The organism is Halorubrum alkaliphilum (assembly GCF_017873815.1).
GTDB lineage: Archaea > Halobacteriota > Halobacteria > Halobacteriales > Haloferacaceae > Halorubrum > Halorubrum alkaliphilum.
This window is the reverse complement of record NZ_JAGGKQ010000005.1, coordinates 114,505-172,175: the sequence shown is the minus strand read 5'-3', so window position 1 is coordinate 172,175 and position 57,671 is coordinate 114,505. Positions and strand designations below refer to the sequence as shown.

Annotated in this window: 48 protein-coding genes (2 of these 48 only partly in view); 26 read left to right on the top strand and 22 right to left on the bottom strand. The window is 66.1% G+C overall.

All coding sequences use genetic code 11. The annotated features are described in order from the left end of the window. From J2751_RS05500 to J2751_RS05485, 4 genes are all read left to right on the top strand, one after another. On the top strand, positions 1–515 hold the end of the coding sequence (locus J2751_RS05500; RefSeq protein WP_209483972.1) for a hypothetical protein. The gene continues 1,177 nt to the left of window position 1, outside the view; the window shows 515 of its 1,692 coding nt (coding positions 1,178–1,692); its start codon lies off the left edge, out of view; its stop codon occupies positions 513–515. Between the two features lie 66 nt (positions 516–581). After that, the gene (locus J2751_RS05495; RefSeq protein WP_209483970.1) at positions 582–1,487 is read left to right on the top strand and encodes a hypothetical protein; all 906 of its coding nucleotides are present in this window, start codon (positions 582–584) and stop codon (positions 1,485–1,487) included. 839 nt (positions 1,488–2,326) lie between these two features. Next, positions 2,327–2,707 (top strand): DUF5805 domain-containing protein, encoded by a 381-nt coding sequence (locus tag J2751_RS05490; RefSeq protein WP_209483968.1) that lies wholly within the window; start codon positions 2,327–2,329, stop codon positions 2,705–2,707. Continuing rightward, complete coding sequence (locus J2751_RS05485; protein WP_209483966.1) at positions 2,700–3,734, top strand: tyrosine-type recombinase/integrase; 1,035 nt, start codon at positions 2,700–2,702, stop codon at positions 3,732–3,734. The genes J2751_RS05490 and J2751_RS05485 overlap by 8 nt, the downstream gene beginning before the upstream one ends. 239 nt (positions 3,735–3,973) lie before the next feature. Here the strand turns inward: J2751_RS05485 and J2751_RS05480 are convergent, their stop codons facing one another. From J2751_RS05480 to J2751_RS05465, 4 genes are read right to left on the bottom strand one after another with little or no spacing between them, the layout of a single operon-like run. Next, on the bottom strand, positions 3,974–4,402 hold the full coding sequence (locus J2751_RS05480) for a universal stress protein (protein WP_209483964.1): 429 nt from the start codon (positions 4,400–4,402) through the stop codon (positions 3,974–3,976). Positions 4,403–4,455: 53 nt separating this feature from the next. Next, positions 4,456–5,319, bottom strand: a complete 864-nt coding sequence (locus J2751_RS05475; protein ID WP_209483962.1) for a copper ABC transporter permease — start codon at positions 5,317–5,319, stop codon at positions 4,456–4,458. Next, the gene (locus tag J2751_RS05470) at positions 5,316–6,104 is read right to left on the bottom strand and encodes an ABC transporter ATP-binding protein (protein WP_209483960.1); all 789 of its coding nucleotides are present in this window, start codon (positions 6,102–6,104) and stop codon (positions 5,316–5,318) included. Before J2751_RS05470 ends, J2751_RS05475 begins: the two co-directional genes overlap by 4 nt. Then, on the bottom strand, positions 6,097–8,079 hold the full coding sequence (locus J2751_RS05465; RefSeq protein ID WP_209483958.1) for a NosD domain-containing protein: 1,983 nt from the start codon (positions 8,077–8,079) through the stop codon (positions 6,097–6,099). The genes J2751_RS05470 and J2751_RS05465 overlap by 8 nt, the downstream gene beginning before the upstream one ends. A gap of 104 nt (positions 8,080–8,183) precedes the next feature. Between J2751_RS05465 and J2751_RS05460 the strand changes: the two genes are divergently transcribed. Next, entirely contained in the window at positions 8,184–8,756 is a 573-nt protein-coding gene (locus J2751_RS05460; RefSeq protein ID WP_209483956.1) for a nitrous oxide reductase accessory protein NosL, read from the top strand. A gap of 106 nt (positions 8,757–8,862) precedes the next feature. Further along, positions 8,863–9,579, top strand: coding sequence for an SOS response-associated peptidase (locus J2751_RS05455; RefSeq protein ID WP_209483954.1), 717 nt, complete (start codon positions 8,863–8,865; stop codon positions 9,577–9,579). 39 nt (positions 9,580–9,618) lie between these two features. On the opposite strand, the gene J2751_RS05450 is transcribed toward J2751_RS05455, so the two are convergent. Further along, positions 9,619–11,007, bottom strand: a complete 1,389-nt coding sequence (locus J2751_RS05450; protein ID WP_209483952.1) for a DEAD/DEAH box helicase — start codon at positions 11,005–11,007, stop codon at positions 9,619–9,621. A gap of 158 nt (positions 11,008–11,165) precedes the next feature. Between J2751_RS05450 and J2751_RS05445 the strand changes: the two genes are divergently transcribed. Continuing rightward, positions 11,166–11,537 (top strand): hypothetical protein, encoded by a 372-nt coding sequence (locus J2751_RS05445; RefSeq protein ID WP_209483950.1) that lies wholly within the window; start codon positions 11,166–11,168, stop codon positions 11,535–11,537. A 34-nt stretch (positions 11,538–11,571) separates the two neighbouring features. Here the strand turns inward: J2751_RS05445 and mvaD are convergent, their stop codons facing one another. Beyond that, on the bottom strand, positions 11,572–12,570 hold the full coding sequence (mvaD, locus tag J2751_RS05440; RefSeq protein ID WP_209483947.1) for a phosphomevalonate decarboxylase MvaD: 999 nt from the start codon (positions 12,568–12,570) through the stop codon (positions 11,572–11,574). 183 nt (positions 12,571–12,753) lie between these two features. Here mvaD and dhaK point away from each other — a divergent pair, with 183 nt between their 5' ends. Genes dhaK through dhaM form a run of 3 tightly spaced genes read left to right on the top strand, consistent with a single transcriptional unit; the run spans position 12,754 to position 14,860 of the window. Continuing rightward, positions 12,754–13,752, top strand: a complete 999-nt coding sequence (gene dhaK / locus J2751_RS05435; protein ID WP_209483945.1) for a dihydroxyacetone kinase subunit DhaK — start codon at positions 12,754–12,756, stop codon at positions 13,750–13,752. After that, on the top strand, positions 13,749–14,480 hold the full coding sequence (gene dhaL / locus J2751_RS05430; RefSeq protein ID WP_209483943.1) for a dihydroxyacetone kinase subunit DhaL: 732 nt from the start codon (positions 13,749–13,751) through the stop codon (positions 14,478–14,480). Before dhaK ends, dhaL begins: the two co-directional genes overlap by 4 nt. Next, positions 14,477–14,860 (top strand): dihydroxyacetone kinase phosphoryl donor subunit DhaM, encoded by a 384-nt coding sequence (gene dhaM / locus J2751_RS05425; protein WP_209483941.1) that lies wholly within the window; start codon positions 14,477–14,479, stop codon positions 14,858–14,860. The genes dhaL and dhaM overlap by 4 nt, the downstream gene beginning before the upstream one ends. A gap of 37 nt (positions 14,861–14,897) precedes the next feature. On the opposite strand, the gene ptsP is transcribed toward dhaM, so the two are convergent. The 5 genes from ptsP to J2751_RS05400 all read right to left on the bottom strand — a co-directional run bounded on the left by ptsP (position 14,898) and on the right by J2751_RS05400 (position 21,109). After that, entirely contained in the window at positions 14,898–16,586 is a 1,689-nt protein-coding gene (gene ptsP, locus J2751_RS05420; RefSeq protein WP_209483939.1) for a phosphoenolpyruvate--protein phosphotransferase, read from the bottom strand. Then, a complete protein-coding gene (locus J2751_RS05415; RefSeq protein WP_209483937.1) occupies positions 16,583–16,900 on the bottom strand; it encodes an HPr family phosphocarrier protein in 318 nt (105 codons plus the stop codon). The genes ptsP and J2751_RS05415 overlap by 4 nt, the downstream gene beginning before the upstream one ends. A 36-nt stretch (positions 16,901–16,936) precedes the next feature. Then, positions 16,937–18,142 carry a redox-regulated ATPase YchF gene (locus J2751_RS05410; protein WP_209483935.1) on the bottom strand — a complete coding sequence of 402 codons (1,206 nt, stop codon included), beginning with the start codon at positions 18,140–18,142 and terminating at the stop codon, positions 16,937–16,939. 687 nt (positions 18,143–18,829) lie between these two features. Continuing rightward, entirely contained in the window at positions 18,830–19,738 is a 909-nt protein-coding gene (locus tag J2751_RS05405) for a mechanosensitive ion channel family protein (RefSeq protein WP_245202638.1), read from the bottom strand. A gap of 84 nt (positions 19,739–19,822) precedes the next feature. Further along, positions 19,823–21,109: a Zn-dependent hydrolase gene (locus tag J2751_RS05400; RefSeq protein WP_209483931.1), complete on the bottom strand. Its 1,287-nt coding sequence runs from the start codon at positions 21,107–21,109 to the stop codon at positions 19,823–19,825. A 71-nt stretch (positions 21,110–21,180) separates the two neighbouring features. On the opposite strand from J2751_RS05400, the gene J2751_RS05395 reads away from it, so the two are divergent. Further along, entirely contained in the window at positions 21,181–21,399 is a 219-nt protein-coding gene (locus tag J2751_RS05395) for a PLDc N-terminal domain-containing protein (RefSeq protein ID WP_209483929.1), read from the top strand. A 219-nt stretch (positions 21,400–21,618) separates the two neighbouring features. On the opposite strand, the gene J2751_RS05390 is transcribed toward J2751_RS05395, so the two are convergent. The 3 genes from J2751_RS05390 to malA all read right to left on the bottom strand — a co-directional run bounded on the left by J2751_RS05390 (position 21,619) and on the right by malA (position 26,036). Beyond that, positions 21,619–22,041, bottom strand: coding sequence for a hypothetical protein (locus J2751_RS05390; protein ID WP_209483927.1), 423 nt, complete (start codon positions 22,039–22,041; stop codon positions 21,619–21,621). 215 nt (positions 22,042–22,256) lie between these two features. Further along, complete coding sequence (malQ, locus tag J2751_RS05385; protein WP_209483925.1) at positions 22,257–23,759, bottom strand: 4-alpha-glucanotransferase; 1,503 nt, start codon at positions 23,757–23,759, stop codon at positions 22,257–22,259. A gap of 99 nt (positions 23,760–23,858) precedes the next feature. Continuing rightward, positions 23,859–26,036 (bottom strand): alpha-amylase MalA, encoded by a 2,178-nt coding sequence (gene malA, locus J2751_RS05380; protein ID WP_209483923.1) that lies wholly within the window; start codon positions 26,034–26,036, stop codon positions 23,859–23,861. A 158-nt stretch (positions 26,037–26,194) separates the two neighbouring features. On the opposite strand from malA, the gene J2751_RS05375 reads away from it, so the two are divergent. Beyond that, complete coding sequence (locus J2751_RS05375) at positions 26,195–30,925, top strand: glycoside hydrolase family 15 protein (protein ID WP_209483921.1); 4,731 nt, start codon at positions 26,195–26,197, stop codon at positions 30,923–30,925. On the opposite strand, the gene J2751_RS05370 is transcribed toward J2751_RS05375, so the two are convergent. Continuing rightward, the gene (locus tag J2751_RS05370) at positions 30,926–31,528 is read right to left on the bottom strand and encodes a tRNA (cytidine(56)-2'-O)-methyltransferase (RefSeq protein WP_209483919.1); all 603 of its coding nucleotides are present in this window, start codon (positions 31,526–31,528) and stop codon (positions 30,926–30,928) included. A gap of 161 nt (positions 31,529–31,689) precedes the next feature. Between J2751_RS05370 and J2751_RS05365 the strand changes: the two genes are divergently transcribed. Next, positions 31,690–32,745: a phosphoribosylaminoimidazolesuccinocarboxamide synthase gene (locus J2751_RS05365; RefSeq protein ID WP_209483917.1), complete on the top strand. Its 1,056-nt coding sequence runs from the start codon at positions 31,690–31,692 to the stop codon at positions 32,743–32,745. Between the two features lie 51 nt (positions 32,746–32,796). On the opposite strand, the gene J2751_RS05360 is transcribed toward J2751_RS05365, so the two are convergent. Continuing rightward, the gene (locus tag J2751_RS05360; RefSeq protein ID WP_209483915.1) at positions 32,797–33,507 is read right to left on the bottom strand and encodes a DUF1405 domain-containing protein; all 711 of its coding nucleotides are present in this window, start codon (positions 33,505–33,507) and stop codon (positions 32,797–32,799) included. 108 nt (positions 33,508–33,615) lie between these two features. Between J2751_RS05360 and J2751_RS05355 the strand changes: the two genes are divergently transcribed. The 7 genes from J2751_RS05355 to J2751_RS05325 are packed head-to-tail and all read left to right on the top strand — an operon-like array spanning position 33,616 to position 42,682. After that, positions 33,616–37,185, top strand: a complete 3,570-nt coding sequence (locus J2751_RS05355; protein ID WP_209483913.1) for a type II/IV secretion system ATPase subunit — start codon at positions 33,616–33,618, stop codon at positions 37,183–37,185. 27 nt (positions 37,186–37,212) lie between these two features. After that, complete coding sequence (locus J2751_RS05350; RefSeq protein ID WP_209483911.1) at positions 37,213–39,258, top strand: type II secretion system F family protein; 2,046 nt, start codon at positions 37,213–37,215, stop codon at positions 39,256–39,258. Continuing rightward, positions 39,248–39,775: a DUF7287 family protein gene (locus J2751_RS05345; protein ID WP_209483909.1), complete on the top strand. Its 528-nt coding sequence runs from the start codon at positions 39,248–39,250 to the stop codon at positions 39,773–39,775. Before J2751_RS05350 ends, J2751_RS05345 begins: the two co-directional genes overlap by 11 nt. A gap of 1 nt (position 39,776) precedes the next feature. Then, positions 39,777–40,406, top strand: a complete 630-nt coding sequence (locus J2751_RS05340; RefSeq protein WP_209483907.1) for a DUF7288 family protein — start codon at positions 39,777–39,779, stop codon at positions 40,404–40,406. Beyond that, positions 40,394–41,398, top strand: a complete 1,005-nt coding sequence (locus J2751_RS05335) for a DUF7261 family protein (RefSeq protein ID WP_209483905.1) — start codon at positions 40,394–40,396, stop codon at positions 41,396–41,398. Before J2751_RS05340 ends, J2751_RS05335 begins: the two co-directional genes overlap by 13 nt. Then, positions 41,391–41,882, top strand: coding sequence for a DUF7266 family protein (locus J2751_RS05330; RefSeq protein ID WP_209483903.1), 492 nt, complete (start codon positions 41,391–41,393; stop codon positions 41,880–41,882). Before J2751_RS05335 ends, J2751_RS05330 begins: the two co-directional genes overlap by 8 nt. Next, on the top strand, positions 41,879–42,682 hold the full coding sequence (locus J2751_RS05325) for a DUF7289 family protein (RefSeq protein WP_209483901.1): 804 nt from the start codon (positions 41,879–41,881) through the stop codon (positions 42,680–42,682). Before J2751_RS05330 ends, J2751_RS05325 begins: the two co-directional genes overlap by 4 nt. Positions 42,683–42,700: 18 nt before the next feature. On the opposite strand, the gene J2751_RS05320 is transcribed toward J2751_RS05325, so the two are convergent. Then, positions 42,701–44,845, bottom strand: a complete 2,145-nt coding sequence (locus J2751_RS05320) for a DUF7289 family protein (RefSeq protein WP_209483899.1) — start codon at positions 44,843–44,845, stop codon at positions 42,701–42,703. Between the two features lie 152 nt (positions 44,846–44,997). Here J2751_RS05320 and J2751_RS05315 point away from each other — a divergent pair, with 152 nt between their 5' ends. Both J2751_RS05315 and J2751_RS05310 read left to right on the top strand, forming a co-directional pair. Further along, a complete protein-coding gene (locus J2751_RS05315) occupies positions 44,998–45,918 on the top strand; it encodes a cation diffusion facilitator family transporter (RefSeq protein WP_209484026.1) in 921 nt (306 codons plus the stop codon). A 66-nt stretch (positions 45,919–45,984) separates the two neighbouring features. After that, complete coding sequence (locus J2751_RS05310; protein WP_209483897.1) at positions 45,985–46,668, top strand: YqjF family protein; 684 nt, start codon at positions 45,985–45,987, stop codon at positions 46,666–46,668. Between the two features lie 29 nt (positions 46,669–46,697). Here the strand turns inward: J2751_RS05310 and J2751_RS05305 are convergent, their stop codons facing one another. Next, a complete protein-coding gene (locus J2751_RS05305) occupies positions 46,698–47,984 on the bottom strand; it encodes a Glu/Leu/Phe/Val family dehydrogenase (RefSeq protein WP_209483895.1) in 1,287 nt (428 codons plus the stop codon). Between the two features lie 184 nt (positions 47,985–48,168). Here J2751_RS05305 and J2751_RS05300 point away from each other — a divergent pair, with 184 nt between their 5' ends. Next, on the top strand, positions 48,169–48,633 hold the full coding sequence (locus tag J2751_RS05300; RefSeq protein WP_209483893.1) for a PH domain-containing protein: 465 nt from the start codon (positions 48,169–48,171) through the stop codon (positions 48,631–48,633). After that, positions 48,630–50,543, top strand: coding sequence for a PH domain-containing protein (locus J2751_RS05295; RefSeq protein ID WP_209483891.1), 1,914 nt, complete (start codon positions 48,630–48,632; stop codon positions 50,541–50,543). Before J2751_RS05300 ends, J2751_RS05295 begins: the two co-directional genes overlap by 4 nt. A gap of 126 nt (positions 50,544–50,669) precedes the next feature. On the opposite strand, the gene J2751_RS05290 is transcribed toward J2751_RS05295, so the two are convergent. Continuing rightward, on the bottom strand, positions 50,670–51,815 hold the full coding sequence (locus J2751_RS05290) for an acyl-CoA dehydrogenase family protein (RefSeq protein ID WP_209483889.1): 1,146 nt from the start codon (positions 51,813–51,815) through the stop codon (positions 50,670–50,672). A gap of 190 nt (positions 51,816–52,005) precedes the next feature. Here J2751_RS05290 and J2751_RS05285 point away from each other — a divergent pair, with 190 nt between their 5' ends. Beyond that, positions 52,006–53,073 carry a phytoene/squalene synthase family protein gene (locus J2751_RS05285; protein WP_209483887.1) on the top strand — a complete coding sequence of 356 codons (1,068 nt, stop codon included), beginning with the start codon at positions 52,006–52,008 and terminating at the stop codon, positions 53,071–53,073. A gap of 40 nt (positions 53,074–53,113) precedes the next feature. Here J2751_RS05285 and J2751_RS05280 read toward each other — a convergent pair whose 3' ends face one another. The 3 genes from J2751_RS05280 to guaB form a co-directional block, all read right to left on the bottom strand. Next, entirely contained in the window at positions 53,114–55,096 is a 1,983-nt protein-coding gene (locus J2751_RS05280) for a DEAD/DEAH box helicase (RefSeq protein ID WP_209483885.1), read from the bottom strand. Between the two features lie 68 nt (positions 55,097–55,164). Beyond that, positions 55,165–55,749, bottom strand: coding sequence for a response regulator transcription factor (locus J2751_RS05275; protein ID WP_209483883.1), 585 nt, complete (start codon positions 55,747–55,749; stop codon positions 55,165–55,167). Positions 55,750–55,881: 132 nt separating this feature from the next. Continuing rightward, positions 55,882–57,360, bottom strand: a complete 1,479-nt coding sequence (gene guaB / locus J2751_RS05270) for an IMP dehydrogenase (protein WP_209483881.1) — start codon at positions 57,358–57,360, stop codon at positions 55,882–55,884. A 145-nt stretch (positions 57,361–57,505) separates the two neighbouring features. On the opposite strand from guaB, the gene J2751_RS05265 reads away from it, so the two are divergent. Continuing rightward, on the top strand, positions 57,506–57,671 hold the 5' end (the start) of the coding sequence (locus J2751_RS05265; RefSeq protein WP_209483878.1) for a YbaK/EbsC family protein. Its footprint extends 326 nt past the window's final position; the window shows 166 of its 492 coding nt (coding positions 1–166); the start codon lies at positions 57,506–57,508; its stop codon lies off the right edge, out of view.

The window sequence follows — 57,671 nt, the reverse complement described above, 5'->3', positions numbered from 1 at the left end:
AATCGACCGTTGAAACCGTTGAGTCGACCGTTGAAACCGTTGAATCGGATATTTCGGGGCTCGAAGCCGACATGAGCGACGTCGAAGGAACCGTAGGCGAACTCCGAGAGTCCGTGTCGGCGGTCGAGGGGAACGTTCACGAGGTCAAAGAGACCGTTGGCGGCGTCGTCGAGGACGTCGCGGGCGTCGAGGCGGACGTCTCGACGCTCGGTGACGACGTGGACGATCTGGACGACGACATCGAGACGTTGTACGAGGGAGTCGACGACGCTGCGGCCGCCGCCGAACGGACGGACGACCGTGTCGACGACGTGGAGGACCGGATGGGTCGGTTCGATGAGGAGTTCGACGACCTCTGGGACGACTTGGCCGAGGTCGACACCCGTCTGACCGAAATAGAGGACCGCCTCGGGGACGACCTCGAGGACGTGGACGCCGAGTTGGCCGCGATCAACGACCACTTGGAGGAGCTCGAAGCGTTCCGAGAACGGCTTAACGAAGCGTTCGGTCCGTAAAATGGTAGTTTCGTCGGTCCGGACTGAAGCGCAACCCGTTTTGCTGACGACGATCCATACGGGGTAATGACCGAACCGCTGCCCGTCGCCGTGCCCCGAAAGGGTCGCCCGCTCGAGGCCGTTCTTGAGCGGCTCGCGGACGTCGGCGGCACCGATCGCTTGGAGGAACTCGCCGACTCAGTCAGTAATACGCTCCGCTACGAAAAGGCGGTGACGAAAGGATCCCTCGAGGCGGAACGAGGGCCGTACCATCGGTTAGCGGACTACTCGGATCCAAGCGACCCGAACAACCCGGAGTTCACCTTGCTCCGCGATGATCGTGACGGAAAGCCACGACGGATCGTCTTCGACTCCGCAACCGTCTCGATCGACGGCGTCGATCTCATGCTCGTCGGTCGCGAGGAGCCATTTCGTGCGCTTCGAACCCACGAGTTCGCGCTGGGGTTCGATTCGGCCGACCTCGTGTTGGAGGAGGTCGTCGGCATCCGACCGACGGGTCTCGGCCGACTGGCCGACATCAACGAACGGATCGACCCCATGGATACGGACGTCCGGGTCGTGACCGGGCTCGGAGACACGGTGTATCACACGCTGATGGGACGGCCTAGCGAACTCCCGGCCGGAACCGATCTGGATCGCGAGTTCCTGACGGAGTACGAGGGCCCGATATGTATCTCGCCCCGATACGAACGACTCGTGACCGCCGTACTTGGGACGGACGTACTCGCGGACGTCGAGTTCGTCTATCCCGACCCCGACGCGCCGGAGGAGGCCACGATAGCCGATACCGGACTTGGCGTGTACCTCACGGTAAGCGGCTCGACCGCGCGCGATCACGGGCTCGTCCTCGGCGAACACCTCTTTCCGAGCGAAACCGTCGTGATGCGTAACGCCGCAGAAGATCATCCGGCCCTCGAATCCGCGCTGCGGCTCTTCGACGGGATCGGTTCGGATTCGAAAATAACGGTATAGCGCTCGTTACCGCTGGATTTCATCATCTCGTTCAGATCGACCCCCTCGACAGAAACGGGCCAAATCTGTATCGCAATATGTGGTTTATAAGATCGACGTCGAACGGGATCGATCGGTAAGGAGAGGTGTGTTTCGACGAGCCAGTAGATCGGATCGGCGGAGACACCGTCTCCGGAGTAGCCAGCAGCGCTCGCTGATGGCAACCGATCACGGCGGTACGAGCCCGGCAGCCAACGACTTCAGCTCTGGGTAGCTGACTCGTCACACCCCTTAGACCACGGTGGTTCCCTTACCGTTCTACGCTACGCCGTCCTCGAGTAGCGGCGAGCCCCTGCGGTACCTCACAGCGTTCGCGGCACGACGTGTCCTCTCGCGGTTCCTGACGGCGTCTGTACGATCGCTTATTGCTACCGAACCGGGGTGCGCTACGTTCGGCCGGCCGAGAAAGACGGTCGTGTTCCGAGCGCGGACCCTATCAGACCATCCGGCCCGATCGAACCCCACTCGTCTCGTTGCGTTCAGTTACTCCGGCGGCGTCCTGACCGGGCACTGAACTCTCGCTCCCGGAACCGTCTTGCGACACGTCGGACATGCCGGACTTGCCCGACGGTAGATCGACCGGATCGAAACGAGCGGGCGATCGAGATCTTGTCAAAGTCCGCCAGAGCGACGAAGTATTATATCTTGTATTCAAGAGCTATATCACGGATCTTGTGGTGTCACACGTGTTGATATGTAAAAACTACGCGGCGATCTGAAGGGACAAAAGACAGTATAAGTGACCTTATCCCGGAATGTGGGACACATTCAAGTCACTGGGTCGAGACGGTCGACTCGTAATGAGCGAGGAGCGCAAACCGGTGAAGACCTACGTGCCGGCCGATCAAAAAGCGGCGTGGCAGCGCCACGCGGACGAGATGGGGATGTCACAAAGTGAGTTCGTCAGAACGATGGTACAGGCCGGAAGACGCGGGTTCTCTCTCTCCACGGAGAGTAACCCCGAGGAGGCCGGTTCTTGGGACGCGAACCCAGGCAGTCACCACCTCGAAGACCGGGTCGAATCCGTTCTTGAAGCGGACCACCAGTCTTGGGACGAGCTCGTGGACGCGGTGTTCGACGACTTCGAGGATCGGCTGGAAGAAACGCTCGAGTCACTCCAAGATCGCAACCGAGTCCGCTACAGCGGACGAGACGGGGGATACACGCTTGTCGATGAGTAGTTCACGCATGATCGAAGGTTCCGACGACCCTGTGGGGTACTTCATCGAGGACCTGACGTATCACGGCAAGACGGAACGGACACGGGAGTCGTACGAACGGGTTCTCCGTCGATTCGAGGCCCATCTCGAGGACGGAACGTCGCCAGCAACGGCGACCCATCGCGACTGTATGGCGTTCATCCACTCGTTGCGGGGGAACGTCGCCGACAGCACCGTTGCGACGTATGCAGCGTACGTACACCGCTTTTATGGGTATATGACCGAAGTCGGAGCGTTCGATGGAAATCCGATGACCCTCGTGATGGAGGAGATGGATGAAACGATCGACAAGGACCCGGCACGACGGGACGTCTCGATTCCGGCAATGCGGTCGTTCGTCGGCAGGATCAACCATCCACTCCACCGCGCAGTCGTCTGTACGCTGTTGAAGACCGGAATGCGGGTCGGTGAACTCTGTAACCTCGATCTCCGCGACCTCGCCGTCACGGACGCCGAGCTTGAGGCAGCCTACCCGCTGGGGACGCGTGCCGCGCTCGCCGACCGGCCGAACTCGCTATACGTAACCCCCGATGCGACGGTGGGAGCGGAGTTAAACGGGGAGATCCGGACGGCCTCCAACAAACGCAAACGGGCGACCGTGATTCCGGTCGACGACGAGCTTCACACGGTCCTGAAACGCTGGTTAGCGATACGACCGGACACGACCTCGGTCGCGGAGCCCCTGTTCGTCGGTACCGCGGAGGGGTGGGGTGAGCGACTCGATCCACAGTCAGTTCGTCATATCGTCAAGCGGTACGCTCGCGAAGAGGGGTGGTATCGAACCGGTGGCGGAGCTGAAGAGAACGTCACGCCGCACTACTTCAGACACTTCTTCACGACGCATCTCCGGGACAGAACCGGTGACCGCGGCGTCGTCAAGTATCTCCGTGGGGACGTCGCCGACGACGTGATCGACACGTACACCCACAACTGGGGGGATCAAGTACGGGAGACGTACGAAGCAAGCGTGTATCGGCTGTTGGCCTGATTCGTCCGTATTGGACCCGGGGACGTAGTCGGAATATCGAGGGTCGTCGAATTTCGTCGGATACGACCAAACGAAATTCGTCGCAAGACGATCTAATAAACCATATTCTGCTATATAAATTCTCTGCCCGCTCGGATGCTCCGTTTTTCGGTGATCGGGGCGATCACACCCCCAGACTCATCGAGAAATTACCTGCCGGACGCCCGGCGTATCGAACGACGTGGACGATCCAGCCGAGTTCACTTGACTAGAATCGTGGGAACGTCCGTTCGTCGAACCACCGCCTCAGCGACGCTTCCGATCAGGAGCCGTGAGAGTCCGTCTCGACCGTGAGTCCCCATCACAACGTGATCGAACTCGCCGTCCTCGATGTACTCGATCAGTCGGTCCTCAACCGGTCCGACGAGGTACGTCACGTCGATTGACTCATCTCCGGCGATGTCACGCATCGTCTCGAACACCGCCTGTGCGGTCTCGTCGCCGACCCCGTCGAGCGAGTCGAGGCCCGCCTCGAAGACGTCCGTCGCGTCCGCCGGGAGCATGTCCAACTCGGGGTTGGCGACGTGGACTGCCGTCACTCGGGCGTCCGGAAAGACGTCACGGGCATACACGAGCGAGTCGCGACTCAACGTCGAACCGTCCATCGCAACGAGAACGTGCTCGGTCATATCCGAGGTTCTCCCGGGGACGTAATAACTGTTGGTCGGTCGCCACGCGCCGGTCAGAATCGGAACCGACCGCGAAGCCGTTCGAGCACCGCGTCCACACGCCGGCCGTATGCCAACGAGCCGACGGCGACGGCGACGCCGACGACCGACCATCCGAGAAGCGTCAGGACCGCACGACCCGGATCGACGAAGCCGTTCCCGGCCTCGAACGCGACGCCGACGACGTACTCGAAGACGAGCCCTCGAAACGCCCCGTTCGGCGTCGACGCTACCGTCCCGGCGAGCGCCGTGGTCGATCCACCGTCGGACAGCGACCGCAACACGCCGAGGTCACCGCCGAGGACTCCGCCGAGGAGAACGACGCTCCCGAGCGCCAGCGCGCTGCGACGGCCGGCCGCGAGCGACGAGACCGCCGCGGCGACGGCGAGGTAGCTGGCACCGAGCGCGAGGGCGAAGGTGAGGAACCGAACGAACAGCAGCGGCGAGTCGACGCCGGTATGCGTCGCGTAGATACCTGTCTCCGGACTGGCGGTGGCCCATATGTAGCCGCCGACCATCGCGAGCGGGACCCCGACGAGCACGATGAGCGCAACGAGGCGAGCGAGAAGCACCCCGAGCGTGTACGCGACGACACCCACCGGATACGTTCGTATCACCGCGAGTTCCCCGCTCCCAACATCGGTGAGCAGGGCTCGATAGCCGAGGACGACCGCGACGAGCGGGACGAGCACCTCGACCGGAAGTAACAGGTCGACGACGGCCGGGAGGATCCCCGTCGAGCCACCCCCACCGACGACGGCGACGGCGGCGACGATGAGGAGCACACCGAGCCCTAAGACGGCGTATCCGGGCGTCCGGAGGACGGTCGCCAACTCGCGCCGGAACACCGTTCCGAGGGCGCGCAGCGCGCTCGTCATTCGGAGACCCCCGTGACGTGTACCGCGTGGTCCGCCTCGCTTGATCCCCCCAATCCGTCCGAGTCGGAGGCGACGACCGACCGATAGAGCTCCTCGACGCTCGACACGTCGTGGTCCTCGAACAGCGAGTCGACATCGTCCGCGGCGGCAACGCCCCCGCGATCGAGGAGCAGGAGCCGGTCGGCGTGCTCCCCGACCAGATCGAGGTCGTGTGAACTCACGACGACGGCCGTGCCGTCGTCTGCGGCCGCAGCGGCCACGCGGAACGCCCGTTCTCGCATCCCCGGGTCGAGCCCGCTCGTCGGCTCGTCGAGGACGACGAGTGGCGGGTCACCGATCGTCGCCTGCGCGATCCCCAACAGTCTGCGCATCCCGCCGGAGAGGGCATCTACCCGGCGGTCGGCGGCGTCCGTCAGGCCGACCGACGCGAGCAGCGCGTCCGGGTCCGCACCCACGAACCGGGCGTAAAATGCGAGCGTCTCGCGCGCCGTGAACGACCCGCGGAACGGAACGTCCTGTGGAAGGTAGCCGACTCGACGCTCACCGCGACCGTCACCCGTCTCGGCGCGGTCGACGACGCCCTCGACCGGTTCGACCGAGCCGGCGAGGAGGCCGAGCAGCGTCGACTTCCCCGAGCCGTTCGGTCCGATCACCGCGGTCGTTCCCGGCCGTATCGATAGCGATACCGAGTCCACGACGGGGATCCCGCCGTACGTCCGGGTGACGTCCGTGAACGACGCGATCCTCCGCTCTCCATCCGCCGTCAACGTGGTGGTATCAGTCATTGGTGTCGTCCTGCGCGTTCTCGTCCGCGTCGATATCGCCTCGCCAGTCCGGATGAACGGGATCACCACCCCCCTCGCGAACCGCCTCGATCCGATCCGGTGAGTGCGGGTCGGTCACGGGAACCGGATCGACGATGCTCCCCGAGCGTGCCCCGGGAACCGTGCCGATCAGGTGGTCGAGCAGGCGTGCCGCCGGAGATTCGGCCAGCGTGGTCGCCGCCGGGTCGCGATGGAGCGCGGCGTCGACCGGCGACGTCGGCTCGTACGCCCGGTCGGCGGCGCGGAACCCGGCGTCAGCTCCCTCCCAGTGGTTCCCCCGGTCGCCGTCTGCCCAGATCCGGAGCGGTCCGGCTCCCGCGCCGGCGTGGTCGTCGTTGCCGACGAAGTCGTTGGCGGCGACGCGGCTCGACGGGACGACCGTCGTCGCCCGAGCCCCCTCTTCGTTGTCGAGAAGGACGTTGTGTTCGTAGAGCGAGCTGCGCGAACTCGTGGAGAGTCCCAGCCCGTTGTTCGCGAGCGTGTTGTACGCGATGTACGTCCGAGTGCCCGAGGCCTGAATCCCGGCCGGCGAGTCCCGCACGTCGTTGCCGACGATCGCGTTCCCGCTCGGCCGGGTCATCACCGTGATACCGCCGTACAGCTGGTCGCGGGCGACGTTGTCGGCGATCAGCGAATCAGCCGTGTACATCAGGTGGGCACCGTAGCGGGTCCCGAGGAACGTCGAGTTTCGGACGACCGAGCCGTCCGCACGGTGGAGGTACACCCCGTCGCGACCGTCCTCGAACCGGGAGTCATCGACCGTCACCTGTGACTCCATCCCCACGACGCCCATGAACCCGTCCCGCCAGTCGTCCGCGCCGCGAACGTGGAGTCCGGTTAGCGTCGCGTCGGAGCCGTCACGGAGGAGGACGCCGCTCGCATCGGTGTCGATCCGCACGTCCTCGACGACCAACCCGGGCGCGTCGACGGCCCTGATGCCCGCGTCGCCGTGGCCATAGCCGAGTTGAACGTTCGTGTCCCAGTCCTCGCCGTCATCGGGCGGGCCGCCGGCAGCGTCCGGATCTCGGGTCTCGTTTCCGGTCCCCGACAGCGAGAGGCCGACGATCCCCACGTCCGGCGATCGCACCTCGATCACGGACCCGGTTCCGTTGCCCCGGATCGTAGCGTCCTCGCCGGCGATCGTGATCGGCTCGTCGACGACGACGGTCTCGTCGTACTCGCCCGGCGGTACGCGAACCGTCGTGTTGGGCTCTGCGGCGTCGACCGCGGCCTCGACGGTGGGCTCGTCCTCGCCGACGATGATCGACTCGGGCCGGTCGATGCGGTCGCCCGACTTCCGGATCCGGTCGTCGGCCGCCGCCCAACGCTCGGGAGCGACCAATCGGACCGCGTCCGCGGCGTCGACGTCGAACGATCGGTCTCTGAGGGTCTCCCAGTCCACGACGTGACCGTCATGGGACGCGGCGAACCGCTCCGCAGCACCTCGATCGGCGAAGGGAACCAGCGTCTCGCCGGCAGTGCTCTCGACGTCGCCGTCGACGACGTACACCGCCTCCTCCGCGGGCGACCACTCGGGTTGCTCGCTCGCGGCGAACCGGTCCTCGTCGATGGTGTGTGGGTCCGCGTCATCGAACGTCTGGACGTAGACGGTCACTGGGAACCCGAGTTGGCGTTCCGTTCGGTCGTCGGCGAGCGCATCGACGAACGTCTCGACCCCGTGATAGCCGACGACGTACTGGAACTGCGAGTAGAACACCTGTACCCGGGGGACAGTTGCGTCGGAGCTCATCTCCGCGTCCGTCTCGGCGGACAGCCCGAGTTCGACGGTGTCGTCGTACGCGACGGGGTCGGGCGTCGACGCCGCGGGGTCAGCGAGGAACGCGCCGCCAGCGACCAGAACCGCCACGAGAACCGCCACGGCGACAATCCATCCGGCGAGTCTCGACCGGTCGCCGAACGGGTCGATCCGTAACACGCCGGACGTTACGTGGGCGGGCGTATAGCCGATCTGGTTCGTTCCTCGAACGCCGGGATGAACCGCTACGGAGGGTATTTGGACCCGAGTCCCCGAATGCGTGTATGGCCGAATATGACGACTCCGACGTGAACAGACGGACCGTGTTGACGGGCGTGTCGACCGGGATGGCGCTGGCGGTCGCGGGCTGTCTCGGCGGAGAGGGCGACCCAGATATCGAGCCGATAGCTCTCGACGGCGAGCGGTCCTGTGACCAGTGTGGAATGATCGTCGAGGACCATCCGGGACCGGTCGGCCAGATCCATTTCGCGGACGACGAGCCGGAGGGCGGACGCCCGGGGCAGTTCTGTAGCAGCAGCTGTACCTACCGATACCGGTTCGACGAGGAGGATGCGGGCCGAGAGCCGCTCGTCACCTTCCTCACCGACTACTCGCGAGTCGATCAGGAAGCGTTCGAGGAGGGCTCCGACGTGCTCTTCTCCTCGCACGTCGAGAGCGAGGCGTTCGCTTCGACGGCCCACCTGACGGTGGTCGCCGGCAGCGACGTGGTCGGGTCGATGGGGCCGGAGCTCATCCCGTTTTCCGACTCCGCCGATGTGGACTCGTTTCAGGAGACGTACGGCGGGCAGGAGATGGACGCCGGGGCGGTCGACCGGACCGTGATCGAGGGGCTGTAATAAATCGCCGGGCCTGTCGTGCGGCACGGGTCCCGCTGCCGTCGCGTTTCCGCTCCGACAAGGTCCTCGACGCCTTTTATACCATCCGCCACGACACGGATCGTATATGTGTGGCCGCTATACGCTTTTCACCCCGGTCGCCGAGTTGGAGTCGCGGTTCGGGGTGACGTTCGGCGAGGAGTATCGGCCGGGGTACAACCGTGCCCCCGGCGAGCAGCTGCCCGTTATCACGGCCGAAGATCCCGAGCGGGCGACGCGGATGGAGTGGGGGCTCACGCCGTCGTGGGCCGAGGAGTCGTTCGGCCTGATCAACGCCCGCGCCGAGACGGTCCGGGAGAAGCGAAGTTTCGCCGACGCGTACGAATCCCGCCGGTGTCTCGTCCCCGCGGACGGCTTCTACGAGTGGGTCGAAGAGCGCGGGGAGAAACGACCCTACCGCGTCGCCTTCGATGACGACCGCCCGTTCGCGATGGCGGGACTGTACGAGCGGTGGCGGCCCCCCGAACCCGAGACGACGCAGGCAGGACTCGGCGCGTTCGGCGGGGGAACGGCCGACGACGCGAGCGACGGGTCCGATGGCGATGTCGTCGAGACGTTCACGATCGTGACGACGGACCCGAACGAACTGATACGTGACCTCCACCACCGGATGGCAGTGATAGTGGGCCCGGACGAGGAGGCGGCGTGGCTCCACGGCGACCCCGACGAGGCGGCGGCGATCATGGATCCGTACCCGGCCGACGAGATGCGCGCGTTCCCCGTCTCTGACCGGGTGAACGCCGCCGGAACCGACGGATATGAGCTGATAGAACCCGCCGGGTGAGTCGGTCGATCCACCCGTCGATCCGGTCCGGTCGTCGTCTCACCGACGCCGCCCGGCGACGCGCTCCTCGGCGGTTTCCGCGCTGACGAGCTCATAAAGGATCGCGCGTCCGCCGTCGTCTTTCGGTCGGAGGACGCGGCCGAGCCGCTGGGTGAACTCGCGTTCGCTTCCCGATCCCGAGAGGACCACCGCGACGTTGGCGTCCGGAACGTCGACGCCCTCGTCGAGGACGTTGGCGGCGACGACGCGGGAGTAGGTTCCGTCACGGAACCGCTCCAGGATCTCCCGTCGCTCTTTCGCCCCCGTCTCCGCCGTGATCGCGGGGATCAGGAACCGCTCGGAGAGGCGGTAGACGAGTTCGGTGTGCGCGGTGAACACGATCACCCGGTCCTCCCGGTGGCGATCGAGCAGGTCCGCGAGCCGCTCGATCTTCCGTTCCGCGTTCATCATGATCTCCCGCGCAGCCGACTTCGCGAGCAGGGCCTCCCGGGCACGGGGGTCGTTGCCCGAGCGCATCACGAGCTTCCGGTAGTCCTCCCCGCTGGTGAACGTGATCCCGGACTCGCGGAGGTACCCGACGAAAGTGCCCTGTTTGGCCTCGTATCGCTCCCGCTCTTCGGGAGTTAACTCCACTTCCATCCGCCGGATGTCGTAGGGGGCAAGGTGGTCACCGGCGAGGTCGTCCACGTCAAGCGCGTAGACGCGCTCGCCGACGAGTTCGGCGACCGTCTCGTGGCCCCCGTCGGGTCGCTCGAACGTCGCCGTGAGTCCGAGTCGGGCCGGAGCGGCCAGCAGCCGCGCGATGTCCTGGTATCCCTCCCCGCCGAGGTGGTGGACCTCGTCGAAGACGACGAACGCGAAGTCGTCGCCAACGTCCTCGGCTTTCAGGTACGCGGAGTCGTACGTCGACACCGTGATCGGCTCCTGACGCTGCTCCCCGCCGCCGAACCGCCCGATCGGAACGTCGAACTCGGTGTCCAGTTCGCGTTCCCACTGGTCGAGTAGATCGATGGTGGGGACGACGACGAGCGTCGGAACGCCCAGATCGACCATCGCGCGGATCGCGATCACCGTCTTGCCGGCTCCCGTCGGGAGTTCGAGCACCCCCCGGTCGTCGGCGTCGTGCCACGCGGCGAGCGCGTCGGCTTGGTACTCCCGGAGGTCGTAGTCGGTGGATAACGCGAGGTCGTCGTCGCCGCCGCTCGGTCGGTCCGCAAGCACCCGGTCCTCGACCGATACCCCCGCAACCGAGAGCGCCCGGCGGATCGCCGCGTAGCGGTACGCGGGGGCCCGAGCAGTCCCGGATCGTGGGTCGTCCTCGACGCCGGGGAGTGGAGGGATCCGATCCGTACCGGTCCCGTCGGCACCGGCACTCCCGCCGGCGTCGACGCGGATCGTCCCGTTCTCGTAGGAGAGCCGGACCGTCATCGGTTCGAGTAGCCGGCCGACTGATAAAGGACCACCGCCTCGGTCCGCCGCGCGAACGATCTCCACCGGTCCGAAACTCGAATCGCTAGTCGACGCCCCCAAAGCGACTGGGGGACGGTGCCGGTAGCCTCAAGTCCCGCGAGACGCACCTCCCGGCCATGAGTCTCATCGGATCGCTCGTCGCGTTCGTCGTCGGCTTGCTCGTCGGCGGACTGGCCATCTTCATCGCGGCCAGCGTCGTCACGGACACGCAGGACTACGGCCACGCCGTGTTCACGGCGTTGGTCGGCGCGATCGTGTGGGGGCTCTCCGAGTTCTTCCTCTCGTGGGTCCCCTTGGTCGGCGAGTTCATCCCGCTTCTCGCGTGGATCTGGATCATCCGACGGCGGTACGACGCCTCGTGGACGCACGCCGCGATCATCGGGTTCATCGCGTGGGGCGCGGCGATCCTCGTACTCGCAGTACTCCCCGTTGCCGGCGTCACCGACGCCGTCGGTGTGCCGTTCACGCGCTCGATCGCGGCCGCCTAACGCGTCCTCGGCTCCACTGCTCCCGCCGGTCCAACTAGAACAGCGCCTCGCTCGGGTCGAGCACCCGTGCCGGACCGCCGACCTCCCAGACATCGGTCTCGATACCGATCTCGGCGATGCGCGATTCGACCTCCTCGACGTGTTCCTCGCGGGTGTTGACGTACACCGACGCGCCGGTGTCCGTCGAGAAGTGGACGTCGACGCCCGACTCCTGTAGCTCGCGAACCGCGTTGAACACCGCTATCGTCTCCGGCTGCCAGTACACCCAGCCCGCGGGTCCGGTCATCGTCGTCGCCGTCAGGGAGAGTGAGTCGTGTTCGGCGGTACCGAAGATCCGCTCGAAATCGCCCGCACGGAGCGCGTCCTTCATCTCCACGAGCTGGTCTTGGACGTGCGCCGTCCGCGCCTGCATCATGTGGCTCGCGGCGGCCTCGCGGTGTGCCTCCTCGGTCTCCTTATACGCGGGGACGTGGGCGGCGACGATCCGGAGGTCCTCCTCGGGGTCGAACCCGTCCGGTCCCTCGCCGACATCGAGCCGATACGAGCGACAGTCCTCGTCGTTGAGTCCGGCTTCGAGGACGGAGTACGCGCCCGTCACGGAGCGAGCGGCCGACGAGGAGCCGCGGCGAGCCACCGTCGAGACCTCGGGAAGCGTCATGTCGAGACCCGCCGCCTCGACCAATGCCAGTGCCGCCGCGGCGAACCCCGAGGACGACGAGCCGAAGCCGATGTTCGACGGGAACGAGTTCTCGCTTTCCAGTCGGACGGGATGGTCGAAGCCGGCCACCTCGCGCACGTGATCGACGACCATATCGATCCGTTCGGCGGCCCGCCCCTCGACGGGCTCGCCGCCGATAACGTACGTGTCCGCGCTCGCGTCGGGTTCCCACTCGACGGTCGTCGTCGTCGCGGTCGGCGCGGTACAGAGACTGATACTGTCGTGGTACGGTAGTCTGAGTTCGGCGTCACGCATCCCGTGATACTTGACGAGCCCTTGGATCGGGTGGGCTCGTGCAGTGACTTTCTCGGTCATTACCCGGAACAGCGGTCGGGGCCGGATTAGTCGTTGCGATGACCGGGAGGAAAACCCGGTTGCCCATCGAAGTGAAGGCGACGGCTTCCGTTTCGAACGCTGCCGGGACGACCACCCCCACGGCGACGCGAACCGCCCCTGCCACTATCTTTAATTGAACACGGCGTATCATATAGATCGATTATGAAGAAGCTGATCAACGATCCGGACGACGTCGTCGACGAGATGCTCGACGGGATGCTCGCGGCGTATCCCGACCGACTGCGACGCCTTCCGGACACGCAAGTGATGGTCCGCGAGGACGCACCGGTGGACGGAAAAGTGAGTCTCGTTACCGGCGGCGGCAGCGGCCACGAGCCCACTCACGCCGGCTATATCGGCGACGGAATGCTGGACGGGGCGGCTGCGGGCGGCGTGTTCTCCTCGCCGACCGCCGACGAGTTCGAGGCGCTGATCGACGCCTGTGACGGTGGCGACGGTGTACTCGCCATCATCAAGAACTACGAGGGCGACGTGATGAACTTCGAGACTGCCATCGAATTGGCGGAGATGGAGGGTGTCGAGGTCGAGAGCGTCGTCGTCGACGACGACGTCGCCGTCGAGGACTCGCTGTACACCTCCGGCCGCCGCGGCGTCTGTGGAACCATCCTCGTCCACAAGGCCGCGGGCGCGAAGGCGGCCGAGGGAGCGGACCTCTCGGAGGTCAAACGCGTCGCCGAGAAGGTGATCGACAACGTCGGCACGATGGGCATGGCGCTCACGTCGTGTGTCACGCCGGAGAAGGGCGAACCGACGTTCGATCTGGGCGACGACGAGATCGAATTGGGCATCGGGATCCACGGCGAACCCGGGACCGAGCGAACCGAAACCATGCCCGCCGATGCGGTGACCGACGAGCTGACCGAGACGGTGCTCGACGACCTCGACGTCGAGGCGGGCGAGGAGGTGCTCACTATCGTCAACGGGATGGGCGGCACCCCCGAGATGGAGCTGTTCGTCGTCAACCGCCGGCTTCAGGAGCTACTCGGCGAGCACGAGATCGAGACGCACGACGCGTGGGTGGGCGATTACATGACCTCGCTGGACATGGAGGGGCTCTCGATCACGGTGTGTGTCCTCGACGACGAGCTCAAGGGCCTGTTCGACGCGCCGGCCGACACTCCCGGGTTGAGCGTCCAATGAGCGGGGACGGTGAGGCCGTGGTCGCGGCCGTTGAACGGGTCGCAGAGCGACTCGAAGCCGAGCGCGACCACCTCACACAGCTCGATTCGGCGATCGGTGACGCGGACCACGGCGGAAACATGGCGCGCGGCTGGGCGAAGGCCGCGGAGACCGCTCGCGACCTCGACGACCCGGATCCCGAAACGGTCGCAAAAACGGTCGGTAAGACGCTCATGGCGGAGGTCGGCGGCGCGTCGGGACCGCTGTTCGGTGGCTCGCTCGTCTTCGCCGGGGCGGAGTTGGAGGGCGGGATCACGCCCGAGACCGCGGTCGCGTTCGCGGAAACCTATCTGGAGAAGGTTGAGGACCGCGGCGACGCGCGGGTCGGTGACCACACGATGGTCGACGCCCTGACGCCGGCGGTCCACACGTTCAAGAAATCGATCGAGACCGACGAGCGCCCGCCGCTCGAAGCGCTCGCGAAGGCGACTGACGCGGCCGAGCGCGGTGTGGCTTTTACCGTCCCGATCCGCGCGCGAAAGGGTCGCGCCTCCTATCTCGGCTGGCGATCGGTCGGTCATCAGGACCCGGGGGCGACGAGCACGCTGTTCATCCTCCAGGAGCTGCTGAGGACTGTCGCGGACCGGCTGGACGAACCGGTCCCGGACGTCGACGCGACCTCGCCGACGATTCCCGACGAGGACGCCGGGGCTGACGGGGCTGATGCGGCCCCGGAGGGGGAGGAGTGACCGTCGGACTCGTCGTCGTCTCCCACAGCGAGCGAGCGGCCGAGGGGATCCGCGAGGTGGCTGCGGAGATGGCGGGCGACACCCGTATCGAGGCCGTCGGCGGCGACGGGCAGGGCGGCATCGGTACCGTCCCGGACGCCATCGGAGACACCATCGGGTCGGCCGACGACGGCGACGGCGTCGTCGTGTTGGTCGATCTCGGCAGCGCGGTGATGAACGCCGAGGTCGCCATCGAGATGGGGGACGTCGACGCGGTCATCGCGGACGCGCCCGTTCTTGAGGGTGCCGTCAACGCGGCGGTCGCTGCGACGGACCCAAACGCGACGATCGAAACGGTAAGAGAACAGGCAGAAGCAGCTCGCGACATCGAGAAACTGTAGCGGCACGAAGTCGAGACGTCCCGCTCGGGCCTCGCGATTACTCTTCGAGCAACTCCCGTACCTCCGCTCGCGTCTCACAGGCGAGGGCGGCGTCGGCGAGTTCTCGGGCCTCGTTCACGTCGACCTCGCGGACACGCTTTTTGACCGCCGGAACCGTCACAGCGCTCATACTGAGTTCGTCGAGGCCGAGCCCGACGAGCAGTTCGGTCAGGGCCGGATCGCCCGCCATCTCGCCGCACATCCCGACCCACGCGTCCGCGTCGGCGGCGGCGGTCGTCGTCCGGTGTATCGTCCGCAACACTGCCGGATGAAGCGGGTCGTGGTACTCGGAGAGAGCATCGTTCTCGCGGTCGACGGCCATCACGTACTGGGTGAGGTCGTTCGTCCCGATGCTGAGGAAGTCGAGCCGATCGCCCAACGCGTCCGCCATGCTCGCGGCTGCCGGCGTCTCGATCATCGCGCCGAGTTCGGGGATCGCGTGATCGACCCCCTCGGCCTCCAGATCGGTCGCGACCGATTCGACCGTCGCTACCGCGTCCGTCACCTCCTTGATCCGCGTCACCATCGGGAACATGACGGCGAGATCTCCGCCGACATCGGAGGCGGCGGCGCGCAACAGGGCACGCAGCTGCGTCTCGAACAGGTCCGCGTGCTCGCCGAGCGACAGTCGGATCCCCCGCCGACCGAGGAACGGGTTGGTCTCCGTCGGGAGGTCGAGATACGGCACGTCCTTGTCGCCGCCCACGTCGAGCGTCCTGACGACGACGCGGTCGTCGGGGAACCGTTCGAGGGCGGCCGTGACCGCCTCGTACTGTTCGTCCTCGTCCGGCTGCGACTCCCGGTCGAGAAAGAGGAACTCCGTCCGGAACAGGCCGATCCCGTCCGCGCCGCGGTCGCTCGCGGGAGCTAACTCGGGCTCGCTCCCGACGTTGGCGGCGACCTCGACTGCCCTTCCGTCCGCGGTCGTCACTCGGTCGCGGACGACCTCGGTCTCCTCGTCGTCGATCGCGGCGCGACGGGTCTCGTCGGGATCGACGACGAGCTCTCCGGCCTCGCCGTCGACGAGCACGGTCTCACCGTCCGAGACCGCACGAAGGGCGTCGCCGACGCCGACGACCGCCGGAATCGAGAGGGATCGCGCGATGATCGCCGCGTGTGAGGTCCGCCCGCCGGTCGCGGTCGCGATCCCTGCCACCGCGTCCGGATCGAGGCTCGCGGTGTCGCTCGGGGTCAGTCGCTCGGCCAGCAGGACGGTTCCCGGCGGGAGCGTCGAGAGGTCGACCGTATCGACGTCGAGCAGTACCCGGAGCAGTCGGTCTCGAACGTCACGGAGGTCGTCGGCACGCTCCGCCATTCGGCCCTCCATTCCTTCGAACTGGACGATCGCGTCCCCGAACCGGTCGTCGACGGCGCGTTCCGCGGGGGTTCCCTCGTCGATGGCGGCCTCGATGTCGTCGATCAGTCCCGGGTCGTCGAGAAAGGCCTCGTGTGCGTCGAAGACGGTCGCCTCCTCCTCGCCGACGCGGTCCGCGGCACGATCCCGAGCCAGTCGGATCGCCTCGCGAGCGGTCGTGCGGGCGTCCGCGAACCGCTCCCGTTCGGCGGCTGGATCGACGGCCTCGGGGTCCGGTTCGTCGGGGAGGCTCAGATCCTCGGCCGAATCGTACCAGCGTGCCGTCCCGATCCCGGTGAGCGGCGTGCTGCCGACCCCAGCAAGCGTTCTCACTCGTCGTCACCGCCGTCCTCGGCCTCCCCTTCCTCGACCGGTGTCGTGAGCAAGTCGGCGATCGCGTCGAGCGCGTCGGCCGCCTCCGGACCGTCGGCGACCACGCGGACTGACTCCCCGTGGGCGACGTTCAGACCGGTCACCGAGAGCATGCTGTTCGCCGGAACCAGACCGTTGTCCGCTCCGGAGCCCGCCCCGTCGTCGGCGCGACCGATCGACACCTCGGCGTCGAACCGGTTGGCGGTCTGTACGAGTTTCGAAGCGGGTCGTGCGTGGAGACCGGCCTCCGGCACCACCATTACGGTACGTTCCATACTCCCCTTACGTCGTCGGGGCGTTTTATATGCTCGTCACGGTGCGGCCTGGTTCGTCGAGACCAGCTCGATCACGTCGCGGTGGTCGAGCTCATGGCCCGTCCCCACCTGCCGCCCGCTCCGGCAGTCGGTGCCGTGGAGCAGCCCCTCGCCGATGTCCGAGTGGATGTGGAACGCGAACTCTTCCGTCGTCGCGCCCTCCGGAAGAATGAAACAGTCGCGGAACACGCCCTTGTTGTCATCACGGCTCCCGCTCGCGGTACCAGGGAAGACGGCGATACAGCCGAGCACGTCGAAGACCGCCTCCTCCAGTGCGTGCTGGACTCCGGTCCCACCGTACGACTCGACGAACCCCTCGATCTGTCGGAGGCCGGTCTCCTGTTCGTCGGAGACATCCCCGACAATCTCGAAGCCGCCGTCGCCAGCGGTGTAGTCGACGACGCCCGCTTCGTCGGCCTTTTTGAGTGCCTTCTCGGCGTGCGCGCTGGCCGGAACGAATGAGAGGTGGTCGTAGTCGGGGTCGGTCGTGATCATCTCCCAGTTCGCCTGCGCCTCCGGCGTGTCCATCTTGTTGGCGGCGACGACCATCGGCTTGGTGCGCTTGCGGATCTCGCGGGCGAGCGACGCCCGCTCCGCGTCGTCCCAGGTATCGGGATCGAGTTCGAGCCCCTCCGCGAGGATGGTCCGTTTCATCCGGTCCTTATTGATCCCGAACGCCGACATCTGCTCCGCGAGCTCCTCCTCGATGGCCGCCTCGGAGCCGTGGTAGCGCGTCTCGAACTTCTCGATTCCCTTTTCGAGGACGTCGAGGTACCACGCGTCGAGCTCCTCCTCCAAGAAGTCGATGTCCTCCCGCGGGTCGTGGCCGGTCGTCGCTTCCCCCTCGATGTCGGTCGTCCCCGAGAAGTCGACGATGTGAACCAACACGTCCGTCTCGTTGAGGTCGGTGAGGAACTGGTTGCCGAGCCCGCGCCCCTCGTGTGCGCCGGGGACGAGCCCGGCGACGTCGACGAGTTCCACGGGGACGAACCGCGTCCCGTCGCGGCAGACGCCCACGCTCGGCGTACAGGTCTCCTCGAACTCGGGGGCCGCACACTCGACGCGGACGTACGCCTCGCCCACGCTCGGGTCGATCGTCGTGAAGGGATAGGCTCCCTCGGGCACGTCGTTCATCGTCGCCGCGTTGAAGAAGGTCGACTTGCCCACGGAGGGCTTGCCGACGAGACCGATCCGGTAACTCATTACTCCCGGTGGGCACCCCGCGGTAAAAAGCGATGCGAGAGGGAGCGTCCCCTGCGTACGGTACACACGATCGTCCGGACGGCCCCGGTGAAACCCTGCCGCTCGGAGACGAGCGTCACCGGATCGGCCGATCGATGAAAACTTCTCCCGGTTGGTGGTAGGAGCGGGTGTCTCGATACGGTGTTGCTGGCGGCTGTTTATAAGCGGTCGAGCGGTGTTGCTGGCGGCTGTTTATAAGCGGTCGAGCGGTGTTGCTGGCGGCTGTTTATAAACGGTCGAGCGGTGTTGCTGGCGGCTGTTTATAAACGGTCGAGCGGTGTTGCTGGCGGCTGTTTATAAACGGTCGATGATCCGGTGGTGACGTTCGGATCCCGATCGTTCGTTTATAAAGATCTGACTTCGGATCGTCGGTGACACCTCCAAACCCCCGGCCGTGCGGCTCCGCCGCCGGCGACTGTCCCTTTACCATCGCCCACCGCGACCGCATCTCACGCCTCCCCAGCCTCGCCCTATCGGCGGGAGAGTCGCCGGTCGCAAGCGGGAGCTTTGCTCTCGCTTACAGCCGGCGCTACGCGCCGGCGACGCCACCGCCACGTCGTTTATTTATAAGCGACCGTCACGGGCGTCACGACCCTTTTAAATCCGATCTCGTCGGCGTCGATCCGATCGGCTCGCGCGGGGTCTCGCTCATCGATTCCGACTCACCGGGAACGAGACACGGTCCGGCTCGTCGTTGAACCGGTCGAGGATCCGCTCGTACAGCTCGTTTTTTACTCGCTGACCTCGGCGTGGCTGTGTGAGGTATCGCAGGCGAAGTTCGACCCAAGAGTCACCCTGCGTGACATTGATCGTCGGATGGTCGTACACCTCCAGTTCGACCGGCGTCTCCGCGAGCGCCTCGCGGTAGGCGGCGATCCCCTCCGCCATCTCCTCGCCGAAGAGGTCCTCCGCCTCCTCACGCATGACCGCCCGGGCGAACTCCAGATCCGTCTCGTAGGCCACTTGAATGCCCACCTCGTTCCACACGTATGGGGATCCACCCCCGCCGAAGTTGACGACGTTCGAGGAGAGGACGACGCTGTTCGGGACGGTCACGACCCGGCCCGACGGCTGGTTCGTGGTGACGAGTTCGCCGTTGATCTCCCACAGCGTCGTCACGAGGAAGTCGATCTCGATCACGTCGCCCTTCGCGTCGTCGATCCGAACCCGGTCTCCGACCCCGTACGGCTGTTTAACCGTGATGTACACCCACGCGATGAGCGAGAGCAGCGGCTGTTGGAGCGCGAACGTGATCGCGAAGCCGATCACACCGAGCGAGAGGAGCAACCCGAGCCAGTTCTCGGTCAGCACCGCGAGCGTCGCGATCGTTCCGATGAACCCGAACGCGAGCCGGAGGAGGTTTCGAGTGTTGTGTGCGCGTCGCTTGTTCGGCGAGCGCATCAGGACGCCGACGAGCAGCTGATAGCTTCCGAACAGTAGCGCGGTGACGGCGACGACCAGCAATCCGCGTCCGACGACGAGGTCCGCCGAATAGCCGACGATGGTCGGCCACGTCTCCAGCGGACCGACCCTCGCCACGAACGCGCCGCCGAGCATGGCGGCGATCCCGACGAGGATCGACCCGACCGCGACTGATCGTCTCACGGTCCAACCTCTCGGGGACGCGGCAAAACGGTTGTGCTACCGTCGTTTCTCCGTCGCCTCCGCCGCCCCCGCCGCCCGAGCCATCGCGCCGGCCAGAACCGCCGTCGCGGCCGCACAGTCGCTCCAGTCCGTCCACTCCCGAGGGTTGTGTGAGATCCCGTCGCGCGACGGGGCGAAAAGCAGCGAGGCGTCTGTGACCCGAGCGACCCGCATCGCGTCGTGAGCCGCGCCGGAATGGAGGTCGAGCACGGTTCGTCCCGCCTCCGCCGCGGCGTCGTGGGCGGCTCCACGGAGCCGCTCGCTCATCGGCGTCGGCCGGACGTCGAACGGACGGGCGACCGTCGTCTCCACGCCACGTTCGCGTTCCAGACGGTCGAGCGACTCGCGGACGGCGCTCACGATCCGCTCCATCGACCCGTACTCGACGTCGCGAACGTCCACGCCGAGTTCGACACGGCCGGGGACGACGTTCGTCGCGTTCGGCGAGACGGACAGCGAGCCGACCGTGGCGACCGCGGTCTCCGAGACGCTCCCGGCGATCCGGTTCGCGGCGGCTTCGACGTCGAGAACGACCTCGCTCGCGGCCGCGAGCGCGTCGGTCCGGTCGTCCATCGCCGTCGCGCCCGCGTGGTTCGCCTCGCCCTCGATCTCGATCTCACAGTGGCTGATGCCCGTGATCGTCGTCACGACCCCGACGTCGACGCCGGCCGATTCGAGAACCGTGTCCTGCTCGACGTGGAGTTCGAGAAAGCCCTCCCAGCCCGCCGGGTCGAGCGTTCCCTCGCCCCGGTAGCCGATCCGCGAGAGCGCGTCCCCGAGCGTCTCTCCCGCGTCGCTTTCGAGCGCAAGGGCCTCATCGAGGGTGGTTTCGCCGGTTGCGACGCTCGACCCGAGCAGTCCGTTCCCGAACGTGGACCCCTCCTCCTCGGTGAAGCTCACGACGAGCACCGGCCGATCCGGCTCGATTTCGGCGTCCTGCATCGCTCGAACTGACTCCAGCGCGGCGTACACCCCGAGTGGGCCGTCAAAGATCCCGCCCTCGGGGACGCTGTCGAGATGACTTCCGGCGGCGACGGGAGCGGCCTCCGGGTCGGCACCGTCGGGAACCCACCGTCCGGCGACGTTGCCGACGGCGTCGACGGTCACGTTCAGGCCGGCGTCGTCCAAGCGGTCAACGAGGTGATCGCGCGCCTCCCGGTTCGGCCCGGTGCCGGTCAGGTTCGTTCGCCCGCGCGCTCCCGGGTCGTCCGTCTCGATCCGGCCAAAAGCGGCGTTCGCCTCGACGTCTGTACGGAGCCGGTCGGCGTCGACGGGGAGTCGCATATCGTGTCCATCGTTCCCCGGCGGGAAACCCTTTCACAAAGCATTTGTCCGTTCCCCGAAACGTGGAGAGCATGATATCGAGCCTTCCGCTACAGGGGGCGGCAGCGTCGGGGATCGGCTTCCTCTTCGCGCTCCTGACGTTCGTCGTCTACGTCGCCATCATCGTCTGGACGTACAACGACGCCAAACAGCGAAGCGACCACCCGGCGTTCCTCTGGGCGCTCGTCGTGTTCTTCGCGCCCTTCCTCGGGCTCGTGCTGTACTGGATCCTCGGCCGGAACGCGTACTAGGCCGGCTTGCTTCCGAAGGAACAGTGACGAATTACTTGATACCCTCTTCTGGCGGAGATTATTGATACAGCTCAGTAGAACTCGAAGTGAGTGGTAAGCAGACGTTCTAACTAAACGGCTTTGTGAAGTACCGAGATTGACGTCCTCGACTTTATCCAACAGTATTGAGACCTAATAAAAGCTGAAAACACGAAGAGTCACAACAGTCAACCGTTCCGTTCAACTACTGGCAGCGTTCCCACGACTCACTGCGTCGGCGATGATCTTGTACTGTAGCCCCGCAATCCCTGCGACAAACACAACCAACGAGATTAACGAGAGAACGAACCCAAACAAACCAACGAGTAGCGTGATGACGATATTGTCGACGGCAGCCCCACCAGCGACAAATGCGGCACCAAGCCCAGAGAGGATTGCAAGAACGAGAATCAGCCCGATAACGTATACCAGCAACCCAACACCGTATCCAACGCCCTCACGGATCCCGACGTTCCCACTCGCGCCCATGTCGAGGGAAAACGGCAGTTCAAAATCGCTCACATCAGTTGTAGTGTCACGCGTTGTGGTGGTATCGGTTGACTCCTCAGTGGATATGTCTTCGGGCGATTCGCCGTCCGAATCAGTAGAGCGAGAATCACTCATACCATGTGTATATAATCCAACAGTGATATAGATACTGGCACGGTCTAACAGACAGCACGTGGTGACTGCGATAGTCGATGAAAGTACGTATCGGTCGGGGACGCTACGGCGAAGGCCGGCTGGGAACTCGGAGATCCGCGGAGTGCCGGCGACGATGTCGACGGCCCCCCGGGTAGCTCCGACGCCGGCTCCGCGAGCGGTTCCGTAGTAGCCGGTCACCGGACGTGAAACGCGCCGAGTTCCCGTAATCGACCCGCCAGCTCCTCGGAGAGCGCGTCGCGCTCGACGCGCCACTCCCAGTTGCCGGCGAGGGTCCCGGGCTCGTTGAACCTGGCCTCGCTGCCGAGTCCGAGCAGGTCCTGAACCGTCGTCATCGCGAGCACCGCCTCCGAGCTCCACACGTCCTCGATTATCTCCCACTCGATCGGTCGACCGTCGTCGACGCCGAGGTTGTAGTGGAGACAGTCGCGCTGGTCGGCGGGGAGATCAGCGTAGTAGCCGACCCACGTGTCGGTGTCGTGGGTCGAGGTGTAGCCGACGACGCTCTCGGGGTAGTTCATCGGTTGGTACTCGTTGCCCCCCTCACACCAGTTCGCGTACTGCGGGACCCGCATTCCGGGGAACCCGAACTCGGCCATCAGGTCGTCCATCCGCGCGTCGTCAAATCCGAGGTCCTCCGCGATGAACGGGGCCTCGCCGAACTCGCGTTCGACCGTCTCGAAGAGATCCCGCCCCGGTCCGTCGTACCACTCGCCGGCCGCCGGGTCGTCGTCATCGGCGGGGATCCCCCAGTACCGGACGAACCCGAGGAAGTGGTCGAGCCGCGCGATGTCCGCGAGATCGAACAGCCGACGGAACCGGCGGATCCACCAGTCGTAGTCGGCCTCGGCGAGTCGCTCCCAGTCGTACACCGGGTTCCCCCACCGCTGTCCGTCGTCACCGGGGTTCGGCGGCACCCCTGCCACCATCGTCGGTCGGTTGTTGTCATCGAGACGGAACGCCTCCGGGTTCGCCCAGACGTCGGCCGAGTCGAGCGCGACGTAGATCGGAACGTCGCCGACGATGCCCACGCCCTCCTCGGCGGCCGTTCGTCGCAGGTCGGTCCACTGTCGGTCGAACGTCCACTGGACGAACTCGTGGTACCGGACGGTCTCGGCGTGCTCCTCGCGGGCCGCATCGAGCGCGTCGGGATCCCGTGTTCGGAGGGGGTCGGGCCACTCGACCCACGTGTCCTCGGGGCGAGCGGCCGATATCGCTCGGAACAACGCGTAGTCGTCGACCCACGGCTCCCGATCGCGAAAGGCATCGAACTCGACGGTGGTGTCCGCTCGATCGGCGGCGTCCGTGGCCGCCTCGAACCGTTCGAACGCGGTCCGTAAAAGCGGGAGCTTGTACGAGCGAACCTCCTCGTAGGCGACGCGGTCGGTCGGGAACTCCGGGACCGGCTCCAGATCCTCCCGGGTCAACCAGCCGTCGTCGACGAGGCCGTCGAGGTCGATCAAGAGGGGGTTGCCGGCGAACGCCGACGGGGACTGGTACGGTGACTCTCCAGCGGCCCCGATCGTCGGTCCCACCGGACAGGTCTGCCAGTAGTCGACCTCCGCGTCGCCGAGAAACGAGAGGAACGACGCCGCGCCCTCCCCGAGATCGCCGATCCCGTGACGGCCGGGAAGGGAGGTGACGTGACAGAACACTCCGTCGGAGCGATCGAATCGCATGGCTACGTCTGTAACCCCCACCGACTCAAGCGTTGTGCCCGCGGGCGGCCCGGATCCGCACCCGGTCGTTCGATCCCGTATCGTTCGCTCTCCCGCTCGTCACTCCCCGATCGGGACGACGGCGACGTCGTCGACCGCGATCCGTTCGGTTCCGTCCCCGTCGGTGACGACGCACGGCTCCCCGGTCACGACGTTCGTTCGGCCGTGGTCGGCGTCGACGGCGACCGCCGCCTCGGCCGGCGCGAAGTTGAGGACGACGGCGAGCGCGTTCGGTCCGCTCCCGCGGAGGAACGCCACCACGTCGTCGGGATGGACGGCGTCGCCGTCGGCCTGTATCGGTCGCTCGGACAGGTCCCCGCTCGCGACGTGGTACCCGACGCGCTCAAGATCCCCTTCGGGGCCCAGCGCCGGGTGGTCCGCGTGGGTCCGGAGGAGTCGCTCGTAGCGCTCGCGGACCTCCCCGCGGGTGTGCTCCCACGCGATCGAATCGCGCCGGCCGCGCTGGCCGATCTCCTGGCCCGCGTACACCATCGGGACTCCCGGCAGGGTGACCGTCGCCGCGCCCGCCGCGGCAGCGGCCGCGTCGCCACACTCCACCCGGTATCGCGTCTCGTCGTGGTTCTCGATGTACTGGAGGAAGCCGGCGTGGTCGGGGAACCCGATCTCCGCGCGCTGTTCGACGGCGTCGACCACGGTCCGGGCCGGGGCCGCCCCGCGCCCGATCTGCCGGAGCTGGAAGTACAGCGTCGCGTCGAAGTGGATGTCGAACATCCCCTCGTGGAAGCCGGGGATGTACGGAATCGTCTCGTCCATCAGGAGGAACTCCGAATCCATCGCCTTCACCCGATCCCGAAGCTCGCGCCAGAACGAGTCCGGCACCGCCCACGCCATGTCACAGCGGAAGCCGTCGACGAGGGGGGCCCACTCGTCCACGACGTCGAGGAGGAACCGCCGAACCGAGAGGTTCGAGTGGTTCAGGTTCGCGATCAGCTCCCAGTCGAAGTACGTCCCCGGCTCGCCGGAGTCCTGCCACTCGTAGCGGTCGCGGTACGGGGAGTCCGGGTTCCGGTAGGCGTCCTGAAACCACTCGTGGTCGCGGGCGGTGTGGTTGGCGACGAAGTCGAACAGGACTCGGAGCCCGTGGTCGTGGGCGGTGTCGACGAGGGCCTCGTAGTCCTCGCGGTCGCCGAGGTCGTCGGCGACGTCGAAGAAGTCGGTGATGTTGTAGCCGTGAGGTTTCCCATCGTTCGTCAGGACCGGCGTGAGCCACAGCGTGTCGACGCCGAGATCCGCGAGGTCTGGGATCCGGTCCGCGATGGCGTCGAACGTCTCACCCTCGTCGGCGTCGGCGAACGTGCGGACGTACACCTCGTACACCCTAGCGTTCTCGGTCCATTCGGGTGGCTGGTTGAGACGGGTGACCGTGAACCGCTCGTCGGGACTCGTCGCTCCGGTACCGCCGGGCGAGTCCGCTCTGCCCGTCGGGTCCGATCTGCCCGTCGAGTCCGTGTCACCGATCGGGTCGACATCGATGGGCGCGCTCGCGTCGCCTGCGGAGCCCTCGCTTCCGACGCGATCGACCGCGACCGCGTCCGCGACGCTGATCCGCGGCTCGTGACCCGGTTCACGCGCGACGGCGACGGCGTGGACGCGAAGCCGGTCGGGAACCGTCCGCGTCGGAACGCGAAGCGTCGTCCCCGATCCGTCCGTCTCGATCGCCGTTTCCGATCCACTCGCGGTCACCTGCCGGGCGTCCCGCGGGTTCGTTCGTCCCGCGGCGATCGCGGACGAGACGTCCCGATCGTCGATGACGAACGTCACGTCGAGATCCTCTGCGGCCAGCTCCGAGTCGGGGTTCGGCGTCGCCATCGCGTCGACGACGATGGCGTCGCCCTCGACCGAGGCGTCGAGGCGAACCCGCGGCCTGCCGATCCCGTCGTGTGCTCGGTCACCCGCGTACGGGATCTCGGCGCGGTCGGCGTCCCGATCACGGATCGCCTCCCCGCTTCCGGCGGCGACGTCGACGTTCTCGTACGCGGCCGGGAACGCCCTGACGGTGAGCGCGTGGTTGCCGTCCGGCGCGTTCAGACCGAGGCGGTAGTGGCCGGGGACATCAGGCGTGAACTCGGTTATCGGCGTCTCGCCGACGGTCGCTTCGCTGTTCGGCGGGGCATCGACAATCCGCCACTCGTAGGTCGCCTCGGGATCCGGGTCTCTGGGAGCGAGCTGCGTCGTCTCGCCCGTCGAGAGGAAGCGTGGGGGTCCAGGGTGGTGCATACAGGTCCATCAACGCCCGGGGTCTTCGGTGTTGCTCTCCATGCGAACGTGTCGGGCATCCGACCGGCGGGATGCGCGATCCGTGGCTCTCGATCGGAATCACGCGGAAGTTCGCCCGGTCCGTCAAGGCTTTTGCCCACGCGACCGCGAGTCTCTCCATGCGACTGCGAACCGCCATCACGGAACACAAACGTCGCCGGGGCGAGCGCTACCCGACAGAACGTCCCACGACCGTCGGTGCGTTCACCGGCGACGGGGGCCGGCTGGTCCACGTCGGACCGGACGGTGCCACCCACGACTGTTCGTACGCGCTCTCGGGCGTGGGTGGGACCGATCGGCTCCGCGTCGGGATCGCCGGCGGCGGCGGGATCCGGTGGCTCGACGAACTCGACACCACTCGCCAACACTACGACGGGCACACGCCGCTCGTCGAGACCGAATACGACGCCGGCCGATACACGGTTCACCAGTTCGACCTCGTCGTCGACGATGTCCACCTCACCCACGTCGAGTTGCGCGGCGCGCCGCCCGCGAACGCCGACCTCGTCGCGAGCTGCGTGTTCGCCCCGGACATGGTCGAGAGAAGCGTCGGCAACCTCATTCACGAGGCGGCCGGTCCCGGGGACGGCGACGTGGTGGAGGTGTATCACCGTCGCGAACACGACTTCCTTGCCGCCTCAAACGGACTCTCGGCCGCTCACGGTCGCCGTCAGGAGACGCTCCCCGAGCTGCTCGGCGAGAACGACGGCGGGTACCTACATCGCGGCGAGATCGACGAGCGCGAGGACTCCCGTCTCACCCCCGACGTCGTCGTCCGCGCGCCGTTCGAGCGCGACGCCCGAACCGAGCGCGTCACCCTCGCGAGCCGCACCGTCGTCGACGATCCCACGGACCGCCGCGGGGGCAGGACGGCGGACGGCAGCGGCTCGGCGAGCGGAGCGGACGGCTACGACGCGGACCGGATCGACGAGGACGCCGACCGCGCTCGCCGGATCGACGCCGTCGTCGACGCCGTCTCCGATCATCCGACCGCCGACGAGATACGGGAGGCGGCGGCGACGCTCGAACCGACCGTTCCCGACGACACCCCACGCCCGTCGACGGTCGCGAGCGACCTCCGGGCGCTCGATCTGTTGACCGCGGATTCGGGCGGTCGGCTCGCCGGCCCCGAGTTCGACCCCTTCTACTCGACCTCCGGCGGCTACGGCTACACGTGGTTCCGCGACGAGGCGGAGACGTCGACGGCGCTGCTCGCCGCGAGCCGCGAACTCGGTCTGGACGCCGACTCGGAGCTGTTCACCTCGGCGGCGTTCCTCTGTCGGACGCAGGACGCGGACGGCAGCTGGCCCCACCGGGTGTGGGCTGACTCCGGGAAGGTCGCGCCGGGGTGGGCGAACGCTCGCATCGAGTCGGCCGACGACGACGCCCCGAACGACCAACTCGACCAGCCGGCGTCCGTGGTCGCGTTCCTCGCGGAGCTCCGTCGCACGACGGACGTTCCAGCCGATCTCCGCGAGCGGATCGACGAGACGATCGTCGACGCCGTCGAGTTCCTTCACGCGACGACGGCGGACGACGGGTTCCCCGAGCGCTGTCAGAACTGCTGGGAGAACGCGCTCGGGCGGTTCACACACACGGGCGCGACCTACCTCCGCGCGTTCTCGGCGGTCGCGCGCGCGCCGGTCGACGACGACGTTCGACTCCGAGCCGCGCTGGCGGCGGACGCGACCGTCGAGGCCCTACAGGATCGGTGGATCCCCGAACTCGAACGGTTCCCGCAGCGAGCGAACGGGTCGGACCGCGACGAACGGGCGGACGCGAGCACGTTCGCGCTCGCGAACGCGGCCGCTGAGTACGATGCGCTCGCGGCGGAACGTCCGGACGGAACGCCAGCCGACGGTCCGCTCCCGGCGGCTCCGGATCCCGCTGAGCGCGACGCGCTCGTCTCGCGGGTCGCGACACACGTTCGGACCACGATCGACGCGCTCGGCCGCGAGACGGAGCGCGTCGAGGGGCTCGTCCGGTTCGTCGGCGACGACTGGCGGACCGCCGAGCAAGGTGGCGCGAAGGTGTGGTCGATCGCGACGCTGTGGGGAGCGACCGCGGCCGCGACGGTCGGCGGCCTCCTCCAGTCCCACGGCGACGACGCAGAGGCGGCCTTTTCGGACGCGAGACGGCTGTACGAGCTCTGTGAGTCCGACGGTCCGTTCGCCAACGAGGCCGGACTCCTCGCCGAGCAGGTCTTCGACGACGGGGACTTGGACAGCGCGACCCCGATCGGGTGGGCCCACGGACTCCGGATCGACGCGACGGCGACGCTCGCTCGCCACGGGGCGCTACCGGTCCCCCACGATCGACCGAGCGGACCGAAGGCACCCAAGTGGACGACTGGGCGGAAGTTCGGCGTCGGGACGCCCGCCGATCACACCGCTGACGACCCGGTTCCCGTCTGGTTCACGCTGACCGAGGGCGCGCTGACCGAGGCTCGATTCCCGCGGATCGACGTGATGAACCTCCGGACGTTCGACTTCCTCGTCACCGACTCCGAGGCCGACTACACGGTTCGGACCTTCGACGAGACGAGCCACGAGACGACGACGGAGACGATCACGCGGACGACGGAACCGAGTGCTGACGACGCGCTCGCGTACACCCAGACGATCCGGGAGACGGGAGACGGCCACGGCCACCGATGGACGCTGACCGTCGAGTACGCCGTCGACACGGGCGGGAACGCGGTTCTCGCGGACGTCGAGTTCGAGGGGAGCCGCGAGTACGACGTGTACGCCTTGGCGGACACGACAGTCACCAACGTCGGTACCGACGACCACGGGAGCCGGGTCGGCGACGGTCGCCACCACCTGATCGCCAGAAACGAGCGCGACGACCGGCCGCCCGGGAAGCTCGTCGACGACGACGGCGAACCCTTCGACGTCGCGCTCGCGCTCACGGCGACCGACGGATTCGACTGGGCGAGCGCGCTTTCCGCCGGCGACGACGACCTCGACGCACTGTTCGCGAGCGGCGAGCGCGGTCCCGGATCGACCGATGCCACCGGAAACGTGGTGCTCGCCGGACTCGTCGGCAGCGGGACGACAGTGTCGGACACGGTCGCGCTCGGCTTCGCGGAGCGGTCGGACACCGCCGCGGCGCTCGGCGAGGCGCAGGGCGCGCTCGCCCACGGGTTCGAGGACATCTCGGCGGCGTACGTCGACGGCTGGCGGGAGTGGCTCGCCGACCGGGAGTTCCCCGACTCCGTGACCGGGGACGCCGACCTAGAGACCCAGTACCGGTTCGCGCTCATGACCCTCGCTGCCGTCGAGGACAAGCGTCACGACGGGGCGGGGATCGCCAGCCCGTCCGTGCCGTGGGGCGAGACGGAGTACGCCGATACCGACCGCGGCTTCGGTTACAACTTCGTCTGGTCGCGAGACCTCTATCAGGTGTTCACCGCGCTGATCGAGGTGGGCGAGGTCGACCGGAGCGCGGACGCGCTCGCGTACCTCTACAACACCCAGCAGGACGACACCGGGTTCCTCCCGCAGAACACCTACATCGACGGTCGGACCCGGTGGGGCGGCGAGCAGATGGACAACATCGCGTACCCCTCCGTGATGGCGTGGCAGCTGTACGGACACGGGGTGTCGCTCTCGGAGGCGGAGTACGACTACGACCAAGTGCGGCGGTCCGTCGGCTACGTCGCCCGGAACGGCCCGGAGACGGCTCAAGAGCGATGGGAGGAGGAGGCCGGCTACTCGCCGTCCAGCATCGCCGCGGAGATCGCCGGTCTCTGCTGTGCGGCCGCGCTTGCGCTTGCGGAAGCAGACCGGATCGGCGCAGCCGCAGACGACGAGCCGGAGCGTGGTTCGACGCTCCCGGCATCCGACCAACTGCGCGCGGACGCCCTAGCGTGGCTCGGGCTCGCGGACGACTGGACCGACCGGATCGAGGAGTGGTGTGCCACCGAGACCGGCACGGACCGCCATGCGAAGACGCCCTACTACCTCCGTATCACCGCCGACGGCGACCCGGACTCCGGACGCCCCCGGACGATCGCCAACGACGGACCGACGTACGACGAGCGAGAGATCGTCGACGGCGGGTTCCTCGAACTCGTCCGGCTGGGGGTGAAACCCGCGGACGACCCGGTCGTTCGCAACTCGGTCTCCGTCGTCGATGAGTCGATCCGCGTCGACACGCCGTACGGACCCGGCTGGTACCGCTACGTCGGCGACGCCTACGGCGAGCTCGGATCCGAGGACCCGGGCGCGCCGTGGGCCGGTATGGGCAACGGCGAGGGGCGGCTGTGGCCCATCTTCACGGGTGAGCGGGGCGAGTACGAGCTTCGTGCCCGCGCCGACGGCCCGGACGCCTTCGGCGGCACCGACGAGGACGCGCTCGATCCGGCCGCGCTGCTGGAGACGATGTCCGGGTTCGGCAACTCCGGGCGGATGTTACCCGAGCAGGTGTGGGACCGCGAACATCCGACCGAGTACGGCTGGGAGTTCGGCGAGGGCACCGGGGGGGCGACCCCGCTTGCCTGGTCGATGGCTGGATTCATCCGCCTCGCGCACGGCGTTGACGCCGGCAAGCCGGTCGAGACGCCGGAGTTCGTCCGCGAGCGATGCGTCGAGCGCGACCGACCCGAGGGACCCGAACTGGCCGCGGTCGCGGACTTCGTCGGCGACGAAGTCGTCGTCTCCGGCGAGACGGACGGCGCGGTCGTCGCCGTGTACACCGCCGACGGCTCGTCGCTTGTGACCCCCAACGGCGGCGAGTTCGAGTTCCGACTGGATCCTGCGGTCGACGCCCACACGGTCGTCGTCGCGGCCGCGACCGGCGAGGACCTCACGGCAGCGGGCACCGCGGTGGAGCGGATCAGCCTGTGATCAGCCGTCGGTCGACTCGGTACCCGGGTTCCCGCTCGGGCCCTCCTCGTCGACGTCGACGACGGTCTTTCCGGTCGCTTCCGGCATCACCCGGCGGTCGGCGTGGGTCCACTCCCGGTCGAGTTCAGCGCCCGCGAACAGCCGGTCGAGGAAGACGGCGAGGCCGGCGACTTCCGAGTGTGGCTGGTTCGTCACGCCCACGTTGAAGTCGGCGCGCTCGTACAGCTCCCACGGCACCTTCTCGCCGCCGACGACGACGAGGAGGTCCCGGGGCCGGGCCGTGTCGTCGTCGAGACCGACCGCCTCGCGGATCTCGCCCTCGACGTCCTGGATGCGCTCGCCGTACATCGTGAGATGGACGACGACTCCGTCGAAGTCGCGGACGATCGCCTTCTGGTCCCCGCGGAGTTCGACCTCGAAGGGACCGCCGAACCGATCGGTGATGTCGCGTACGGTCTCGGCCGACTGGCCCGCGTTGTCGGGGACGACCACACGGTCCGCGCCGAGCGCCCGCGCCGTGAGACCCACGTGTGTCGTCATCCGGTCGTCACGTCCGGGCCGGTGGCCGTACCGGAGGACGACGACCTCGCGTTCGTCGTTCATACGTCGGATCCGTCCGGGGACCGGGTGGACCTTTCGGTGCGCGACGGAGACGCCCACGGACCCCACGCTGTACCCACGAGCGTGGATCGATACCGACCTCGGGCGGTCGAGGTGACCACGTAAGTGAAAGGTTCATGGGGGAGGCGGTCGCCGGATCCGGTATGACGAGCGTCAAGGAGTTCCGCGTCGTCGAGCCCGCGACCGCCGAGGCACTCGGTCGAGGTCGGTTCGCGTTCACCGACGCCTACTCGGTGTTCGATTGGGGACGAATGCCCGACACGATCCCACGAAAGGGCGCGAGCCTCTGTACGATGGGCGCGTTCAACTTCGAGCGACTGGAGTCGGCCGGAATCCCCACACACTACCGCGGCGTCGTCGACCCGGCTGCGGTCGAGACGGGGGCGGATCCCGAGGACGCGGTCGGTCCCCTCAAGGACTCAGGAGCGCCGCCGACGGAGATGGCGATCGAGTTGACACAGGTACCCGACCTACCGTACGAGGGGTCCGACGCCGGCTACGACTACGACGCGTTCCACACCGCCGGCGGTGCGAACTACCTCGTCCCCCTCGAAGTCGTCTTCCGGAACACGGTCCCGGTCGGGTCGAGCCTCCGACGCCGAGCCGAACCGTCGGACGTCGGTCTCGGTCTCGACGCCTGGCCCGAGGGGGTCGTCGAACTCCCGGAGCCGGTCGTCGAGTTCTCGACGAAATACGAGCGACAGGACCGGTACCTCTCGCGCGCCGAAGCGGACCGGGTCGCCGGGGTCGCGGACATCGACGCGCTCGACACGCTCGCCCGCGACGTCAACCGGGTCGTCACCGAGCAAGCAGCCGGCGCGGGGTTCGTCCACGAGGACGGGAAGATCGAGTGTTGCTACGTGGACGGCGAGCTCCGCGTCGCCGACGTGGTCGGCACCTTTGACGAGAACCGGTTCTCCTACGGCGGCACACAGGTGTCGAAAGAGGTGATCCGCCAGTGGTACAAGCGGACGCAGCCCGAGTGGGTCGAGGCGGTCTCGAACGCGAAACGCGCGGTCGAGAACCACGAGACGGACGACTGGCGATCGATCTGTGACGTCGAGCCGATCGCGCTCCCCGAGGATGTCCTCGCGACCGTGACCGACCTGTACACCGCAGGTGCGAACGCCTATACCGGCGAGACGTGGTTCGACGCTCCCTCGATCGAGGAGGCGTTGGCTGCCGTCGACGACCTCTGAGCGCCCCGGCATCGGCTACCGAATCGCCACGGGCTACCGAATCGTCACGGGCTAACGAACCGACGACCCATCGGTGTCGTCGCCGAGCCGCCGAAAGGACCGGCCGGCCAACCACACCGAGAGCACGGCGATGCCGAGCGTCGCGGCCGCGAGGACGGCTCCCGGGTCGTACAACAGCGGCGGATGGTAGCCGAACCCGTAGTCGACGACGACGTTGAGGACGCCGAGCGCCAGCGCCAGCGCCAGCGCTCCACGCGTCGTCCGACCGAACGCGGGAAACAGGAGTGCGAGGCCGACGAAACACAGGTGTGTCCCGAGCACGCCCCAGTAGTATATCCACGCGTCGGGGGCCGTAACGTACGCCTCGAACGCGAGGTTCAGGGAGACGAGCGGCCACAGCCCGAACTGGACCAGCCAGACGAACGCGAGGGTGTGGAGGTACGCCAGCGCGCGGTTCGTCGGCACGTCGGAAACGTCGCCGCCGGAGCCGACCGTTGGAAGCACCGTCGCCAACGCGAGCGCGGCGAGCGCGACCGCGACCGCCGAGTCCGCGTACAGTGGCCAGAGAACGGTCGGGACGTCGGAGAGACTCTCCGCGTAGTAGTCGACCCCGACGAGAAACATGAACGACGTCAGTACGAGGACGATCGCGAGGCTTCGAGGCGTCCCCAGCAGCTCCTCGGCGACCACTGCTCTGACCCGGTCGCGGACCTCGGGATCGCGCAGGGTTCGGAGCCGACGAAGGTACTGGAAACGCGTCACGCCATAACTGTCCCCGGCGGATCCAAAACACCACCGCTCCGACACGAGGATTATCAATCGCGGGTTTTTGCCAGTCAGCTTTTTACGCGATGTAGGCTGACATCCGCTATGGACGGCGAGGACGCCGAGCGCCAGCCCGCTACGGACGGGAGAGAGCGACTGGTGTCCGATTCCGCGCGGACCGACACTGCGGAGGGCGATTCCGCCCCTGCCGATGTCGACCCGCCGGTTACGGTCGGACGGTACACTTGGCGATCCGTTCTCCGGGAGCACGGACACGTCGACGCCGCGGAGGAACTGTACGAGTGGATCCCCGAGGCTCCGGCGGTGCCGGCGAGCGCGGTGAAAGCCCGGGTCGATGACCGCGACACGGCAGTCGTTCGCGTGTCGGGGGTCGACCAGCCCTTCGAAACGGACGGCGAAACGCCCGTCGACGGGCACGGAACCCCGGCTGCCGGCACGCTCGTGATCGGGAGCGACGACGTCGTCGCAAGCGGGTCCGCGGTGTACGAGGACCGCCGACGGAGCGTCGACGAAACGCGGGGGACTACCGTGTCCCGTGACGATACGGACGACCGTGTCGGCGGACGGAGCGAAACGACGGACACGAACGAGGCCGGGGAGCCGGACCCTCCCGACGAGCACGGTGTGGGAGAGGCGGTCGGCAGAAACGGCGTCTCCGGTCTTGTCGTCGTCGCCGGCGCGGACGTGGAACCGGTTCCCGCCGGCCCACCGACGGATCTCGACTGGGAGCGAGTCGCCGTCGATCCCGCGGAGTTCCTCGGATTCCACCCGGATGAGCTCGGATTCAGGCTCCGGGCCACCGTCGCGGTCGGCGACGAGCTATGGGACCGGGGTCACGCTCGATACGACCTCTACGAGGTCCCGGTTCTCAAGGGGTACTACACGTGGAGCGACTTCGAGGACCAGTGGTATCGCGACGAGGAGGGTACCCTCCCGACCGACGAGGAGGACGAACCGATACCGTTCACCCACGAGCACAAGATCGACGCGCTGGGTTTCGACCCCGGCGGCATCGAGAGCGTGTTGGACGCGGGCGCGGAGACCGCGGACCGGCTGGCGGACCTCGTCGACGAGCGGACGGTCGACGTGAATCCGGAACTCGACGAGGACGCGTTCTTTTCAACGGTCGACGGAGAGACCACCCTCGCAAACCGGTACGATCTGGAGAAGGCGGTTCCGATGGCGAAGAAGACGCACTTCCGCGAGGTGGAGCGCTACTGGGTGAACGAACCCTACGCGTTCGTGATCGTGTTCCGATCGACGAAGGAGAACGAGGTGAAGTATTACGTGGTCCAGCCGTACCTGACCAGCATCGAGTCGGACCTGGCGGAGTTCCTCACGGGGAAGCTCCGGACCTCGATCAAGTACGCGGACGAGTCGATCACCGGGGAGGGGGAGGGCTTTCGTGAGGGAGTCATCGCCGACGAGACGCGGACGCTCCTCGAACGATACGATCTCTACGAGGGGGACGACGAGGGGCCCCTTACCGATCTCCTGGACCGGATCGACCTGGACGGCCTCGGAGTCGACCTCTCGGACGGACTCCCGCGACGGATCGCCGAGACGATCGGCTACCGGCCCCCGAGCCAACGGGCCGAGCGGACCTCCCGGATCAGTGCGCGTCCCGAACCGGCCGTGTTGGCCGAGGACGCGGAGACGCTGTCCGGGTACCAAGTGGAGAAGCTGTTGTACTACCTCAAACGCGACTTCATCGGGTACGAGCGGATCGACCCGATCAAACACGACATCAACGTCGAGGACATCTCCTGTGACGGCTACGATTCGCCGGTGTTCGTCTACCACTCCGACTACGAACAGGTCATCACGAACGTCTACCACGGTACGGACGAGCTGGACGACTTCGTCGTCAAACTCGCCCAGCGATCCGGTAAGGGGATCTCGAAACGACGCCCACAGGTCGACGCGACCCTCCCGGACGGCTCACGTGCCCAGCTCACGCTCGGGAGAGAGGTGTCGGACCACGGGACGAACTACACGATCCGCCAGTTCAAGGACGTCCCGTTCACGCCGGTCGACCTCATAAATTGGAAGACCTTCTCGCTCGACGAGATGGCCTTTTTGTGGATCTGTATCGAGAACAATAAGAACCTGATCTTCGCCGGCGGGACCGCCTCCGGGAAGACGACGAGCCTGAACGCGGTCTCGCTTTTCATCCCCTCGAACGCGAAGATCGTCTCGATCGAGGACACTCGCGAGGTCGAACTTCCCCAGCGCAACTGGATCGCGTCGGTCACTCGTCCGTCCTTCTCCGACGACGACAAGGGCGACGTCGACGAGTTCGACCTGCTCGAAGCCGCGCTCCGCCAGCGCCCGGACTACATCGTGATGGGCGAGATCCGTGGCGAGGAGGGCCGCACCGCGTTTCAGGTCATGTCGACGGGCCACACCACGTACACGACGTTCCACGCCGACTCAGTCGGCGAGGTACTCAAGCGGTTCACCACGGACCCGATCAACGTCTCGAAGACGATGTTCTCCGCGCTGGATCTCGTCTCGATCCAGACGTCGACCCGGGTACAGGGCAAGAAGGTGCGCCGGAACAAGTCGCTCACGGAGATCAACCACTACGACGCCGAGAACGACGAGATCAACGTTCAAGACGTCTTCCAGTGGCAGGCGGAGACGGACGAGTTCCTCCGAATGGGGGACTCGAACACGCTCGAAGAGATCATGTTCGACCGCGGTTGGAGTCGGGCGACGCTGGACGAGGAACTCCGAAAGCGACGACTCGTGTTGGCGTACCTCATCGACCGGGGGCTCAACAGCTACGCGCAGGTGGCGGCGACGTTCCAGGCGTTCATCAACGATCCGGAAACGGTGCTGGCGCTGATGGCCAACGACGAGTTGGAGCGCTCGCTCGAGGACCTCCGCGAGATGGAGTCCGTCCTCATCAACGTGGACCGTGAAAAGGAGGCGATGGTGCCTCGTCCCGAGCCGGACGAGGCCGGACGCGAGGAGGCGAAGGGAATCCTCGAGGACGCCGAGGATCTACTCGGCGAGTACCGCGGCTCGGTGCCGGAATCGGTCGCTGACGCGCTCCTCGACGTCGATCCGGCCCGAGACGTCGAGGCCCGCCCGAACGCCGCCCATGACTCGCTCGCCGAGGCGGCCCGGACAGCGGACCGGCTGACCGACCGGATCGTCAGTGACGACGCGGGGTCCGGATCGGAGGATACCGTCGGCGACACCGGCCACAGCGTCGTCGACGGACCCGACCGATCCGGAGATGCTGAAGCATCGATCGCGACGGGTGACGAATCGGCCGTCTCGGCGGGTGAGGGAATCGACCGGTCCCAGACCTCGACGAACGGCGAGAGCGGAACGCTGGAAATAGACGAATCGTTCGACGAGCCGTTCCCCGAGGGAGTCGACGTCATGAGTCCGCCACCGACGGAGGAGAGCCGTGGCGACGACGACGACGCAGTCGATACCGGATCCGTGGAGGGCGCGACGAGTTCGGACGGCGCGGTGAGTACGGAAGCCGTGGAGGACGGGGAGGACGCAGCGGACACGGACGACGACGCGGAGGGTTCGGATGCGGCCGACGCGGAGGGTTCGGATGCGGCCGACGCGAATGGCGACATCGACGAGTGGGGGTTCGAGACCGTCGAACCCGCCGAGGAGGAGGGCTGAGCCGATGAACGCACGACTGGTGGGACAATGAGTCTCGATACCGGTCTCGGACGCGGACGGGTTGATGACGACCTCCTCGGTCGACTGTTCTACCCGGTCTTCGGACTCCTGTTCGATCCCGATGGCGATTTCGTCGGGAACGTGGAGCAGAAGCTTGCCGAGGCGCGGATGACGGACCCGGTCGAGATGTACGTGTCCCGGTCGCTCGGCGTCGGCGTGCTTCTCGGCGTCGTGCTCTGGGTGGTCGGGACGCTCCTTGGGTACGGCGTGTTCGCGCTCGGTCTGATCGCTCCCGAGACGCTGTCGCTCGGGGTCCCGTCGCCGAGCCCGGCAGCGACGGAGCTATTGCGGTCGCTCGTGGTCCCGGCGGCGGTGTTCATCAGCGGACTCGTCTTCGGATCGATCGGGTTCGCGCTGGGGTTCGGGACGCTGATCGCGCTCCCGTACTCCCGGTCGTCGGCCCGCGAGCGGGAGATCAACCTGCTGCTCGCCGACTCCGTCTCGTTCATGTACGCGCTCTCGGTCGGCGGCCTCAATCAACTGGAGATCCTTCGGGCGATGGCGACCGCCGAGGACACCTACGGAGAGGTGTCGAAGGAGTTCCAGAGCGTGATCAACGAGACGGAGTACTTCGGAACCGACTATCGGAACGCGCTCCGCCAGCAGTCGATGGAGACGCCCTCCGACGAGCTCTCACAGTTCCTCGCCGACATGCTCTCCATTGTCAACTCCGGGGGAGACATGGAATCGTTCCTAAAGGACAAAAAGGACAAACACATGCGCACCTCGAAACAGGAGCGCGAGATGACGCTGGAGACGTTGGAGCTGTTCGGCGAGATGTACATGACGCTCTCGCTGTTCCCGCTCCTCCTCATCGTCATCCTCGTGATCATGGGGATGATGGGCGAGTCCGACGACGTCCTGTTATACGCCACGGTGTACCTCCTCATTCCGCTGACTGGGCTGGGCTTCTTGGTGCTCGTCTCAACCGTCAAACAGGACGAGCCGGGGGACGGCTATCTGCGTCCCGACGGCGGCAGCGAACGGCTCCAACAGACCAGCCGGGAGGGACTGCTCCATCTCGGCCTGATCGAGGGGTTCGTCGGCCGCAGCGGGATCTTCGACCGGATCCGGGAGCGTGAGGGGACCCACAAGACGAAGCGGATCCTCGCCGCTCCACACCACTTCCTGCGTGACAACCCGCTTTTCACGCTCGCGATGACCGTGCCGGCCGCGCTGGCGCTCATCGCCGTCGCGGTCGCGTCCGGGTCCGCGCCGACAACGTTCGACGGCTGGGTCGACCGTCCAGTGTGGTCCGCGTTCATCTGGGTGTACGTGCCGGCGTACGTGACGCTGATCCCCCTTGCCGTGTTCCACGAGTGGGGACAACGGTCCAAACAGGCCGTCACGGGCAAACTCTCGGAGAACCTTCGAAAGCTCTCCTCGGCGAACGACACCGGACAGACGCTGTTGGAATCGATCCGTACCGTCGCTGAGACCTCATCGGGAAAGCTCGCCGAGGAGTTCGATATCATCCACGCCAAGGTGAACTATGGCATGAGCCTCCGGGACGCACTCGTCGAGTTCAACAACGAGTACGCGGTCCCCCGGCTCGCTCGAACGGTGAAACTCATCTCCGAGGCACAGGAGGCCTCCTCCCAGATCACGGACGTGTTGACGACGGCGGCACAGGCCTCGGAGAACCAGGACGACATCGAGCGGGAACGACGCTCCCGGACGCGGATGCAGGTAGCGATCATCCTCATGACGTACGTCACGCTTCTCGGCGTCATGGCCATCCTCCAGACGCAGTTCATCGACGTGATGGGCGACCTCTCCTCACAGGCCGACGGGAACTCGGCTGACGCCGTCGGGGGCGGCGGCCCGGACTTCGGTGGGGGTGGCATGGAACCCGAAGTGCTCTCGATGCTGTTCTTCCACGCGGTGACGATACAGGCCGTCCTCTCCGGGTTCATCAGCGGGTACATCCGGAACGCGACGGTCCTCTCGGGCGTGAAGTTCGCGGTCGTCCTGATGACGCTGGCACTGGGGGTGTGGATCTATGTCGGGTGAGCATACTGGAGCCTTCACGACCGACGGTCGCGCACAGACCGTCCTCGATTTCGTCGTCGGGATGTCGGTGTTCCTCGTCGTCGTCGGGTTCACGTTTGCGTTCGTACCGACCCTCTTGGAGCCGTACGCCGTCGGGGACGGCGCGACGGTCATCGTCGCAGAGCGCGGTACCGCACAGTTGGTGGAGTCCTCTCTTGCCGGCCCGGGGTCGACCGCGACGCTGTCGCCGGTCTGTACGCACGCGTTCTTCAACGGAACGGACGGTGAGAGGGCGGCGTCCGAGTGGGACTGTAACTGGGAATCGAACGCCGAGGAGCTCCACGTCGAACTCGGGATCGATGAGTTCCGCGGACTCAATCTCACGGTCACGCAAAGCGGAGTCGTCGGAACGGTCGGCGAAGAAGACGTCCGGATGCACGCCGGCCCCACTCCGTCCCGAAGCGAGAGCGTCTCGGCCGCGAGTCGTATCGTCGACATCAACGGGGAAACGTACCGGCTCACGCTGCGGGTGTGGTGAGATGTTCGTCGAACACTTCCCCGACGATCGCGGGCAAGCGCACACATTGGAGGCGTTCGCCGCCGCACTCCTTCTCGTCGCCGGGATCGTTTTCGCAACACAGGCAACGGCAGTGACCCCGCTGTCCGCAAGCACTTCGAACCAGCACGTCGAGAACCAAGCGGCGATCGCGGCTCAGGACGTGCTGGAAACGGCCGGACATCGTGGCGACTTGTCCCGTGCGCTCCGCTATTACGACAACGGATTCGTCGACGCCGACAACGACGGAACGTACGCTGGGTTGATGACGGAATCACATCCGCTACACGACCCGTTGAGAGAAGCGTTCGACGACAGGCGGATCGCGTTCAACATCGAGGTTTACCACCCCGACGGGGACGGCAGCACCGGGCGAGAAAGACTGGTCGACATGGGCACTCCCAGCGACAACGCGGCGACCGCCAGCAAGCGTGTAGCACTCTACGGTGACGATCGACTGTTCAACCCCAGCGCCGACGATCCGAACGATCCGGTGTACTCCGGGCCGCGACTCGACGAGGAGAACGAACATGACTACTTCGCCGACCCGGTCGGCGGGAGCGACACGCTGTACACGGTCGTGGAGGTGCGCATCACCGCATGGCAGATGTGAAACCCCCTCGCGTCCGCGGGTCCGACCCCGAACCCGACGAGGACCGGGCACAGATGATCCTGATCACCGGGCTAACGCTCGCGGTGATCCTCGTGGCGGTCGTGCTGCTGTTGAACACCGTCATCTATACCGAGAACCTCGCGACTCGCGGCGTTGACGCCGGGGGAGCCGAAGCGGTCGACTTCCGCGACGGGACCGTCGAGGACGTGGCCGCGATCATGGAGCGAGAACACCGCACCGAGAGCGGTTCCGATGGCGTCGGAGACGATTTCAACGCGACCATGTCCGTATACAGTGACGCTACGGGCGATCTTCGGCTTCGTGATGGTGTGATCGCCGACGTGAGTGCGGTGACTAACGAGACCGGCCACTTCATTGCGCAGGACGAGCTCGCCGATGGTGGCTACCGAGCCATGACCAACGAGAGCGGAACCTCCGACTGGACCCTCGCGACTACCGTCACTCGGACGCGGAACTACCAGCTGACCGTGAACGAGCGGTCACTCGATGAGGAACCGTTTACCGTGGTCGCGAACCGCTCCGGGGCGACCTGGTCGATGTCGGTGTCCGGGAACGCCAGTGGCGACGGTATTGAGGTGACCGTCGACAACGGAACCGAGACTCTGGAATCCGAGTCGTTCGACGGCTCGGAGGACGGCAGCTATACGATCGACGTGACTGGCGGCACGGTCGCGGGCAACGAGTGGAAAGAGCTCGTGTGGGCCGAGAACGTACAGAACGGAGCCGAAAGCTACGAGATCCGTTACGAGAACGGCGACGCGGCGGCCGGCACCTACCACTTCGTCGTGGACGAGATGGACGACCCGAGCGCCGATCCGAACGAGCCGTACGGGACTACCCCCGCAGACCGTACCGCACAGCCGTACGTCGTTGACGCCGTCTACAGCGCCGACGTGGAGGTCCATCATCGCACGCCCGAACTGGAGTACAGGGACGTAGTCCGAGTTGCACCGGGTGAGAACGATGCGTGATCCCTCCCGCGGCGACGAGCGCGCGGTGTCGGTTACCGTCGGCTACGTCCTGATGCTCGCGGTCTCAACGCTGTTGCTCTCGGGACTGTTCATCGCGGGCGGCTCGTTCGTTGACACCGAGCGTGAGCGTGCTGCCCAAGGTGAACTCACCGTCGTCGGCGAGCGCGTGGCCGCCGACCTGATGACCGTCGAAAGGCTCGCGGGGACCGCCGAATCACCTGCGGATCTCACGGTCGTCCGTCCCGTCTCACTCCCCGATCGGGTGTCGGGAGCCGGTTACCGGGTCACTGTAACCACCGCCGGGACCGAAGGGACCGTCACCCTGGAGAGCGACCGGGCGGACGCGACCGTCGAGGTTCCGTTCCGCGCGCGTTCGGACACCAAAATCCGGAACGCGACGCTCACCGGTGGAGATCTACGGATACACTGGGTGCCGGATCCGGGATTGGACAGCGGCGGCGAAGTGGTGGTGAGCGAAGCATGACGGATGTGAACTGCTCTCAAGGGTTGCTCGCGGCCGACCGCGGCGTCAGCGAGGTCGTCGGATTCGTGTTGGTGTTCGCGCTGATCACGTCAACGATCGCCGTTACGTTCACAGTCGGTCTCGGCGGATTGGAGGACGCGCAGCTCGCCGAGCGCGACAACAACGTCGAGCGGGCGTTTGATGTCCTCCACGACAACCTCAACGACATCAGTCGAGACGGCGTACCAAGCCGGGCGACCGAGGTCCGGCTCGCGGGCGGGTCGATCGAGCTCAGCGATCCTGTTCGCCTCCGAGCGACGGTTGACGGCACCGAGTCGAGCGTATTGAGCCTTCCATCTCGGCCGATAGAGTACTCAGGGGCTGGCAACACGAAGGTCGTGTACGAGAACGGGGCTGTCTTCCGGAGTGATGGCTCAAACGCGGTCATGGTGAACGAGCCTGACTTACTAGTCGGTGAAACAACCGTGTTTTCGATCGTTGACGTGCGGGCGGCATCCGGTACGTCCAGACTGGCTGGAGGCGACCGAACTGTACTGCTCGTCAGTGAGCGTCACAATCGCGAAATGATCGTTGCTGACGGCGAAAACGTGACCTTGACTCACGAGGCGTCCCCACGCGCCGATGCTTGGGAGCAGTATTATGAGGACTTGTCGGCGGAGTATCCGGACCGGATCGCTGTTGGGTGTGATGAAGACGCTGCCTCCGTCGAGTGCGATGAAGACACGGTCTCGGTGACGATCACTGTAGACGAGCGAGTTATTATTCACACGACCGAGATAAGAACCACGCTCGGCGACTGAGCGATCGTTGGGGCATCATCAGTCGTCGCTCCTTTCCCCACCCACATCTATGCCGTGAACGGACACATGGAGGTGGTTGACGGTGGGTATCGTCCTATCGACGAACGGATCGTAATCCTCGATCGCCTCGTCGTGGTTCAGCGTGACATCGGCATCGATGAACCGTACGTCATTGGCTGAGAGCGCGCCATCGATCCGTGTCTCGTCATTGAGTACCACTCCGTTTGCATGAACAACTCCGTTGACGTAGGCCGTGGATCCATCCTCCGCGTTGCCCTTGAGGTGTACCGTATCCGCGGTACTGAACAACCAGAGTCCGCCGCCGGGATGGTTCCGTGCTGCGTCGGACTCGAGAACGGCATCGTGGTCGTTCGCTTTAATTTCGAACACGGATCCGTCATGATACCACTGAGCGGTAGCCTCGTCCACGACGTTGACACCGGCAGGTGCCCCGTTCGATTCGACGAGTACGTCGCCAGTGCCGTGGAGATACGCGATGCCGTTGCCAGCGACGCGGAGTGTACCGGACCCGCCTTCTGAGCCTATGAGCACGTCTCCGTCCGCCAGCAGGTGGAACTCGTCTCCCCTCTCTCCGGTGTTGAGGACGATTTCGGTTCCGTCGTTGGACCCGATCAGTTCGACGTCCTCGTTTATTTCAACCGCACGAACTCCCTCCCCCTCAACGGTCATCGAGGAGCCTTCCTTGACGATGAGTGCCTCGTTGACGTACGTGTCCCCACGAAGCGTCGCATCTGTCGCCCCGCCGAACACCGCGTTTCCGTTGACAGCGAGTGAACCGTGTGTTTCCATCGTCGAACTGACTACCTCGAGTCCCTCGCCGACATACAGATCGCCATTGACGATCAGATTTCCGCCTTCTCTCAGGTCCAACGTTTCGTTAACGTGTAAGTCCCCCTCGACGGTCAACTCTCCACCCTCTACGGAGACCGGACCGTCGACGTACGTCGAATCGAGGTCTTCCGTTTCTCCCGCTCCGAGTTCGATCGACGACGCCGTGTCTTCGTATGACTCCGGATCCCCGTCGGTGGCAGTCTCGTTGAGGTCGTTGAACGTCGACCGAAACGTCTCGATCCGGTCGGTGATTTCGCCGCTCATATCAACATGGCGGGTCGTCCCCACAGCCTCCTCAGTAACGAGATCCGCCGCACTCTCAAGAGCGCTTGTCGACGGGTGGACATCCGAACCGGATAGGGTTCCACCGATGTTGATATGCTCGACATCGAGCTGTCCGGGTGCCCCCCCGTCGATTCCGCCGTCAGCGTATACCCGAACGTTGTCACCGGTTGCCTCCGAGGGTGGGTAGTCCCGAGAGTCGTATGATGCCGCGTTGAAGGAGTTGATGTCTTCCATCAACGTTTGCTCATTGAACCCGCTACCAGTGTTGAGTCCGAATAGCGACTGAGTTACTTGGGACGACTCGATCTCGGTAGGGAGCCGAATCCGGGTGCGGTTCCCGTCAAGTGACTCTACGCTAGCATCCGTTCGCGATTCAAAAAATCGGCCCCACGCCTCAGCGTAGTCGCTTTCGACAGTGATGGTCACGTTCCCGCCGAGAAGCGGATTCGAACCGCTTTTCGAGGGAAAAACCCGCTCGGATGGTTGCTCGGTATCGGTAATCCGTACCGTGTCTGCGAGCGGACCACCGCTGTCCTCGATCGTCACGAGCGGGAGAGTGAGCGTCTCGGTTCCGCCCCTTCCGCGGTAATGGAACTCCGGCGGAGAGACCATCCACGAACCGTCCGCGTTGGACCGCCAGACACCACCACCCTGATACGCGACGGTTTCGCTCCCGCTTTCGTATACGACCGCGCCGAAGCGGACCGTCTCATTGATGTCGTTCTCGCCCTCATCGGTCTCCACCTCGATCCGCATCCAGCCGGCGTCCTCGTCGACCCGGAAGTCCGCGGTCCGCCCGACATCCATTTGGACCATTTTCGTGGGTGACTCGCCGTGCGCGACGAGGCTTGCCTTCGAATCGAACTGCGTCATCGCACCCTCAACACGCTGGAGGTCCGCGGTCTGCTGAGAGTCGGTGAGCGCAACGGACCCGAGCGCGACCGTGGATCCGACGACTAGTATCGTCACCCCGAGAAGAAGGACGGTCCCGAGGACCTCGCTTTGGGCGCGCTCACAGCGGAACATACGGTTTCTCAGCGGCCTTCGGTTATAAAGATCGACCGCCAACTATCGGGTTTGATACCCAAATACGGCGCTTCTCATTCTCCGGAGTGATGATCGACGACGCCTACCGACCGGACGCACCACTTAAGAACGCCGGTGGTCGAGTCGTCTTCATGAGCGGTTCCTCGCTCGCCGGAGCAAAGCGGCGGTTCCGCCGAGCGGCGGGCGTGAACGTTGCCGGCAACGCCGCGAAGATCGCCGTCGAGGGTGCCGCGGGGATCGCGTTCGGGAGCGTGGCGCTGCTCGCTGACGCCGCCCACTCCGTCGCCGACCTCGTCGCCAGCGCGGTCGTGTTCGTCTGGGGCGGATCGCGGTACGACGACGCCGACGCCGAGCACCCACACGGCCACCAGCGGATCGAGCCGCTGACCGCACTGTTCGTCGGCGCGATCATCTTCTTGCTCGGGGTGGTGCTCCTCCGTGAGTCCGTACTCGGCCTGTTGGGCGTCCCCGAAGTCTCGGCGAGTCCCGTCCTCGTCGGCGCGTTGCTGTTCGCGATAGCGGATATGTACGTCCTCTACTGGTACACGACGCGGGTGAACGTCGACCTCGGCTCGACCGCGCTCGCCGCGCTCGCGACCGACTGTCTGAACGATATTTACACCTCGCTCGCCGCGATGGTCGGGGTGATCGGCGCGTTTCTCGACCTCCCGATCCTCGATCCCGTCGCCGGCGCGGTCGTGAGCCTCCTCGTCATGTATCAGGGCGTTCAGATCGCCCGCGAGAACGTGACGTACCTCGTCGGCGCGGCCCCGCCTGATGGCGACCGCGACCGGGTCACGGAGGCGCTTCGGAGCCACCACGCGGTGGTCGGCGTCCACGACCTTCGGGTGTTCTACGACGGAACGGAGCTGGAGGTGGAGGTCCACGTCGAGGTCGACGGCGAGATGACGCTCCGCCGAGCACACGACATCGAGACGGAACTCGTCACCCGGCTCCGTGATCTGGATGGCGTCGGCGACGTCCACGTCCATCTCGACCCCTCCGGCGTCGGCGAGTGGAAGGACGCTGCCGAGGGTCGCAACCGATACTGACGCACAATTCGTTCCAGTCCCGGCTATTGCCGTGCGGGTTATGTCGCTGACGACCCAACAGTCCATATGTTCGGTCGTCGCTGGCTGGAGATGACGTGGCAAGACGGATGCTTCCTCCATTGGGCGGTCAACCCCGATCTCGTCGCCGGAACGCTCCCTGAGCGACTCTCGGTTGCTACGCACAACGGCCAGGCATACCTCGGAGTCGTCCCGTTTGTGATGTCGGACATCCGTCCTCGTGGGTCACCCATCGGACTCTCGTTTCCGGAGTTGAACCTCCGAACGTACGTCGACGGACCGAACGGGCCGGGCGTGTACTTTTATAATCTCGATGCGGCCGACCGGCTGGGTGTCGCTGTCGCGCGACGCCTGTTCGCGCTCCCGTACTATCGTGCTCGGATGGACGTGACCCGAGAGAACGGTGCCGTACGGTTCAAAAGCGATCGCCGGCACCGTGGCGCACCGTCGGCGCGGTTCGACGCGACGTACGAACCGGTCGGCGACGCGTTTGTTCCCGAGCCAGGGTCGTTGCCCGCGTTTCTCGTCGAAAACTATCGCTTCTACGCGGCCGGAAACCGACTCTACTGCGGTGAGATAGCCCACGAGCCCTGGACGCTTCGGGAGGCGAGGGTCGATCTCCGCCGGAACGACCTATTCGAGACGAACGGGTTCGAGAAACCAGCCGACAAGCCGATCGTCCACTACGCGGAGCCGATCGACGTGACCGCAGACCGGATCCGACGGGCGTAGAGACGCCTCGTCGGTAGCAGGGGTCCGATTTACGGGAACAGCCCACGGTACTCGTGGGCACCGGCCGTCCGTTCGAGCGCGAGCGTGTACGCGGCGGTGCGGAGGTCCGGCGTCTCGCCGCCGTCGTATCGCGCGATCGTCTCGTCGAACGCCGATCCGATGCGTCGCTCGAGCTCCGCGTTGACTGTTTCGAGCGGCCAAGAGAACTCCTGTGCGTTCTGAACCCATTCGAGATAGGAGACGATGACTCCGCCGGCGTTCGCGAGAATATCGGGGACGACGGGGACGTCCCGACCAGAGAGGGTTTCGTCGGCGGCGACGGTCGTCGGTCCGTTCGCGGCTTCGACGATCGCCCCCGCACGGAGGTCGTCGACGTTGTCGGCGGTGATAACGCCCTCGACGGCAGCGGGAATGAGGACGTCGACGTCGAGTGTCAACAAGGTTTCGTTCGTGATGTGGTCAGGATCGTCGTCGGTAACGAGACCGCTCGGGCGGTCATCTCCGGCGGTGTACTCCTCGATCAGCCCGCCGTCGGCGACGTGTTCCGCGAGGACCTCAGTGTCGAGCCCGTCCGGGTCGTAGGCCGCGCCTGTGACGTCTGAGGTAGCGACGATCCGTGCGCCGGCGTCATCGAGCAGCCGGGCCGCGTTCGACCCCACGTTGCCGAACCCTTGGATCGCGACGGTCGCCTCCGAGAGGTCGCGATCGAGGTACTCGAAGAGCCGTTCGGTCACGATGGAGACGCCGCGGCCGGTCGCCTCGACGCGACCCGGCGTCCCGCCGATCTCGAGTGGTTTCCCGGTGACGGCCTGCGGGACGGCGTACCCCTCGTACATGGAGTAGGTGTCCATCATCCAGGCCATCGTCTGCGGGTTCGTGTTCATGTCCGGTGCGGGCACGTCGACCTCAGGTCCGATCATCCGCCGTATTCCCTCCGTGTATCGCCGAGTGAGCCGTTCGAGGTCGCGATCGGTGAGTTCCTTGGGCTCGCAGATCACGCCGCCCTTGGCACCCCCGTACGGGAGGTCGACGAGCGCCGCCTTCCACGTCATCCAGCCGGCGAGCGCCTCGACCTCGCGCTGGGTCACCGTCGGGTGGTATCGAACCCCGCCTTTAAATGGGCCGCGGGCACCGTCGAACTGGCAGCGATACCCCTCGAACACCTCCACCTCACCGGACTCCAACTCCACGGGGAGCGTGACCTTTAGCGTTCGTTCCGGGTGTTTGAGCCGCTCGAAGACGCCCTCGTCGACGTCGGCGTACTCGGCGGCACGGTCCATCTGTGCGAGCATGTTCTCGAACGGATCGTCGGTCATCGTCCGTGAGTCTCGACTGGCACGGGATATCGTTTTCGACAAATATTGCGGATGTGTGTGTGACACACCCACTCGATGAGAGTCTCCTCCGACAGGCGCTCTGTGTACCCGTTCCGCCGGAACTTATATGTGACCGCCGACAACGACGGGCCATGAGACTGGGACACGCGATGGAGGGCCGTCGATGACGACGCAGCGACTACACCCCCGCGTGCGGATCGTCTGGATGATCCGTGCCGTCATCGTCGCGGCCTTCCTGACCGCCCCCGTTGCCGGAGCGTTTTATTTCGGCTACGTTCCCGAGTGGGTCCCGATCGTTGTCGGCGCGACGTTCGCCGTACTCGGCGTCGTCCACGCGGTCCTCCGCTATCGCCGCTGGAGCTACGAGATCCGTGAGGACGCGCTCTACCTCGATCGCGGCGTGATCACGCAGGTTCGGACCACGGTGCCGCTCGTTCGCATCCAACACGTGGACTCGCGACGCGGCCCCGTCGAACGAGGAGTCGGACTCGCTTCCTGTGTCGTCTATACCGCCGGATCGCGAGGGGCCGACGTGCGGATCCCGGGGTTGACGCCGGACGGTGCGAGCGACCTCCGTGAGGAACTGAAACGGCTGGCGATCCGTGCCGACGGGGAGGACGCGGTGTGAAACTCGCGCCGCAGTCGATCCCGTATCGGGCGTTCCAGCGGGTCGTCGGGATCGTGATCCTGCTGTTCTTCCTCGCATCGGCCAACGACTGGGGACTGCTGATCGGGGGAGCGGTCGCCGCCGCCGTCCTGCTCGTCTCCGTCGGCTACGAGGTCGCGTACTACCGCCGGTTCGAGTACGAACTCACCGACGACACGCTGGACATCTCCTCGGGCGTGATCTCCCGGCGGGAACGCGAGATCCCGTACCGGCGGATCCAGAACGTCGACGTAAGCCGAAGCGTGATCCAGCGAGCTATCGGCGTCGCTGCGGTCGATCTCGAGACCGCCGGCGGTTCCAGCACGGAGGGATCGATCCGGTTCGTCACCCCCGAGGAGGCCACCCGACTCCAGCGTGAGGTCCAGCGGCGGAAGTCCGATGCCTCTCCGGCGACGGGAACCGACGAGAACGGGGACCCGGTCGGCCCGACCGAGGAGGACCTGTTCGCTATCTCGCCGCGCGAACTCGCCTTGGTCGGTGCCCTCTCCTTCGACGGACGGCTCATCGGACTGCTCGCCTTTTTAGGGTCCGGGTCGTTCCCCGTGCTCTCCGGATTCCTTCCGGACACCTCCGCGGCGGTACTCACGGCGTTCGCCATCGTCGCCGTCGGAGTCCTCTTCCTCGTCTCGTGGGTGATCGGGGCGGGACTCGCGTTCTCGAACTACTACGGCTTCAGGCTCTCACGTGCGGGCAACGAGCTTCGGTACGAACGCGGACTGTTCCGCCGGTACAGCGGATCGATCCCGACCGAAAAGGTCCAGACGCTAACCATCTCCGACAACCCGGCCAAGCGTGCCCTCGGGTATGCCAGCCTCTCCATCGAGACGGCCGGCTACGCACCGGGGCAGGGCGGCGACTACGGGAGTCAGGCGGCCGTTCCGATCGCGTCGACCGATCGCGTGTACGAACTGGCGCGCGAGGTCGAATCGTTCGGCGAGCCGTCTTTCAGCCGCCCTCCGAAGCGGATCCGGTGGCGGTACGTCTTCCGCTACGCCATGATGGTCGGGGTTCTGGCTGCGATCGCGTTCGCGGTCGACTGGTACGTCGTCCCCGACGTGCCGTGGGTCGCCCCGCTCGGGTTGCTGCTCGTGGTCCCCGTTGCGGCACACTTGAAATGGAAACATCGCGGCTACTGGCTGGCCGAGGACCACTTACTGACCCGGAACGGCTTCTGGAGTCGAGAAGTGAAGGCGGTGCCGTACTACCGGATCCAGAACGTCATCGACAGTCGGACGATATTCCAGCGGCGCTGGAACGTCGCCACGATCGTCGCCGACACTGCCGGAACGGGGTCGCTCGTCGGCAGCGACGCCGCTGCCATCGACTTCGATATCGACGAGGCGATCGAACTTCGCGACGAACTCAGGACGCGACTTCAGGACGCGCTGTCGGAGCGTCGAGCGCGACGAACCGCGTTCGAGTGGTTCGAGGGAGACGTCGGCGAGCGGCCCGTCGACGATCGCGACGACGAGGACGGTTCCGCCGCTGACGACGACTCGCCCGCTCCTGCCGCCGCCGACGACTCGCCCGCTCCTGCCGCCGACGACGACTCAGTAGCGGGTGTGGACGACTCGGTGACGGACGCGGACGAAGGGATCGATCCCCCCGAGGACGGGGTCGTTCGTCCGGACTTCTCGACGTCGACGCGGGATTACTCCGAACCGGCCGAGCGGGTCGATACCGGCGAGTACGCGGTCGACCGGTTCCCCTCCGACGCCGACGTCGCTCACCGTCCGGAGGTGGACGAGAATGACGGCGACTCGGCCGAGGACGACGAGAGCGAGACATATAAAAGGGAAGGACCCTCCGGAAACGAGGACGACGAGGGTACCGATCCCTCCGAAAACGGTCGGGAAGACGACGAGCGATAGACGCGGATCCTCGGTCGATACCGGACGCACACACTTCACGCAAGCGTTCGCGGTTTACTTATAAACCCTAGGATCGGGCCGTACGTCCACTTATAAAACCTGTATACTCAATCCACTTCCGGGATCTCACTCGTCGAGCAACTGTTGTGCGATCGTGTTCCGTAGCACTTCGCTCGTTCCCTCGTAGATCTCCGAGAGCTTGGCGTCGCGGTAGAACCGCTCGGCCGGGAAGTCCTTCGTGTAGCCGTAGCCACCGTGGATCTGGATCCCCTCGTTCGCGACTTCACGGGAGATCTCCGAGGCGTAAAGCTTCGCCTGTGCTGCCTCCTTGATGAACTCCTCGTCGCGCTCTTTTAAATCAGCTGCCTCGTGCATCAGTAGTTCGGCCGCCCGGACCTTCGTGTCCATGTCCGCGAGCTTGTGCTGGATCGCCTGGAAGTCGGCGATCGGACCCCCAAACTGCTCGCGTTCGGTCGCGTACTCCGCGGCGGCGTCGAGCGCGGCTCGCGCGATCCCGACCGACCGTGCCGCGATCGTGATCCGGCCGCCGTTCAGCGTCTTCAGCGCCTGAACGAACCCCTCCCCGGGCTCGCCGATCAGCCTGCCCTCCGGAACCCACATGTCGTCGAAGCGGAGCTCCGCGGTCGGACAGCCCTTGTCGCCGAGTTTCTCCTCCGTTCCCTCTACAATGAAACCGTCGTCGGCCTCCGGCCGAACGACGAAAGAGGATATCCCCTTCCGGCCCGCGTCGGGGTCAGTCTTCGCGAACACTGTGACCGTGTCCGCGACGGAGCCGTTGGAGATCCATAGCTTTCCGCCATTGATGACGAATCCGTCCCCGTCGGGCTCCGCGGTCGTCGACATCGCGGGCACGTCAGAGCCTGCCTCCGCCTCCGAGAGTGCGAACGCCCCGATGTCCTCGCCCGTGTTCAACGGCGTGAGGAACCGTTCTTTCTGCGTCTCGTCGCCGAAGGCGTACACCATGTTGCCGGCGAGCGAGGTGTGGGCGGCGACGACGGTGCCGAGCCCGCCGGACCCGCGGGCGATTTCTGAGAGGCCGATCGCATAGCTGTGGTAGTCGAGGCCGGCACCGCCGTACTCCATCGGGAACGGCATCCCCATCAGCCCGAGCTCTGCCATCTCGTCGATCAGGTCGGCGGGGAACTCGTCGGTCTCGTCGATCTCGGCGGCCCGCGGGACGACCTCCTCGTCGACGAACTCCGCGACGGTGTCGCGGATCTGTGTCTGTTCCGCTGAGAGCGTGAAGTCCATGATCGATCGTCCTCTTCGGAGGACTTAGCAGTTTTCACCTCTCACCGCCATCGGACTACGATCTGATCGCGTGACCCGAACGCCATCGGGCCGATCGGTCAGTGCCCCGGGGGCGTCGAGACGTCCGGTTTCGTGTCAGGACGTGCCGCGAGGCTTTTTTATGGGTAGTGCCGTAAGAACGGGTAACTGAATGAGCGGACGAGAACACTATCCCGCTGAGCCCGACCTCTCGTGGTGTCACGAGGCGGTCCAGGGGGTGTCCCGTACCTTCGCGTTGACCGTCGACGTGTTGGAAGAACCGATGGCGTCACAGATATGTCTCGGATACCTCCTTTGCCGTGTCGCCGACACCGTCGAGGACGCGGGTCACATCCCCCCCGAAGAACAGACCGCGGTCCTCGAGACGTACAAGCGAGCGATCGACCCCGAGGAAAACGGCGATGTCGGGGAGTTCCGCGCGGCGGTCGACGAGTGGCTTCCCGCCCCCGAAGACCGCAACGACGACTGGGACGTCGTCGCCGAGTCGCCGACGATCGTCGCGACGTTCGAGGAGCTCGATCCCGAGGCACAGGAGGCCATCGTCCCCCCCGTTATCGAGATGGTGGACGGGATGGCAATGTTCGTCGACCGACACGCCGCGGAGGGCGGTCTCCGTATCGACGACCGTGACGAACTCGAACAGTACTGTTACTACGCTGCGGGCACCGTCGGCAACCTGATCACGAACCTTCTCACGCGCGACGAAGTCGGAGACGAACGGGCTCGGCGGCTACGCGAGACCGCCGAGGAGTTCGGCCTCCTCCTCCAGCTCGTGAACGTCTCGAAGGATGTCTACGACGACTACACCGAGGAGAACAACGTCTATCTCCCCGCGGAGTGGCTGGAGGCCGAGGGCGTCGATCAGGAGTCGGTGATCGACCCCGAGAACCGCGAGTCGTCCGCGCGTGTCGTCGACCGAACCGCACAGTACGCCCGATCGTTCCTCGACGACGCACAGGCGTACCTCGAGACGATGCCGCTCTCACACGGGAACACGATGGAGGCGTGGACGGTCCCGTACCTGCTCGCGGTCGGTACCCTCCGGGAGCTTGGTACTCGCCCCGAGGACGCGTTGACCGAGTCAGGCGTAAAGATCTCTCGACAGGAAGTGTTCGCGGTCATGTCCGTCGCGGGCGAGGCCGGACGCGACTCTCTCGCCGAGCTGCGTGAAACGATCGCTCGAACGCCCTACCACCGAGCCGTCGAACCGGCCGACTGACTGCCCGACCGGATCGTTCTGAGCGTCCGGGTTCGTCGACTTACAGGCGGGCACGCGCCCGCGAAACCGCCGGGACGGAAAGACCGAGCGTGTCCGCGAGCGCCTCAGCCGCGCTCAGAAGCCACTCCGCGCGCTCCACTCGCGAGTCCAAGTCACCGGGACCGATCCGGTAGTTCTCGACCAGCTCCTCGACGGTCGCGCCCCCGATCCACTCGTCGAGGATCCTGGCGGTCTTCACCGACTCCAGCCACTCCTCGAACGACTCGGCCTCGCCCATGGCAGTCGTCAGCTCGGACGCGTTAGCCCGCGCGAACCGGTACATCTCGGCGCGCTCGCGGTTCCCGAGATACGTGTCCTGCATGTCCGGCGTGTCACAGATCACTTCGAAAGCAGTGAGCGTGGTCGCGTCCGCCATGCCGGCCGCCGTTTCGAGCCCCGAAACGATCCGTTCACCCGTCTCCGGGCGCACGTACTGTTTGGAAGTGGTCGATCCTACGGGGGTCGCCACGAGGCGATAGCCGTCCGCGCCGCCGGTCTCACGGCGCACCATTCCGGCATCGACGAGGTCGTCTGCGGCGACGGCAACGGCATCAGCTAATCCGCCGGCTCCGGTTTCACGTGCGTAAAAGGTCCCCTCGAACACGTCGAGGATCTCCGCCTCCGTCTCCGCGAATCCCGTTGCTATCGCCGAGAGGACGTGTGTTCGGAGCGAGGCCGGCTCCGCAAGCGTCGACTCGACGGCCTCAGGGTCGCCGTCGACGTACCGCGCGACCAGCTCGTCACGCGTTCTCTCCTCGCCGACGAGCACCGCCTCGCCGTGCGGGTCGAGACCGGGGCGACCCGCGCGACCACACATCTGTTTGACCTCGAGCGTCGGCACCCACTCCATCGACGACCCGGTGTATCGCTTCTGGTCGCGGACGACGACCCGTCTCGCCGGGACGTTGATCCCCGCCGCAAGCGTCGGGGTGGCACAGATACAGGCGATCGATCGGTCGCGAAACGCCCGCTCGACGGCGCTACGGTGGCCCGCACGGAGTCCGGCATGATGGAAGGCGACTCCGGCTCGGAGATCGTCGGCGAGCCGTTGACCCGTCACCGTTCCGTCGATGTCGGCCACCTCGTCGGCGACCGTTTCGGCAGCCGCCGCAACTCCCATCGTCTCGCCGAGTCCGACGTCCGCGAGTCGGTCGGCGAGTGCGGCCGCCTCCGCCCGCGAGCGCACGAACGCCAGACACTGTCCGCCGTCGGCGACCGCATCGGCGACGAGCGCGACCGCCAGATCCGTCTCGTCCGGCCCGTCACCGTCGTCGTCGTGATCCGCCCGGTTCCCGTCCGTCGTCGGTGGCTCCCCGTCGACATCGACGTGGAGTGCGGTTCCGTCATCAAAGGCCACGTCGCCGTCGACACAGACGCCCGTCCGGAGGTCCACGGGCCGCCACTCCGATTCGATGAGCGTCGCGTCCAGCCAGTCGGCAATGTCCTCCGGATTGTCGACGGTCGCCGAGAGCGCGACGACTTGGAGCTCGGCTATCCGGCGTCGAAGGGTCGCAAGCGTCACTTCGAGCGTCGGCCCCCGACGGTCGGTACCGAGGAGGTGAACCTCGTCGACGACGACACAGGCGAGATCGTCGACCCATTCTGCGCCGTTCCGGATCGCGGAATCGACCTTCTCGCTCGTGGCTACTACCACGTCGTGGCCCGCGAGCTCCTCGCCCGTCGCGTCGAAATCTCCCGTCGCGATCCCGGCGTCAATGCCCGGTAACTCCGCGAACGTCTCGTATTTCTCGCGGGCGAGCGCGCGCAGCGGACAGACGTACAGTCCCGGCCCGTCGGCGGTTAGGAGCGCAATCTCGGCGATGAACGTTTTTCCCGACGCGGTCGGGACGGCGGCGACGACGTTCGAACCCGTACAGACACCTGCCTCGACCGCAGTCGCCTGTGGCGGATACAGCTCGCCGATCCCCTGACCCGTGAAGTGATCGACGAACGGCTCGGAGAGTGGGAGGTCGGAAACGCGCATCCGATCATCGATTCGCCGCGATCGTATTTAAATAGTCGCCGGGATCGGCCCGATCGCGTCACGAGACGCTACTCTTCGGTGTCGAACTCCCGGAACAGTCCCTCGAAGTCGTCATCCTCGGTGACCGCTTCGAGCGACCGGTCGACGTCCGTCCGAAGGCGTTCGATACGCGCAGTGAGTTCCTGGTACTCCTGGTTGTCGGCGAGTTCGCTCGGGCTCTTTTCCGCTTCGAGCATCGCCTTCTTCGAAGTCAACGAGAACAGGTCCTGTACGCCGGCGTCGTACTCGCTCCGTTGGAGCAGACTCTCGACCGTCTCACGGAGCGTGTCGCTGCTAACGGGTTTGACTAGGTAGTCGTCGAACCCCATCGCCAGAATGTCGAAGTCGGGTTCGACGGCCGTCACCATCGCCACGCGACAGTCGATCCCGCGCTCTCGAACCGCCGAAAGAACTTCATCGCCGGAGAGGCCGGGCATCCGCCTGTCGAGAAGGATCGCGTCGACCTCGTCGTCGAGTTCGTCGAGCGTTTCGAGAGCTTCGTGGCCACCGTACGCGGTACGGACCCGGTACTCGTCGCCGAGCCAAGCGGCGTAGAGGTCTGCCAGATCGGCTTCGTCCTCCACCACGAGGACGAGGGGGGGTTGTTCACTCATGGTTCAGCCGAGCGACGAGTTCGCTCACATGTTTCGTCTTTTCGCGTGCTATATTAAAATACCTCTTCCGACGTGGTACCGATTCGACGTCGGACGCAGTTCCGGCCGCGGTGGAGAGTGCCGGTCCGAGGGTCACTCCTGCGGACTATAGTTCGGCGCCTCGTCCGTGATCATCACGTCGTGGGGGTGCCCCTCGGTCTGGCCCGCCGTCGACACGCGAACGAACTCCGCGCGCTCGTGAACGGCCGGGATCGTGTCCGCGCCGACGTAGCCCATGCCCGAGCGCATTCCGCCCGTGAGCTGGTGGAGCTCCGACGCGAGCGTACCCTTGTACGGCGTGGCCGCTTCGACGCCCTCGGGAACGAACTCCTCGTCCTCGTCGTCGTCCTTGAGGTATCGATCGCCGCCGCCGGACTTCATCGCGCCGACGGAGCCCATCCCTCGATACTGCTTGTATTTTTTCCCCTGCATCGTGATGACTCGGCCCGGGGCCTCCTCGGTGCCCGCGAAGTACGAGCCGAGCATCACCGCGTCCGCGCCGGCGGCGATGGCCTTGATCGCGTCGCCGGAGTAGCGGATCCCGCCGTCGGCGATCACGGGGATCCCGTGTTCTGCGGCCACGTCGGCGACCTCGCTCACGGCGGTGATCTGTGGCATCCCCGCGCCGCTGACGACGCGCGTCGTACAGATCGAGCCCGGTCCGATGCCGACCTTCAGGCCGTCGGCGAAGTCGGCCGCGGCCTCGGCCGCTTCCCGAGTTCCGACATTGCCGACGACGACGTCGGCGTCAACGGTCTCCTTGATCGCCTCCGCGGACTCCAAGACGTTGAGATTGTGCGCGTGGGCACAGTCGATGAACAGCACGTCCGCGTCGGCCTCGTCGGCGGCGACGGCCCGCTCCTCCTCGAAGGGGCCGACGGCGACGCCCGCGAGCAGACGCCCGTCCTCGTCGCGTGCGGCCTCCTCGTGTTCGCGCCGCTGGAGGACGCCCTGCATCGTCACGAGGCCAACGAGGTGGTTGTCACCGTCGACAACCGGGACTCGCTCAATCTTGTGGTCGTACATCAGTTCAAGCGCCTCCCGGGCGTCGACCGATTCAGGTGCTGTAATGACTTCGTCGGTCATCGCCTCGCGGACCGCATCCTCTTCACCGACCTCCAGATACGGTCGAATATCAGTTCCGGAGATGATCCCGAGCACGACATCGTCATCGTCGACGACCGGCGCGCCGGAAACGCCTTCGTGTTCCATCAGTTGGTCGGCCTCGCGAACGGTGTCGTCGGGCGAGACGGTCACGACGTTCTCGCGGCGGATCACGAGCTCGTGTGCGCGCTTGACCCGCTCGACCTCCGCGGCCGTCTCCTCGACGGTCATGTTTCGATGGAGGACGCCGAGTCCGCCCTCGCGGGCCATCGCGATCGCGAGTTCGCTTTCGGTGACGGTGTCCATCGCCGCCGAGAGGACGGGAACCGTGAGTCGGACGTTCTTCGAGACGTGCGACGCCAGATCCGCGTCGTCCGGTTCGACGCGGCTCTCTTTCGGTCGTAACAGTACGTCGTCGAACGTTAACGCCTCCGGTACGTCGAGTTTCGCAGAGAAGTCCTTCGCCATATAAACCGTCGTGAGGCGGTGACAAAAAGGGTTGCGAGTCAGCACGGACGTGCGGCCATGTACCAATCAGTACGTCACATATGATCAGGATCGTGGTCGTCGCACCATTCGTGGCGTTGATATTGATGGAGGATCCCCGGGCGGTATGCACGAACGAGCAGCGGAGTTCACGGAGCGGGCGCGGGAGCGCTACGGGATCGAACTCGACGTTTCGGAGTTCGAGTCTGGGACGAAGACCGCGGCGGCCGCCGCGGAGGCGGTCGGTTGTGAGACGGCAGCCATCGCCTCAACGATCGTCGTGTCGCTGTCCG

What these genes read in the sequence shown, in the direction of transcription:
- J2751_RS05495 (WP_209483970.1), top strand. Translation starts at nt 582, where the DNA reads ATGACCGAACCGCTGCCCGTCGCCGTGCCCCGAAAGGGTCGCCCGCTC.
- J2751_RS05490 (WP_209483968.1), top strand. Translation starts at nt 2,327, where the DNA reads ATGAGCGAGGAGCGCAAACCGGTGAAGACCTACGTGCCGGCCGATCAA.
- J2751_RS05485 (WP_209483966.1), top strand. Translation starts at nt 2,700, where the DNA reads ATGAGTAGTTCACGCATGATCGAAGGTTCCGACGACCCTGTGGGGTAC.
- J2751_RS05480 (WP_209483964.1), bottom strand. Translation starts at nt 4,402, where the DNA reads ATGACCGAGCACGTTCTCGTTGCGATGGACGGTTCGACGTTGAGTCGC.
- J2751_RS05475 (WP_209483962.1), bottom strand. Translation starts at nt 5,319, where the DNA reads ATGACGAGCGCGCTGCGCGCCCTCGGAACGGTGTTCCGGCGCGAGTTG.
- J2751_RS05470 (WP_209483960.1), bottom strand. Translation starts at nt 6,104, where the DNA reads ATGACTGATACCACCACGTTGACGGCGGATGGAGAGCGGAGGATCGCG.
- J2751_RS05460 (WP_209483956.1), top strand. Translation starts at nt 8,184, where the DNA reads ATGGCCGAATATGACGACTCCGACGTGAACAGACGGACCGTGTTGACG.
- J2751_RS05455 (WP_209483954.1), top strand. Translation starts at nt 8,863, where the DNA reads ATGTGTGGCCGCTATACGCTTTTCACCCCGGTCGCCGAGTTGGAGTCG.
- J2751_RS05450 (WP_209483952.1), bottom strand. Translation starts at nt 11,007, where the DNA reads ATGACGGTCCGGCTCTCCTACGAGAACGGGACGATCCGCGTCGACGCC.
- J2751_RS05445 (WP_209483950.1), top strand. Translation starts at nt 11,166, where the DNA reads ATGAGTCTCATCGGATCGCTCGTCGCGTTCGTCGTCGGCTTGCTCGTC.
- mvaD (WP_209483947.1), bottom strand. Translation starts at nt 12,570, where the DNA reads ATGACCGAGAAAGTCACTGCACGAGCCCACCCGATCCAAGGGCTCGTC.
- dhaK (WP_209483945.1), top strand. Translation starts at nt 12,754, where the DNA reads ATGAAGAAGCTGATCAACGATCCGGACGACGTCGTCGACGAGATGCTC.
- dhaL (WP_209483943.1), top strand. Translation starts at nt 13,749, where the DNA reads ATGAGCGGGGACGGTGAGGCCGTGGTCGCGGCCGTTGAACGGGTCGCA.
- J2751_RS05415 (WP_209483937.1), bottom strand. Translation starts at nt 16,900, where the DNA reads ATGGAACGTACCGTAATGGTGGTGCCGGAGGCCGGTCTCCACGCACGA.
- J2751_RS05410 (WP_209483935.1), bottom strand. Translation starts at nt 18,142, where the DNA reads ATGAGTTACCGGATCGGTCTCGTCGGCAAGCCCTCCGTGGGCAAGTCG.
- J2751_RS05405 (WP_245202638.1), bottom strand. Translation starts at nt 19,738, where the DNA reads ATGCTCGGCGGCGCGTTCGTGGCGAGGGTCGGTCCGCTGGAGACGTGG.
- J2751_RS05400 (WP_209483931.1), bottom strand. Translation starts at nt 21,109, where the DNA reads ATGCGACTCCCCGTCGACGCCGACCGGCTCCGTACAGACGTCGAGGCG.
- J2751_RS05395 (WP_209483929.1), top strand. Translation starts at nt 21,181, where the DNA reads ATGATATCGAGCCTTCCGCTACAGGGGGCGGCAGCGTCGGGGATCGGC.
- J2751_RS05390 (WP_209483927.1), bottom strand. Translation starts at nt 22,041, where the DNA reads ATGAGTGATTCTCGCTCTACTGATTCGGACGGCGAATCGCCCGAAGAC.
- malQ (WP_209483925.1), bottom strand. Translation starts at nt 23,759, where the DNA reads ATGCGATTCGATCGCTCCGACGGAGTGTTCTGTCACGTCACCTCCCTT.
- malA (WP_209483923.1), bottom strand. Translation starts at nt 26,036, where the DNA reads ATGCACCACCCTGGACCCCCACGCTTCCTCTCGACGGGCGAGACGACG.
- J2751_RS05375 (WP_209483921.1), top strand. Translation starts at nt 26,195, where the DNA reads ATGCGACTGCGAACCGCCATCACGGAACACAAACGTCGCCGGGGCGAG.
- J2751_RS05370 (WP_209483919.1), bottom strand. Translation starts at nt 31,528, where the DNA reads ATGAACGACGAACGCGAGGTCGTCGTCCTCCGGTACGGCCACCGGCCC.
- J2751_RS05365 (WP_209483917.1), top strand. Translation starts at nt 31,690, where the DNA reads ATGACGAGCGTCAAGGAGTTCCGCGTCGTCGAGCCCGCGACCGCCGAG.
- J2751_RS05355 (WP_209483913.1), top strand. Translation starts at nt 33,616, where the DNA reads ATGGACGGCGAGGACGCCGAGCGCCAGCCCGCTACGGACGGGAGAGAG.
- J2751_RS05350 (WP_209483911.1), top strand. Translation starts at nt 37,213, where the DNA reads ATGAGTCTCGATACCGGTCTCGGACGCGGACGGGTTGATGACGACCTC.
- J2751_RS05345 (WP_209483909.1), top strand. Translation starts at nt 39,248, where the DNA reads ATGTCGGGTGAGCATACTGGAGCCTTCACGACCGACGGTCGCGCACAG.
- J2751_RS05340 (WP_209483907.1), top strand. Translation starts at nt 39,777, where the DNA reads ATGTTCGTCGAACACTTCCCCGACGATCGCGGGCAAGCGCACACATTG.
- J2751_RS05335 (WP_209483905.1), top strand. Translation starts at nt 40,394, where the DNA reads ATGGCAGATGTGAAACCCCCTCGCGTCCGCGGGTCCGACCCCGAACCC.
- J2751_RS05330 (WP_209483903.1), top strand. Translation starts at nt 41,391, where the DNA reads ATGCGTGATCCCTCCCGCGGCGACGAGCGCGCGGTGTCGGTTACCGTC.
- J2751_RS05325 (WP_209483901.1), top strand. Translation starts at nt 41,879, where the DNA reads ATGACGGATGTGAACTGCTCTCAAGGGTTGCTCGCGGCCGACCGCGGC.
- J2751_RS05320 (WP_209483899.1), bottom strand. Translation starts at nt 44,845, where the DNA reads ATGTTCCGCTGTGAGCGCGCCCAAAGCGAGGTCCTCGGGACCGTCCTT.
- J2751_RS05315 (WP_209484026.1), top strand. Translation starts at nt 44,998, where the DNA reads ATGAGCGGTTCCTCGCTCGCCGGAGCAAAGCGGCGGTTCCGCCGAGCG.
- J2751_RS05310 (WP_209483897.1), top strand. Translation starts at nt 45,985, where the DNA reads ATGTTCGGTCGTCGCTGGCTGGAGATGACGTGGCAAGACGGATGCTTC.
- J2751_RS05305 (WP_209483895.1), bottom strand. Translation starts at nt 47,984, where the DNA reads ATGACCGACGATCCGTTCGAGAACATGCTCGCACAGATGGACCGTGCC.
- J2751_RS05300 (WP_209483893.1), top strand. Translation starts at nt 48,169, where the DNA reads ATGACGACGCAGCGACTACACCCCCGCGTGCGGATCGTCTGGATGATC.
- J2751_RS05290 (WP_209483889.1), bottom strand. Translation starts at nt 51,815, where the DNA reads ATGGACTTCACGCTCTCAGCGGAACAGACACAGATCCGCGACACCGTC.
- J2751_RS05285 (WP_209483887.1), top strand. Translation starts at nt 52,006, where the DNA reads ATGAGCGGACGAGAACACTATCCCGCTGAGCCCGACCTCTCGTGGTGT.
- J2751_RS05280 (WP_209483885.1), bottom strand. Translation starts at nt 55,096, where the DNA reads ATGCGCGTTTCCGACCTCCCACTCTCCGAGCCGTTCGTCGATCACTTC.
- J2751_RS05275 (WP_209483883.1), bottom strand. Translation starts at nt 55,749, where the DNA reads ATGAGTGAACAACCCCCCCTCGTCCTCGTGGTGGAGGACGAAGCCGAT.
- guaB (WP_209483881.1), bottom strand. Translation starts at nt 57,360, where the DNA reads ATGGCGAAGGACTTCTCTGCGAAACTCGACGTACCGGAGGCGTTAACG.